We start from the raw sequence: 52132 nt of genomic DNA on the forward strand, positions 1-52132 counted from the left end.
GAAAGGGCGGTCACAACGCTGCCTAAGCTGCGGCCGCCTAAAATATAGTCATCAAAATTTGTTGTTGCCTTGTAGGCGTAAAGTCCGATGCCAATCATTGCCACGATATAAAAAATAAACGTGATTAGCGTTGGATTGAGTTGGCTCATAACTATGCCATCCATTGTCTGTTCAAATGACCATCTTTCCAAAGATGAATTATTGTTCGATATGACCGAGGTGGAGATTCAACCATAATTTAAAAATTACGTTCCGTAACAATTGAGTGCGTTTTATTATAGTTTTGTGAAACTAATTGTAAATTTGGTTACAAAGAAAAGAAATTCATTGATTTTTAGCATTTAAGTAATTTGTGTAACTTTTAAGCATATCTAAGCTGAATGAAATAAAAGATACTGAATGCAATATGCAACGCTCAATCATTTTAATATTTGTGAAAGCTTCCGTCGCATGGGGTCATTGTTTTACTCAAATTTACAGAATTTACTTGAATGCATTATTTGTAATCATTTATTTCATAAAGCGATAGAAAAAGCTGTGGCTTATGCATGTGGCAAATATACGATGAGAGTGGCATCACTAAAGTGCATTTATAGAGAGTATTTGACGTGTCTACGGTTCAATTTGAAAAAACAAGAACAGAACGCGATTTGCTGGGCGCAAAAGAAGTGCCTGCAGAGAGCTATTATGGCATTCACACTTTGCGCGCTTTGGAAAACTTTCAAATTTCATCTCAGAAGGTGGGTGAAAATTTGGCGTTTATCCGCGCTTTGGCTCAGGTAAAAAAGGCTTCTGCGCAAACCAATTTAAAATTTGAAAAAATCAATGCTGAAATTAGTGACGCTATTCAGCAGGCGTGCGGCCAGCTCATTGATGCGCCGGAAGCATGGAGCCATGCCTTTCCGCTCGATGTGTATCAGGGCGGCGCCGGGACATCCATTAACATGAACTGCAATGAAGTGATCGCCAACATTGCTTTAGAACAGCTGGGTTTGCATAAAGGCAGCTATTCGCATATTCATCCGAATGATCATGTCAATAAATCGCAATCGACCAATGATGTGTATCCAACCGCTTTGCGCTTAGCAGTGTATTACAGTTTGGATCAGCTGCTGGCGGAGCTGCGTAAAATTATCGACAGCATTTATGCCAAAGCGGCTGAATTTCAATACGTGATTAAAATGGGCCGTACACAGCTGCAGGATGCAGTGCCGATGACCTTGGGGCAGGAATTCCGCGCATTTGCGACGTTATTGAAAGAAGATCTGAAACTGATTGATTCCACACGCCAGCTGCTGCTGGAAATCAATCTGGGCGCAACCGCCATCGGTACAGGGGTGAATACACCGGACGGCTATGCAGAACAAGCGGTGAAAGCGCTGAGAGACATTACCGGTTTGGCGCTGACAGGCGCAGAAGATTATGTGGAAGCGACCAGCGACTGCGGCGTATTCATTATTTTGTCCAGCACCTTAAAGCGCCTTGCGGTGAAGCTGTCTAAAATCAGCAACGATTTGCGCCTTTTAAGCTCCGGCCCGCGTACAGGCTTAGCGGAAATCCGCTTGCCGGAATTGCAGGCGGGTTCTTCAATCATGCCGGCAAAAGTCAATCCGGTGATTCCGGAAGTGGTCAATCAAATTGCCTTTAAAGTCATCGGCAATGATTTAACTGTGACCATGGCGGCCGAAGCAGGCCAGCTGCAGCTGAATGTGATGGAGCCGGTGATTGCGGTATCCATCAATGAATCGATTGCTTTGCTCTGCCAAGCGCTGAAAACATTGGATGTGAAATGCATTCAAGGCATTCAGGCCAATGAGCAGGCTTGCTATGACGCGGTGATGCGCAGTGTCGGCATCATTACCTTATTAGATCCGATCTTAGGCCATGCCAAATGCGATGAAATCGGCAAGCAATGTATTGAGGAAAATAAAACCATCCAGCAGGTGGTGCTGGAGCAGGGCTTATTGACGCAGGAACAGCTGGATCAGATTTTTGCCTTTGAAAATCTGGTTTCCGAAGTTCAGTTTAAGCAGGAAAACCTTGCGCAAGTCTCCTGATCGGCAAGGTGTACTTGGCGGCGTTTCAGAATATCTGCCAAGCGGCCATGTGTGATGAATGCTCAGCACAGCATATGTTCTGTTCTATCTAAGCTCTCGTAAAAAAAGCAGTCTTTAAGGCTGCTTTTTTATTGAGTATGTATTGTGCGTCTGGATTTGAGATCAGGCTTCAGCCAAAAAATACGCTGGCATCTAATCCGCTGCAGATAAACTGGTGAGATAGCGCAATGAATCATGGCAATAGTTCACGCAGTTTGGGCAAAATCGTTTTACACTAGGGGGGGGATATTCATCCGCTTAACGCATAGGCTGCGTTTGAGCGGATCGAGTCAGATAAATCATCAGTTGAAAACTGAAAGATGGATGAAAAGTTAGTTGAGTTGTTATGTTCAATAAAATCACATCAATGTTCAAAAGCAGCAAGCCCACAGAAGAACAGCTGTACCGGGAAGCGCATCAGCTGGAGTTTACAGAAGATCAGGGTATTGTGATTGAAGGGGTGCTGCTGAATAAAGAGCATGCGTCGCGTTTGGAATATCTGTCCAACCGCCGTGTCGATTCATTTGATGATTTAAAAGCCTTATATAATGCATCGATGATCATGAATGAAAAAATCGACTTGGAAATTGCCAATCAGCGATTTGCCGCGCATGTGGGCAATACGGAAGAAAATTTACTGCAGCTGAAACGCTTCCTGAAAATTTTGACAGAGTATTACCGTCAGTTTATGCGTGAACGCCGCTAAAGCGTTGCTGCAATACGGTGCCTGCCTTTCCTCCAAGAAGCCTTTAATTTAAAGAGCCTTTAAGCAAGAAGCTTTTAAGTAAGAAGCTTTCAAGAGGCCGCTTGCCAAAAAATGAGCTGAAATGCCGTGCTGAACATGGCGGTTGAATCCGTCTAAATAGATATTTTTGGGCCGTCCAGGGCTATAAAATGCTATTTAAACGCAGCATGCGCTTCCATATTTTTATAATTCAGCATGCAAAGCCGAAAAGCGGCTTTCGCACAGATTTCAGTCTCCATGAAAAAGCGCATAAGGAATAAAAACATCGTGCTAAGATAATGCGCATGTTGTTTAGACTTTAAAGCTATATACATGTTCCAAGAAGAAATATCACAACTGAAATTAAATCAGCTGAAAGCTGGTGAAAAGCGCTGGATCGGCAATCTGCAAGGTTCGGCCACGGGGCTGCTGTTCAAAGAAATTGCGGCGCAGAGCCCGCAATTGTTCATTATTGTCGCGCGCAACAGCCAGCATTTGGGTCAGTTGGAAAGTGAACTGGAATTTTACGGCATTAAGCCGGTTATTTTTCCGGATTGGGAAATTTTGCCTTATGACCGGCTTTCACCGCATCAAGATATTGTCTCAGAACGTTTAGCGATTCTATCCAATATGCCTAAAGCAGGCGTCTTGCTGATTTCCGCAACAACCTTGGCGCAGCGCGTTGCGCCGGCATCCTGGGTCTTGGGTGAACATTTTGATATTAAAACCGGTCAAAAATTTGACTTGGAACAGCAAAAATTAAAATTGATTCAAGCCGGCTATCATCTGGTTGATACCGTGTATGACCATGGTGAATTTGCTGTGCGCGGCAGTATCATGGATATTTATGCTTCAGGCCAAGCGGCGCCTATCCGCATTGATTTGTTTGATGATGAAATTGAGACCCTGAAATTTTTTGATCCGGAAACGCAGCGCACAACAGAGATACTGCAAAATTTTACCGTGCTGCCGGCCAAAGAATTTCCACTCAAAGAAGGCCGTACAATATTCCGTGACCGCTATGCCGATCTGTTTCCGTCCGCAAATCCGAAGAAAAATCCGATCTATCAGGATGTTTTGGAAGGCATTGCATCGCCAGGCATTGAGTTTTATTTTCCGCTGTTTTTCAGTGCAGAGGCCATGCAAAGCCAAAGCACATTGATGTCGTACTTACCAAAGAATGGCATTGTCATTACAGATAGGCATATGGATGACGGCCTCACCCAATTTTGGAAAGAAGCAGTACGCCGTTATGAAGACCGTCGCCATAATGCCGATCATCCAATTTTGCCGCCGGAACAGCTGTTTATGCAGCCCAGTCAGGTGCTGGAACAGCTGAATCTTTTTGGCCGGATTATCGCCTCTGATGAAGTCTTTGCTGAAAAAGCTGGTGTATTGAATATTGCCTCGGAACAGCCGCCAAGGCTGCCCGTCGATCCGAAGCGTGAAAAACCGTTCGCAGAAGTCAAAAACTATATTGATCAGGCCGATCATCCGGTCCTGCTGGTTGCAGAAAGCGCAGGCCGCCGTGAAACCTTGAAAGATGCGCTTCGTCCAGCTTTAGGCGATATTCCTTATGTGGCGGGCTTTAAAGAGTTTACTGATTCTCTGCATGCAGTCGCCATTACCAATGCGCCCTTGGAGCGCGGCCTGCTGCTGACCCATAAAATTTCGGTCATTTCAGAAAATCAGCTGTATGAGCACCGTGTTGTGCAGCGCCGCCGCAAGCGCCAGCAGGAAGTTTCAGAAGAGTTCCTGATCCGCAGCTTAACCGAATTGAACATGGGCGCGCCTGTAGTGCATATTGATCATGGCGTTGGCCGTTATGCCGGATTGGTGACGCTGAGCATTGACGATCAGGATCATGAGTTTTTGCAGCTGGATTATGCGGATGCCGCCAAAGTCTATGTGCCGGTCACCAATTTGCATCTGATCAGCCGCTATAGCGGCGGCGATCCAGATTTGGCGCCTTTGCATAAGCTGGGTACAGATGCTTGGAATAAAGCCAAACGCAAAGCGCTGGAGCAAATCCATGATGTGGCAGCCGAGCTTTTGCATATTCAGGCGCGCCGTCAAGCGAAGCCGGGTTTTGGCTTTGAGCTGGATCAAAGCTTATATATGCAGTTCTCCAGCGGCTTTGCCTATGAAGAAACGTTAGATCAGGCCAATGCAATTGATGCCGCTCTGCATGATATGCAGCTGGCGAAGCCAATGGACCGTTTGGTCTGCGGCGATGTGGGCTTTGGCAAAACAGAAGTGGCTATGCGGGCGGCCTTTGTTGCGGTACAGAATAATAAACAAGTCGCCGTGCTGGTGCCGACAACGCTTTTGGCGCAGCAGCATTATGAGTCCTTCAAAGACCGTTTTGCGGATTGGCCGGTGCGCATTGAAGTTTTATCGCGCTTCGGCACATCAAAAGCGCATACCAAAACCATTGAAGACTTGGTTGAAGGCAAAGTCGATATTGTCATTGGCACGCATAAAATTCTGCAGGAAAATGTCCAGTTTAAAAATCTGGGCTTGATGATTGTCGATGAAGAGCACCGTTTTGGCGTGCGCGACAAAGAGCGCATTAAAGCATTGCGTGCCGATGTCGATATGCTGACTTTAACTGCGACGCCTATTCCAAGAACGCTGAATATGGCCTTTAGCGGCATGCGCGATTTATCGATTATCGCCACGCCGCCCGCGCGCCGTTTGGCTGTTAAAACCTTTGTGCAGGAGCATACCGGCGAATCAATCAAAGAAGCGATTCTGCGTGAGCTGCTGCGCGGCGGTCAGGTGTATTTCCTGCATAACGAAGTTGATACCATTGAGCGTACAGCAGAAAATATCCGCAATCTGGTGCCGGAAGCGCGTGTCGCGGTGGCGCATGGTCAAATGCGCGAACGTGAGCTGGAACAGGTCATGCAGCAGTTCTATCATAAAGAATATAATGTCTTGGTGTGTTCAACCATTATTGAAACCGGCATTGATGTGCCGAACGCCAATACCATTTTGATTGAGCGCGCAGACAAGCTGGGGCTTGCGCAGCTGCATCAGCTGCGCGGCCGGGTTGGGCGCTCGCATCATCAGGCCTATGCCTACTTGCTGGTGCCGTCGCTGAAAGGCTTAAAAGGTGATGCGGAAAAACGTCTGGATGCCATCAGCCGCGCGTCCAATTTAGGCGCAGGCTTTATGCTGGCTACGGAAGATTTGGAAATCCGCGGCGCAGGCGAGCTGCTGGGTGAACAGCAAAGCGGATCAATGCAGGCCATTGGCTACAGCCTTTATATGGAGATGCTGGAGAAAGCCACCAAAGCCATTCAAAAGGGCAAAACGCCGAACTTTGATGCGCCGCTGTCGCTGACTGCTGAAATCACCCTGCATATGCCGGCCTTAATCCCAGATGACTATTTGGGTGATGTGCATCAGCGCCTGCTGTTCTATAAGCGCATCAGCAATACCGACAGCATAGAAAAGCTGAACAATATCCGCATGGAATTGATTGACCGTTTCGGCATCCCGCCGCAGCCGGTCAAGCAGCTGTTTGCCGTGCATCAAATCCGCCTGAAAGCTGAGCAGCTTGGCATTACCAAAATTGATATCAGCAGCCATGGCGGGCATATCGAATTTTCACCGGATACGCCAGTTCAGGCCATCAGCATTATTCAAATGATGCAAAAACATCCAACCTTTTTCCGAATGGAAGGCGGGCAGCGTTTGAAAGTGATGGTGATGCTGGAAGAATACGATAAGCGCATTCAATTTTTGAATGATTTATTGGACAGTTTGCTTAAAGAAGTGCACTGATTGTAAAGATTTACCCACAAAAAAATAGAATGAAGCGCTGAGTTTCTGCGCTAATTCTATTTTTTGATCAAATAAATGATTTTTTGGGTAAATATATTCAAGTTTTCGGTGTGACCTGCTTCATTCAAATGTTTTTATATTTATACTGAAACACAAAGCTGAGAATATTCACGCCCATAAGGATGTGATAGTATTAGCCATCATTCTAATTTTGCATCATTTATAAAGATATGTTTAGTTTACATCCACAACTTGCTCAAGATACGTTTTATGTAGGCGACTTTCCACTGTCAACATGTCGTTTAATGAATGATATGCAATTTCCGTGGCTTATTTTGATTCCTCGCGTACCGGGCATTACAGAACTATATGAGCTGAGCCAAGCCGATCAAGAACAGTTCCTTCGTGAATCGAGCTGGCTGTCTAGCCAATTGTCCCGCGTATTCCGTGCAGATAAAATGAATGTTGCTGCTTTAGGCAACATGGTGCCGCAGCTGCATTTTCATCATGTTGTACGCTACCAAAACGACGTAGCTTGGCCTAAACCTGTTTGGGGCACACCGGCTGTTCCATACAGCAATGATGTGCTGGCGCATATGCGTCAAACTCTAATGCTCGCGCTTCGCGGTCAGGGCGATATGCCATTTGATTGGCGTATGGACTGATCTGAAAGCGGTCTAAGGGATATGGCTGTTAATTGTCTGTTGGGAGTGAGCGTGTGCCGCTAGACGATTGGATCAGTAAAGAACCGAAACAGTTTGAGTATTTTCATCGGCTGATGGGATATATCATGCTGTCTTTGGTGATAGTCGTTTATTACTACACGCAGCCCGATACTGAATATCAGATCTATATCCCGCTTTTTTTACTGTTTATTTTGCTGATCACGCCAAAGCTCTCGCATTGGCTGATCTACCGCTACAATAATAAAGTCAAGCGCACTGTCTTATTTATTATAGATATCGTGATTATTTCAGTCATGCTGTCTGCCATCCATCTGAATTTAGTGCTGACCTTATTGGGTATTTTTGCGCTGCTCTATACTGCAATCAGCAGCAAAATCTCCTTTATTATGGTGTCGCTGGCCAGCCTGATCGGCGTGGTTGTCTTTTATTTCTGCACTATTTTTATTTTTGGCTTTCATGAATACTTTGAGCCGACCAGTAGTGAGCTGATTATTCTCGGCTTTATGTGCCTGATCACCTATTTTGGCGTGGGCAGCTTCTATCAGCGCGCTCAAAGCTATTATCTTGCGAAGAAAAAAGATCATTATTTTGATCAAATGAACCGCTATATGGAATTTGCCAATCAGCTCAGCCGCTATGCGCCTGTGCAGCTGTGGCAATCCATTATGAAAGGTGAGTCGGAAGCTAAAATTGAATATAAGCGTAAAAAGCTGACAATTTTCTTCTCAGATATTCAAGGTTTTACAGAACTGTCTGAAACATTGATTCCAGATGATTTGGCCTTCCTGCTGAATGATTATCTCAGCCACATGACTGAAATTGCAAAGCAGTATGAGGCGACAGTCGATAAATTCATGGGTGATGCGATTCTGATCTTCTTTGGAGATCCGCACAGCCAAGGCGTAGAGCAGGATGCCAAAATTTGCCTGGAAATGGCCATGGTGATGCGCCAGCAAATGAAGCTTTTGCGCGAACGCTGGATTAAAATGGGTTATCCGCCGCTGCATATCCGCATGGGTATTTCTACAGGTTACTGCCACGTCGGGAACTATGGCGCAGCGCACCGCATGGCTTATACCATTGTTGGCCGTGACGCCAATTTGGCGGCCCGTTTGCAAAGCGCAGCCGAAGTCGATGAAATCCTGATCTCAGATGATACGCATCAATTGGTGAAAAACAATTATCTGTGCGCACCGAAATCGCCTATTTATTTGAAGGGCATTAAAGGTCCAGTGCGGACTTGGCAAGTGATGGAAAAATACTCGTCGAAGAAAACAGAGTATCAGCGCTGGTTCGATTATGAATATAAGGGCTTCCATCTGCTGCTGAATTTAGATGAAGTGCAGAATTTTGAATATCCAGAATTGATTGTAGTGCTGGAGAAAATGATCAAGCGTCTGCAAACGCAGCAGCGTATGACCAACTCTGAAGGTATCGTTAAGCTGAATCTGGAAGATGAAGTGATTGTTGAAGAGAAGCATCATACCTAAGTCATCACAGCTAAGCTAAATGCCATCACAGCTCAATGATCATGCGCCGATGATATTGAGCAGCGGCAGTTTGCTGCGCTGAATCCTGTTAAAGCCTTCGAGTGAAAAGATGCGGCCAGCAATATTTTAGATTAATGCCTCAATAAAAAAACCGCTGATATCAGCGGTTTTTTAGCAACTGGATTTAAGGCTTAATGACCTGCATGCAGATCAAAAAAGATTAAATCTTAGTGATTCTTAGTGATTTTCCGAAGCGTGGTTAATGGTATATTTCGGAATTTCAACTTCTAAATCTTCGTCTTCAATTTTAACTTGGCACGATAGGCGGGAGTCCGGCTCCAAGCCCCAAGCGCGGTCGAGAAGATCGGCTTCTACATCATCCATTTCATCTAAGCCGTCAAAACCTTTGCGTACGATGACGTGGCAGGTAGTGCAGGCTTTTGACATGTCGCAAGCGTGTTCAATCTTAATGCCATTGTCTAATAAGCTTTGGCATAAATTCGCATTTTGCTCAACTTCAAACTCAGCGCCATTTGGGCAAATAGTTGCGTGAGGCAATACTTTAATACGTGGCATAGTCTTTACCTATAAATTAATTTGAGTTTGACCAATCATCGAGCTTGGTGCCTTTGAGCGCAGCATCAATATGCTGATTCATGCGTGCAGCTGCAAATGCATCACTGTGTATTTTAAGCTGTTCTACGGCGTCTTCAATGGCTTTAATCTGATCACTTTCAAGCGTTGCTTCCAGAGCTGCTTTGGCTGCATTTAATTCCGCCAGCTGCTGAGGCGATAAGAGCGATGCATCCGCTTTTAGCGCTTGCACTAAAGCTTCAAGTTCACGTTTTGCTTCCACTTTAGTTTCATGCAAATGGCGAAGCGCTTTATCTTCTTCCGCAAATTTAAAGCCTTCAAGCAGCAGGCGTTCTGTATCAGAATCGGATAAGCCATAAGATGGCTTGATGTCAATTTGCGCATGAACGCCAGACGTGGTTTCTTTGGCAGATACCGTTAACAGGCCGTCAGCATCAACTTGATAGGTCACTTCAATGCGCGCTTGGCCGGCAGTCATTGGCGGAATGCCGCGCAGCACAAAGCGGCCAAGGCTGCGGCAATGTTCAACCAAATCACGCTCACCTTGCACCACATGAATCAGCATAGCGGTTTGGCCATCTTGATACGTGGTGAATTCTTGGCGGCGCGCAACGGGAATAGCCGTGTTGCGTGAGATTAAGCGTTCAACTAAGCCGCCCATGGTTTCTAAGCCAAGCGACAACGGCGTCACGTCTAACAGCAATGAGCCATCTTTGGAATTGCCGATCAGCTGGTTGGCGGTAATTGATGCGCCAATCGCCACAACTTCATCTGGGTTGATGGTGCAAAGCGGTTCTTGATTGAATACTTCGTGGACCGCTTTTTGCACCGCATAAGAACGGGTAGAGCCGCCAACCAGAACCACATTTTGAATGTCATTCAGTTCCAGTTTGGCATCACGCATCACGCGTTTGCAGACGCTGATGGTTTTATCCAGTGCAACTTTAATAATCGCTTCAAATGCAGGGCGGTCTAAAGTGATGTGCTGATTCAACACTTTCAGCTCAACAGACTCTGCATCTGATAAAGCTTCTTTGGCTTTGCGTGCAGCAACAATGAAGTGCGCGTATTCAGCATCATCCAGTGTTTCAATATTCAGCTGTTTTTTCGCCCACTTGACGATTAAGCGGTCGAGATCGTCGCCGCCCAAAGCGGTATGGCCGCCAGTGGCTAGGACTTCAAACACGCCTTGTGAAAAACGCAGGACTGAAACGTCAAATGTGCCGCCGCCCAAGTCATAAATCACGTAGTTGCGGTCATGCGCCAAATTGCTTTCCTGATCCAAGCCATAAGCGACTGCGGCAGCGGTCGGTTCGTTCAGCAAGCGTAGGACATTTAAGCCGGCAAGCTGAGCTGCATCACGGGTGGCTTGACGCTGCGCTTCATCAAAATAAGCGGGAACAGTAATGACTGCGCCATTAATCGGGTTGCTTAAGCTTTCTTCCGCACGGTCTTTCAGCTGTTTTAAAATTTCAGCTGAAATTTCAACCGGTGTTTTGCGGCCTTGCGCCGTTTCAAAGGCCGGCATTTGATGGTCTTCGCCCGTCAGCGCATAAGGGTGCTGGAACTTGATGTCCGCTTTAGAACGGCCCATGAAGCGTTTGACGGAAACAACGGTATTTTTAGGATCAGTGGTAATAAATGGTTTCGCATCATCGCCATATTCAGTGCTTTGCGCTGAATAATGCACGATGGATGGGAGTAACACACGGCCTTGCTGGTCATGAAGCACTTTGGCTTTACCGGAAAGAACCGTGGCAACCAAAGAATGGGTGGTGCCTAAATCGATACCAATCGCAATGCGATGTTCATGCGGTGCACTTGATTGACCTGGTTCTGCAATCTGCAAGAGAGCCATTGTGTTACATCCTTAGAACTTAAATATTTATAAACAAGTGAAATCAAATGGGGGATGATTAAAAATCATCATCCAGATCAAAGCTGTCGTCATCCAAGAAACGGTCTTCAGCTTTGTCTATGTCAGCCATGACTTTGACAAAAAAACGCAATTTACGCACGGTATCCCGCGCTTCAGCCCAGTCTTCATCATCATAATCAATTTTGAATTCGCGAACTAAGCCTTCAATCCATTGCTGCACTTCGGTTTTCAGCGAAATTAAATCATCTGCAGAACCTGCTTCATCCAGCTGTTCGCGGATTTCCAGTGCCGACTGCAAAAACTCAAAGTCATTGATGGACTGATCCAAAAGATAGTCCTGTTTTTTCAAACTGAGTAAATAGGCTGCGCGGCTGTCGACATTGGATAAGGCTTTGAAGGCTTGATTGATTTCGCTGGATTTAATTAAAGCTTGATCTTTGTCTTCGGCTTTATCGGGGTGATATTGCTGCTGCAGCTGAAGAAAAGCGTCTTTAAGCGCTGCTAAATCAATATCGAGTGCTTCAGGGAGGTTGAACAGCTCAAAATGATTCATGGGAGAAGTGGTCCGGGGTTGATGTGCAAATGCATGCTTTAAATACAATTAAAACAGTGATTGTACACTGTTTTAATGCATAAGGAGGGCGCCGATTAAACAGTGAATGACTCACCGCAACCGCATTCACCCTTTTTATTTGGGTTGTTGAATTCGAAACCTTCGTTCAAGCCGTTTTTCACGTAGTCCATCTCCATACCATCAAGATAAACCAAGCTTTTCGGGTCTACGAAAACTTTAACGCCAAACTGTTCAAAGCTTTGATCATGCGCATCAACTTCATCAACGAATTCGAGCACATAGGCTAGGCCTGAACAGCCTGAAGTTTTCACGCCAACGCGAATACCTTCACCCTTACCGCGATTTTTTAAATAATTGCTGATATGAGCTGCAGCAGTTTCGGTTAAATGGATCATGGAAACTCCGTAATACGTACTTCAAAAACTGGAAACAATTAAGCTTTAGTTTTTTTGCTGCGGTAATCTTCCACAGCGGCTTTAATGGCATCTTCTGCAAGTACAGAGCAGTGTACTTTTACAGGAGGCAGGGCTAGTTCAGTCGCAATATCAATGTTTTTGATGGCTTGCGCTTCATCTAAAGTTTTGCCTTTCAGCCATTCAGTCACCAATGAGCTTGATGCAATTGCTGAACCGCAGCCATAAGTTTTAAAGCGCGCTTCTTCAATTACGCCATTGTCATCCACTTGGATTTGAAGGCGCATAACATCGCCACAAGCTGGTGCACCGACCATACCTGTACCAACGTTTTCTGCATTTTTGTCTAAAACACCAACATTACGAGGGTTTTCGTAATGGTCAATTACTTTGTCGCTATAAGCCATGATGCTTCTCCAAACCTCGGGGTCAGCCTAATATTAAATATGGGGGTGAAATTACAGTTTTCAATGAGATAGCTTTATATTTAAAGCTATCTCAGCGGGATGAATCAGTGTTCAGCCCATTCAACAGTAGAAAGGTCGACACCATCTTTGTACATGTCCCAAAGCGGAGAAAGGTCACGCAATTTCTCAACAGCAGCTTTAGTAATTTCAAGAACGTGGTCGATATCTTCTTCAGTGGTGTATTTGCCAAAGCTGAAGCGGATAGAACTGTGCGCAAGTTCATCAGTCAAGCCCAATGCGCGAAGCACATAAGATGGCTCAAGTGTTGCAGATGTGCATGCCGAACCGGAAGATACCGCAGCATCTTTCAACGCCATCATCAGTGATTCACCTTCAACAAAGTTGAAGCTGACGTTCAGGTAGTTGGCAACGTTTTGAGTCGGGTGGCCGTTAAGGAACACTTGCTCAAGGCCTTGCAGGCCATTCCACAGCTTGTCGCGCAATACGCGGATGCGTGTTTGCTCTGACTCCAGGTTTTTGCCTGCAAGTTCAAACGCTTCGCCCATACCGACAATCTGGTGAGTCGCAAGCGTACCGGAACGCATGCCGCGCTCATGACCGCCGCCATGCATTTGCGCTTTAACGCGTACGCGAGGAGAACGGCGGACGAATAATGCGCCAATGCCTTTAGGGCCATAAATTTTGTGAGCAGAGAAGCTCATCAGGTCAACTTTCATTGCAGAAAGGTCGATGGCAACTTTACCGGCAGCTTGAGCAGCGTCAACATGGAAGAAGACTTTGTTTGCGCGGGTAATTTCGCCGATCGCAGCAACATCTGTGACTGTACCGATTTCATTATTCACCATCATCAAAGACACTAAGATAGTATCTGGACGCAGTGCAGCTTGAACCATCTCAGGGGTGATTAAACCTGTTTTTGGCTGCGGTTCAAGATAAGTAATTTCAAAGCCTTCTTCTTCTAATTCACGGCAAGTATCTAAAATCGCTTTATGCTCAATCTTAGAGGTGATGATGTGCTTGCCTTTTGATGCATAGAATTGAGCAACGCCTTTCAGGGCCAAGTTGTCAGATTCTGTAGCGCCTGAAGTCCATACGATTTCACGCGGATCAGCTTTTATCAGATTTGCGACTTGTTCACGCGCATATTCAACTTTTTCTTCTGCCTGCCAGCCGTATGCGTGCGAGCGTGAAGCTGCGTTGCCGAAAGTACCGTCAAATGTAAGGCACTCCATCATACGCTCTGCAACTTGAGGATCTACCGGAGTAGTTGCTGCATAATCAAGATAAATAGGACGTTTCATGTCAAATACCTGTAACCGATAAAAGGGCTGGATCATCAAAAGCTGTGTTTTGGCGGATGGCAACAGTTTGCACGTTGTCACGGGCTACAAGATCAGCAAGTGTGATTTTTGCAAGATAATCGGCAATATGATTGGAGAGTTCTTGCCATAAATCGTGAGTCAAGCACATTGCGCCATTTTGGCAGTTGCCTTTGTGGTCACAGCGGGTGGCGTCAACAGTTTCATTTACAGCTTCGATGATTTCTAAAACAGTGATTTCTTCAGCGCTGCGAGCTAAGTGATAGCCGCCGTTTGCACCGCGAATACTTGAGACTAAGCCGTGGCGTTTTAATTTTGCAAAGAGCTGCTCTAAATAAGCTACTGAAATGGTTTGACGTGTCGCAATTTCTGCAAGAGTGATCGTTTGTTCAGTAGGCTGCAAAGCTAAATCAAGTAGAGCAGTCACTGCGTAACGACCGCGAGTTGTTAAGCGCATGATTCGATACACATGATTAGACTAGATGTGCTGATTTTATGAATCCTGACTAAAATAGTCAAGTTTTTTTGATGCTGTTTTAAGGGAATGTAAAAATTATAAAAATTATGTATTTAACGAAGCCAAAAATTATACACTAATAACGCAATTAAAAGCACGGTAATAATTGTAAATATAACATTGATGTGTTTTTGACGGCGCTCGATGCGCTTAATGCGGTTTTTGTATTGTTTCACTTCGACTTGGAGGGTGTTGATTTTTGAACGCTGCTGGTCGATCTTTTCCAATAAAGGCGCTATGCGGTTTTTGGATGCAATAACGTCTTGCTCATCAGCAGGTTCAGTCAGCCATTGCTTCCAGTCTCCCAGGACTTTCGGCATGCTGAATAATGAAAGCAGATCACGGAACTCATCTTTTAACACCATGTCGCCATCAATACGCATGGCTTTGATGCTGCGGCGGTTGCCGAAAACAAAGATTTTGATCAGATCCATAAGGGTAGTGCGGACGTCTAAATCAACGGCTTTTTCAGGCGCTTTATCATCAAATAAAACCCCATTTTCGGTGAATTGAATATAGACATCAAAATAAGGGATATAGCTGTTTATTTTTATTGCAATTTTTTCGTCAATAAACTTCTTTGCCTGAAGCGCGACAACACGGTCATGTTTGAGGATGAACGTAAAAATTGTTTCTAAAACAATTAAGGTCATTGTAAGCAACAAATGCGGCTGATTTTGTCTTTGCTGCGTGTCACTCATAAAAATCTAATCCTTACCTGAATGAAATAAGCGTCCTGCTTTAAAGGAATTCAGGTTGAAAACAAAAACACTTGAATTAAATTGCTTTGTAGAACAGTTTTGCAAATCTATCAAGCCTTAAGTTTGTTATTATAGTTCTAATTTGCAGGTTGACATAATAGATTTGCGCACGAATTCACTAGGAGCGGTGCTTTGTATGGATAAAATAAGTACAAAAGAGTCAGAAGCTGCTGATCAGGATCCAGCAGAGAGGCAGAATAAAGCCAAACTTCGGCATCATCACGACCGGAAATCCGTGTTGGATTTTCGTAAATATACCAAGCAAATTTGGCTGGCAGGATTAGGCGCTTTTTCACGTGCTGAAGAAGAAGGCAATAAGCTTTTTGATTCTTTGGTCAAGGTCGGGGAAGAGCTGGAATCGAAAACCACAGACATCGCCGATCAAACGGTAGAAAAAGTCTCTGAAAAAGCAAAAGAATCTGTAACCGATACCAAAGATAAAGTCGAAAAAATCTTGGATAATGGTGTAAACCATTCTTTAAACCGCCTGGGTTTGGTGGCGGCAAAAGATCTGCAGCATATTGAGAAAATGATTTTGCAGCTGCATGCCAAAATTGACCGTTTGGCGGAAGAACAACGCAAAATTCAAGAGCAATTGACCAAAAAATAGGAATTTGTGAGCAATTATTCATTTTTCAAGGTTTTTTTCGTCAATTTTTTGCAAAAAAAGAGCTTGGGGAGTATTGCGTTTCCCCCTAAAGCATTGCTATAAAAGCGCTAGGGCAATTTAAACAACTTCTGAACCTTAAATAAACGATATTAAGAGGATGTAATTTTCATGAATAAATCAGAATTAATTGATGCTATTGCTGAGAAAGGGGGATTATCTAAGGCTGACGCAGGTAAAGCTTTAGATGCAACTATCGCATCTGTAACTGAAGCGCTTAAAGCGGGTGATACAGTAACTTTAGTTGGTTTCGGTACTTTCAGCGTAAAAGAACGCGCTGCGCGTACTGGCCGTAACCCTCAAACTGGTGCAACTTTAGAAATCAAAGCAAGCAAAGTTCCAGGCTTTAAAGCTGGTAAAGGCTTGAAAGATTCTGTAGCTTAATCTAATTAAGCTCATGAACGCGCCAATATGGCGCGTTTTTTATTGATAAATATGATTTAGCGCTTTAGCGCATTCATTCATTGCTGGTTTTCAGTTAAAATCCTTCGCAAATAAAATATTGGATTACTTATGGAATCTTTTCGTAAAGTCATTAAGGGCTGGCTGGGCAAAGTTTTGCTCATTTTGTTTTTAACCCCTTTAGCGCTTGTAGGTATTGAAGGATATTTTAGCAGCGGGTCAAAAGATGCCGTGAAGTCAGTAAATGGCGCAGATATTTCAAAAAAAGATTTAGAGCAGCTGACGAATTCGCTAAAAGAACAATATTTGCAGTATGCAAAGGGTGATGAAACTTTACTGAATCAGAATTTCATTAGTAATAAAGCTTTAGAAACTTTGATTGCGCGTCAATTGCTGCTGCAGCAAGCGGATAAGCTGGGAATCAGCCTAAGCGACCAGCAGCTGGCGCAAATGATCCAGCAGCAGCCAAGCTTCCAAAAAGATGGCAAATTCTCGGAAGAATTGTTTGCGAACTATTTGAAATCTATCGGCATGACCAATATGGCTTTCATTGAAAGCCTGCGCAAAGACCATGCTTTGAAGATGCTAACTTCTACGTTTATGGATTATGCGCTTGTCAGCAAGGTGGATATTGCGCAAATTGCAAACTTGCAGGCAGAGCAGCGTACCCTTGAGCTGGCTAGCGTGAAGCTGGATGCATATAAAGCGGCTGTAAAAGTCACGGATGCTGAATTAAATGCTTATTACCAAAAGCATGCGGCTTTATTTAAACAGCCGACCAGCGTTGATGCTGATTTTGTGGTGATTTCACCTGCCAATATGAAAGGCGCGTCAACTGAAGTGACTGATGCTGAGTTAAAGCAGGCTTATAACGATTTTGTGCAAAAACAGCAGCAAGCTGTGCAGCCTGCAGTGAAGCATATTTTGATTACTGCCGATGGCCGTACAGATGCGGAAGCGAAAAAGCTGGCGGAAGACGTTGCTGCGAAAATTAAAGCAGGCGAATCTTTTGCAGCTGCGGCAGCGCAGTATTCTGAAGATCCGTCTTCTAAAGCCAATGGCGGCACGATTGCGGTATATCAAAAAGGTGTATTCGGTAATGCCTTTGACCAGACTGTGGAATCATTAAAAGCCGGTCAAGTTTCAGCGCCGGTGAAAACAGATTATGGCTATCATTTAATTGAGACATCTGCACCTGCAGTGCAAGCGCCATCTTTCGAATCTGAAAAAGCGCGTTTGACTGAGGAACTGTTGAAAACCAAAAATGCGAATTTGTTCTCGGATAGCGTGAACAGCTTGAATGACATGGTTGTAAGCAGCGATTCATTGGATGTAGTGACTCAAGAGCTGAAAGGTGTTCAGATTCAAACAGTGAAAGGCTTCACACTGTCTTCTTCACATCCTGTGCTCAGCGATGCCAATGTTAAAGTGAAACTCTTTAATGATGATGTGAAAAATGGCGACCGCAACGTTTCCAGCAGCATTCAATTGGCCAATGGCGATGTGGTGTGGGTGAAAGTCCGCAATTACCACGCCGCTGGCGTACAGACTTTTGCTGAGGCAAAAGAACAAGTGAAAGCGAAACTGGTTGAACAGAAAGCTTATGAGGCTGCGAAAGCGAAAATTCAGAGCACTTTGAATGAGTTCAAGACTAAGCCTGCTGCAGCTGTGAATAAGTCTGGCATTAACTTTGTCAGCGCAGGCACATTCACCCGCGCTGACGGTATGCTGAAGCGTGATATTCAGCGTGCGGCATTTAGCCTTCCTGCGCCTAAGGCGGGTTACTGGTCAGTATCTACTGCTAAATTGCCAAATGAATTGGTGGTGGTTGCAGTGACGGATGTAAATAAAACAGCAGCGAGCGGAATTGCGCCGGAACAGCTGGGTGAGCTCACCAATCTGTATCAGCAATTGCGCGGTCAGCAAGAGTTTGATGATTACACTCGTTATTTAAAAGAACATGCGAAAATTAAATAAACCGCATTTCGCTTAAACATAAAATGACATCAAAGAACCAGCCTCCGGGCTGGTTTTTTATGGCCGGAATTGACAGTATTTCCTGAGTTTAGCGCGCTTAGGCAAATGCAGTGCGGGGCAGTATTGGGCTAGAGTAGCAGGCTGAACGGGATTATGAGTTTCATATCATAAAAGCGTTGATCTCAATTTTATAAAAATACAGATAGGGATAATAAGAAATGGAATATTCAGCGGACAAGAAAGCAAGGCTTGGCTTAAATATCAATATTTTAGGGATGCTGTTAAGCATGCTTATGCCTTTGATGCATTGTGCTGCACTGCGGTTTTCTTTGGGTTTTCATTTATTTGTGGCTGCCTCTAAGAAGCAGCTGGTCTGCGCGATGATCCTTTTGCTTCTGCTTATGCCGTCTTATGCGGCTGAGATTAATTTTCAGAGCATTTTGCAGCAGGAGCGCGCATGGGCGGGCTTGAATACTAAAAAAGTGAAATCTGAGGAAATTGAGTGGGTCTACAGTGAAGGTGGAAACCCGGCCAATCCAACTATTTTGCTGCTGCATGGGCTGTCTGGCACGCGGGACAATTGGAACCGCGTAGCGCGCTATTTAACGCCAAATTATCATGTGATTATTCCTGATTTGCCTGCACATGGTGAAACCAAAGCGCCCGAGGGTTTTGATCTGTCGATTGCCAATCTTTCTGAAAAATTGCGGCGCTTTGCAGATGCTGCAAAAATTGATCCGAATCTGCATATTGCCGGGCATTCGATGGGCGGCGCAATTGCGATGCTGTATAGCGCGCAATATCCTTTGGAAGTGAAATCAATGTTTTTGGTGGATTCTGCCGGGGTGTTCAATAATGCAAAAACTGTGTATTTAAAAGATCCTGAGCAGCTGAGGCGCTTGATTATGGCCAACCCCGGCGATTTTGATCAATTGATGAAAATTGCGATGCAGTCACCGCCATTTATTCCGCAGGAGCTCAAAGCCGCGCAAGAGAAACTGATGATTGCGCAATCCAAGAATACTGAAAAGATGGTGTTTAAATTGGTGGAGATGTCCAGGCTGTATACATCGGATGCTTTTGCCTTGATGGCTAAATCAATTGATGTGCCTACGCTGATAGTGTGGGGCAAGCAGGATCAGGTGATTAATGTCGAAGCTGCCGCTGAGTTGAAAAATTTACTGAAGAAAGCGGAAGCGCCGGTGATTTTAGAAGGCGTAGGGCATATGCCTATTTTGGAGGCGGAGCAATTAACAGTGCAGCCTTATTTGAACTTTTTAAAGAACGTGCGCTAAGACTTGCGCCGGACGTGCCTTGATCATTAAACGGCATGTAAGAAGCAAGGTCAGCTGAATGGTGCTGATCTTCAGGATTTGAGTTTATGCCATAAATAAAAAAACGGAAGCGAATCGCTTCCGTTTTTAGTGAAACAGCAAGGGTGCTATTCCGTGCGGATTTTAATTTCGTAGCCTGTATATTTGCGGATATTGATCACGCCAGTATCCAAAATTAAATATTGGCCTTTAATGCCTTGCAGCTTGCCGCGGATTACCGGCGTTTTGTCCAAATTGTGCGATTTGATTTTTTCAGGGTATTGATCAACGGGATAGACAAATTCACGCGGCAATTCATCTTCCAGCAATTCTACGGTTTCATTGAATTCCAGATTTTGACTGAATTCGTCGCGGATGGTCTGAATTTTAGGGGCAAACTCTTCAACCAGCTGTTCACGTATTTCCAGCAGGTTGATCGGCTCAGCTTCACCTTTCAGTAGTTTGCGCCAATCCGTTTTGTCAGCCACTTGAGTGCCGAACATGATTTCCAGCTGGCCAGACAGGCGGCGAGAACCGACTTTCATAATCGGCAGGGCTTGTGTCGCGCCTTGATCCAGCCAGCGGGTCGGCATTTGGCCGATGCGGGTAATGCCGACTTTCAATGCGCTGGAATTGGCCAAATACACAATATGCGGCTGGAAGCAGACCTCATGCGCAAAATCATCTTCCCGGCAGGTGCCTAAATGATAATGGCAGGTTTCAGGCTTCATAATGCACATATCGCATGCTGCTTTGGTTTTAAAGCATTTGAAGCAGTGGCCTTGTGAATAAGATTTTGGCGTTTTGCTGCCGCAGGAAACACAGTAGATATTGCCTGTCCATTCGATTTCGATCTCTTGGCCTAAGCGAAAAGGCAGATCAATTTCTGAGCGGTCTAAAATAAATTTGTATTCAACATTTGCCTTGTGAGTCTGTTGATCAGTTACACTAAGGCCGGTAAGACCTGCACGCATTTTATGGCAAATGCCCTGTAGTTCCATGAAATACTCTCTTCAATAATAAGGATGCAGTTATGGCTGAGCAAAATGTCATCACTTCAATGCTAGACGATTTATCGACTGAACAGCCTATCTCAACTGCATTATGTATTGGTCAAAATCTTGAACAATACGGCAATAATCAATCAATTCAATGGCAGTATTTTAACGTATCTGAATTTTTAAATCTGCCTTTTCAGCAGCGCTATGATTTGGGTTTTGTGCTGTTTGATACCGCAGAAATGGCCAATATTTCCAATCAGGATAAATCACGGCTGCTGGTGAAACTGCGTGATTTGATGGCCAAGCGCATTGTTGTGGTCAGCACATTGCAGGATGAGCAGCTGCTGCGCGCTTTAGGATTTACCCAAATGATTGATAAAACCACGCATGACAGCAATTTTGCACTGTGGCAATTCAATATTTTAACGTATAAGCATGTGCCGGACTGGTTTAACGCCAAGTTTTGGGCAAATCCTGAAAACTGGAATAAATTCCGCTGGTAAGCGCGTGTGCAGCGGCCGGCAGCAGATGCAAAAATTAACAAACTGCACGCGGTCCGTTGGAATTTTCAACGTATGCTGTAAATGGGTCTTATTGGGAAGATAACAATGACAAATTTAAGCAATATTGTGGAAATTTTAGCAAAGCAGGCCTTGGGAAATTCCAGTCAGAGCAATCAGCAAGGCGGTTTGGGCGGCATTTTAGGGTCGGTGCTGGGGCAAATGGGTAATAGTGCTTCATCGGCCAATGCGCAAGGCGGATTGGGCGGCATTTTAGGTTCAGTGCTGGGGCAGCTGGGCGGTGCTGTTCAGCAGCCATCTCAGCAAAATAATACGGCAGGCGGTTCAAATGCATCGGCTTTGCTGATTGCGGTGCTGCCGCTGGTATTGGCATGGATTCAGAAGCAGGGCGGTTTACAAGGCGCATTAGATCAGCTGCGCGGTCAAGGCATCAGCAGCCAAGTTGATGATTGGGTTTCTACAGGCCCGGGTGAAAATGCGGCCGTAAATCCGCAGCAGGTGCAAAGCCTGTTTGATGAGGCGGATATTGAACAGATTGCGCAAGAAACTCAGGCGCCCAAGCAGGATATTTACAGCGCAATTTCTTCAGTATTGCCGCAGATTATCGATTCATTGACGCCGCAAGGCAGTCAAACCAGCAATACAGAAGCCAATGCGGATATTCAGCAAGTGATGAGTTTGGTTGCTGGTTTCCTCAAGCGTTAACAGCTGCTTCAGCATGAATGATGCTGAACATCTGTATTGATTCATTATTCGGCTTGTCTGTATCAATAGATGAGCCTTTTCTATTATTGGGTCTTGGTGGATGAGTTTTTGGGGGATGAGCCTTAGGGATTGTGTCTTAAGCTTGCCGCCGCAGATCCAATTAAGCGCCTGTCTAGAAATGACCTATGCAGCAAAAAATATTGAAATACACGGCTGTTTGATGTGGATTGAGTTGAATATACCATCGCATTAAAAATCAGTGGTCTAAATCTAGGTTGAAAAGGCGGTTCGATGGGCTGATGCGCTTGGCGATATAGTGTGATTTTTTAGGCCGGATAAGAATAACTTGCGATTGAAATTCTAATTCTCCGAACTCTGGCTCGACTTGCACATAATGCAGCTGGCCAAATTCATCGCGTACACGGGCCTGTGCGGAAAATCCCGGACGGGCGCTGCCGCTGGAAATGGTTGCTAGGCGGCCAAGCAGGTTCACTTGCTGTTTGATGCGCTTGGTCGGAATCACTTGGTCCAGGCAATGAATCATAAAGACCGTAAAAAATATGGCAATGATGAGCACTGGGAGAATTAGATAATAAACGGGGAAAAAGGACAGTTCCCGCGCATAAATGCAGAATTGCAGAAAATAGCCTGCAAAGCTGAAATTCATCAATAAGAAAAAAATAATCAGGGTTTTTGAAAACTTGACGTTTAAGAGCGGCAGATCATCCAAATGCTTAGCTGAAAATCTTTTGAATAAGGTCGTTGGGCGCAGCTTGATGTAGTACCCCACAGTTTCCGCCATGCCCAGCAAGACAACAGCAATAAGGCTTATATGAAAAGGCATTAAGTTGTAGTCTGTAAAAAACTCGGGCATGGCAGGATCCTGCTGGCATTAGCTGTCTGAACGCTTATTCGTCTAAAAGATAGATTCCGCCATCAGAATGCACGTTAATCTCAACTTTTTCAAGAGATTGGCCTTGGCATGGACCAGAGATGCATTCACCTGTTTCCACCAGAAACAATGCGCCATGCGTAGAGCATTCGATATATTCCTGATCGCGGTCTAAAAATTGGTTTTCTAAAAATTCCAATTCAACCTGCAGGTGCGGGCATAAATTTTGATAGGCGTAGTATGCGCCATCACGCTGGGTCACAAAAATAGTATCGCCATTGGGTGTTTCATAAGCGCGTGCTTCGCGCTCAGGCACATCCTCAGTCATGCAAATTTTATGCATTATGCACATTCCTTTAAAAAGTTTTGCAGCAATTGCGCGTATTCTTGAGTCGCTAAGCGCGGCCCGAATTGAGCAACCACTTCACTTGAAATCAAAATAGCGAGCTGAGCAGCAGCTTTGTAATCCAAACCTGCATTTAAGGCATATAAGAACGCGCCCGCAAATGCATCGCCTGCGCCATTGGCATCCACAGCGGTCACTTTGCGGCCAGGTACAGCAAATGTTTGCTCTTGATTATGGATTAATGCGCCTTTTGCGCTCAATGTAATGACAATGTGCTTGCTGAGTGATTGCAGTTTCGCCAGTGCAGCTTCTACCGTTTCGGTTTCGGTATACATCATGGCTTCATGCTCGTTGCAGAACAATAAATCTACGCCATCATCCAGCAGCTCATCCAGGCCTTGACGGGCATATTGCACCATTGCTGGATCTGAAAGTGTTAAAGCAATTTGCACACCATTGGCTTTGGCGATTTCACGGGCTTGCTTGACGGCTGCGCGCGCTGAGTCGCTGGTAGATAAATAGCCTTCGATATACAGCCATTTCGCAGATGCCAGCGGCGCAAAGTCAATTTCGCTGTCCGACAGTTCTGCGGTAATGCCTAAATACGTATGCATTGTGCGTTCAGAGTCTTCGCTGACCAAGACCATGCAAGTGCCTGTTACGCCTTCACTGATCGAATGTGCTGCAGTTTGAATGCCGGCCTCATTCAGACCATCCAAATAGATTTTGCCCAAATGGTCATTGCCGACACGGCAGGCATAAAATGCAGAACCGCCCAGCGCGCTGAATGCAACAGTTGTATTGGCTGCTGAACCGCCGGATGCTTGACCTTTATAGATTTGGCTGGCTTGCAGATTGCTGTACAGAGTAGCTTGCGTTTCGCCATCAGTCAGCTGCATTGTGCCTTTTTGCAAATTTTGCTGAGTAAGAAAATCATCAGAAACTTTAAATTCCTGGTCAATTAATGCATTGCCAATTGCAAAAAGATCAACAGTCGCCATGTCTTTCGGTCACATCAAAAATGAAAGTGCTAAGTTTACACGAATGCTCAGGATTGCTGTAGTTTGTTGAATAAAATTCATGGTCTTGTTGCATGCTGGGTCTTTCATTTCCTGTCTGTATGCGGCTGTTATGCGCCGCTCAGTATGGGCTGATCTTGCATAATGTGCTGGGGAATGGCCTGAAAAGCGCTAAAAATTTAGGCTTTTTTGCATTATTTGAACATTTGTTTCTCTTTGCTATTGATCATCGTTCATTTTTTTATTTACATAGACCACTATGGTTCTTCTGCAGTTTTGCTGATGCAGCTGCCGAAAATAGATCAATTGAGTATTAAATTAAAAAGCGTGGGTATATGGAAATAAGTATTCGTCAAGCCGAACAATTGCCTAAACAAATTGAAGTTCTTGCGGCATTGGCAAATCAAGAAGGCTATGCATTTATTCAGCGCTTAATTGAAGAATTTCAAAGCGGGAAAAACCGTTTTGACCAAAAAGGTGAGAGCCTGCTGCTGGCCTTTGACGGCGAAACTTTAGTGGGCTGCGGCGGTTTGAATCAGCAATGGGGTGATGCTGGCGTTGAAGAGCGCATTGGCCGCTTGCGCCGTTTCTACGTGCATCCGAAATACCGTCAATATGGCGTAGGCAAAAAACTGCTTTTAGAGCTGGAAAAAATGGCCAAGCCTTTTTATTCGGCGCTGTGTTTGAATACAGAGCAGAAAGATGCCGCCAAATTTTATCAAAAGCATAATTATGTTTTTGTTGAAAACCACCCAAATTACAATTATTTCAAATATTTAATTGCATAATCAGCGTTCTTTACGCGGTTTTGAAAGCACAGCAATCTCTATGATTGCCGTGTTTTTTGCTTGCTAAGCTGTGCATTTTTGCAGGATATTCAGTTTCTGTAACTTATTTTGCAACTCCTCATCATCATTAGAATTTTTTTAATCTTTGTTTAAGCCTGCCTGCAAACAATAGCCTTGAAATTATTTTTTTAGGGCTGCTGTTATGTCAGTTGCATCTGCACCAACAAATGATTTTCATGAATTGCTGGCCAAAGTGCCGCAAATTACGGCATTGTTCTGGATCACTAAAATTTTCGCGACCACTTTTGGCGAAACGGCTGGTGATGCCTTATCCATGTCGCTGAATTTAGGATATTTGCTCAGTACATTCATTTTTGCCGCGGTTTTTATCGGCGCGGTATTTTTCCAAATCAAATCTAAACAGTACCAGCCGTTTTTATACTGGTTTACGATTATTGCCAGCACGACTGTGGGGACAACGCTGGCAGATTTTGTAGACCGTTCTTTAGGCATTGGCTACGTTGGCGGCAGTACGATTTTATTGTCCTTGGTTGGCTTGTCTTTGTGGATTTGGCATCAGGCGGAAGGCAGTATTTCCCCGCAAGCGGTCAATCATCCGCGCGCGGAGCTGTTTTACTGGCTGACCATTACTTTTTCACAAACCTTAGGTACCGCGCTGGGCGATTGGTCTGCGGATACAGCCGGCTTGGGGTATAGCGGCGGCATTGCATTGTTCAGCGCCTTGATTGCATTAATTTTTGTGCTGTATAAGTTCACGAAGGTTTCGCATACCTTGCTGTTCTGGTCTGCATTTATTTTGACCCGTCCGCTCGGGGCGGTGGTCGGAGATTTCTTGGATAAGCCGATCAGCTCCGGCGGTTTGGATTTGAGCCGGTTTGCGGCTTCCGCAGTGCTTTTGGCCGCCATCAGCCTGTGCGTATATTGGTCACAGCGGACGGAGGGGCCGCTGAATCGGCAGATCAGCAATGGCTGAGGGGGATGCTTAAGTGATGATTATTAAGCTAAGCTTTGGTTATTCAAGGCACTTTTTGAGCTGTCATCTTGAAATTGCGGTTTTATACGCTCAATCCGAGATGGTTTAACTCTGTGCTGAAGCAGTTGAAGGCAGCTGCTTCTTTTTTTGGCGCCCGTGAGTCCCGCCGCTTGCATCAGTATGGCTATTTAAAATTGAATCCTTGACCGGCTGCAGCCTGAAAGCGTATCCATTTCATCTGGTGCAGTGTGTCTGGTTTTGATTTGCAAGAGCCGGTATTGAACGGGCTGGAATGAATGCGCTGTGGGCGAAAGCTGAAGCCAGATATTAAAAATTAAACATCAAAAAGCAGAAATTTCCCAATGGCGACTGAATCGCTCGGAAATTTCTTTTTGAATGAATCCTATTTCTCTTTTTCAGGTATACTCAAGGGTCTTAAAAATGCATTAGATTAGGAGATCACATGACTGTAGATGTCACTGAAACCATTTCACAAACTGTTCATCCCGCGTTTCAGTTGGTACGTCAACACCATGTTGAAGCCTTAGACATTTTAGTGTCTGAATATACCCATAAAGTTACAGGCGCCGTGCATTATCACCTGGCTTCTGAACACGATGAAAACGTGTTTTTAGTGGCGTTTCGCACCCAGCCGATGGATTCGAAAGGCGAAGCGCATATTTTAGAACATACTGCATTATGCGGTTCTGAAAAGTTTCCTGTGCGTGATCCGTTCTTCTTGATGATCCGCCGTTCATTGAACACGTTCATGAACGCATTCACAGCGGCGGACTGGACAGCTTATCCATTTGCAACGCAGAACAAAAAAGATTTCCAAAACCTGCTGGAAGTGTATTTGGATGCGGCTTTTTCTGCCAATTTAAATCCGCTGGATTTTGCGCAGGAAGGCATCCGCATTGAATTGGAAAATGGCGAGCCGGTTTACAAAGGCGTGGTCTTCAATGAAATGAAAGGCGCGATGAGTTCACCTTCAGATCAGCTGTATCATCAGCTGGCGCATCATTTATTCCCAGAAACTACCTATCATTACAATTCAGGCGGCGACCCGAAAGACATTCCAGATTTAACTTACCCAGAGCTGGTTAATTTTTATAAATCGCACTATCACCCAAGCAATGCGGTATTCATGACTTTCGGCAATGAGCCGGCTTACAAATTGCAAGAACAGTTTGAAACCTTGGCTCTGGCGAAATTCAAGCAGGGTGAAACGCTGCATTCAAAACCTGAACGCCGTTTAACTGCGCCTGTTGAAGTAACAGAAACCTATGCGGTCGATGCAGAAGACCTGAAAGACAAGACTTATCACATTATTTCTTGGCTGTTGCCGCAGGCCAGCGATATTAAATTGCGCTTAGGCATGCGTCTGGTTGAAGGGGTGCTGCTGGAAGATTCAGCTTCACCGCTGCGCCATTATTTGGAAACTTGCGGCTATGCGCAATCTACCGGCCCGATTATGGGGGTGGATGATTCCAACTTTGAAATGACGTTCTTCTGCGGCGTGCAGGGTTCAAACCCTGAACATGCAGAAGAATTTAAAAATGGCGTGTTTAAAATTTTAGAAGATGCAGCGTCTAAACCGGTGGACAGCGCCATGGTTGATGCAATTTTGCATCAGATTGAATTGCATCAGCGTGAAATTAACGGCGACGGCATGCCATACGGCTTGAGCCTGATTTTAAATGGCTTGGGCAGCGTCATTCATCATTCAGACCCTGTTCATGTGTGGGATGTCGACACTGCAATTGAGCAAGTGAAAGAAGAGCTGAAAGATCCGATGTGGCTGTCGAACTTAATCAAAACTTATTTGATTGACAATACACACCGCGTGCAAATGACTTTGGTGCCGGATGCGCAAAAATCTGCCAAAGAAGCGGAAGCGGAAAAAGCCCGCCTTGCAGAAATTGGCGCAAAACTGACTGAAGCACAAAAAGCGGGGATCATTGCGCAGACTGAGGCCTTAAATATCCGTCAAGATACGCCGGATGATTTGAATCTGCTGCCAAAAGTCGGTTTGGAAGATGTGCCGGCGGAACTGCAAATTGTACAAGGCCAGCTGCGTGAAATCATTTCCAATGGCATGGATATGCCGCTGAATCTGTACCATGCAGGCACCAATGGCATTTACTATCAGCAAGTGCTGATTCAAGTGCCAAATGACATTGTGCAATCACCTTACTTTAATTTGCTGTCGATTTTGATGGGTGAAGTGGGTGCAGGCCAATACGGCTATCTGGAATTGCAGCAGCTGCAGACAGCTGTCAGCGGCGGTCTGGGCATGGGCGCATCTTTGCGTTCTAAAGCTGATGATAAAAATCAGATCAGCGCGTGGATGACACTCACCACCAAATCTTTGGTGAATAATTTCGAAGCCATCAAATTGCTGAAATTGGCGTTTGAGCAGCTGCGTTTTGATGAAAAAGACCGCATTATCGAGCTGCTGCAGCAGCGCAAAACCCGCTGGCAATCCCGTTTGTCCGGTTCGGGCCACAGCTATGCCATGCAGATCGCCAGCCGCAATCACAGCGCTTTGGCTTTGCGTGATTACAACAATACCGGTTTAGGCGCTCTCAACTGGCTGGGCAATCTGACTGCGAATATTGAACAGGATGATGCCGCTTACAATGCGCTGATTGAAGAACTGAAGCTGATTCATAACCGTTTGCTGAAAGCGCCAAAACAATTCTTGGTGGTGTGTGAAGAGCATCATTCAGAGCGCTTGGTTGAAGAAGTGCAGACTGTTTGGGATAAAGTGTCAATTGCCGATATTGAACGTGATTTAACCAAAGTTCAGCCGGCGCATAGCGTAAATGACGAAGCTTGGCTGATTCAAGCCAATGTTCAATTCTGCGCATCAGCCTATCCTGCCGTGGAAGTGTCTCATCCTGACGCTGCGCCGCTGATGGTGCTGGCATCGTATTTGCGCAATGGCTTCCTGCATAGCGCAATCCGTGAAAAGGGCGGCGCATATGGCGGCGGGGCAAGCTATGACGGCAATGCCTGCTCATTCCGTTTTTACAGCTACCGTGATCCGCGCTTAGCAGAGACTTTCAAAGATTTTGAAGCCAGCGTGCAGTGGCTGTTCAATGCAGAGCAGCTGGATCATCAGCTGGAAGAAGCGATTTTAGGCTTAATCGCCAGCATGGATAAACCGGGTTCACCAGCGGGTGAAGCCATTACCGCCTGCTATTCATTGCTGCATCAGCGCACGCCGGCCTTCCGCAAAGTATTGCGTGAGCGCTTGCTGAAAGTGACGCTGGACGACTTGAAACGTGTCGCTCAACTGTATTTGCTTGATCAGAAGCCTGTGAAAGCTGTCGTTGCGCCAGTGGCAAAACGTGAAACTTTGGCCGAACTTGGATTTGACATTAAGCAAGTCAATTGAATCGGCTTTTTAATTTACAACAATGAATTCTTCAAAAAGAAGAGGTGAGTATGGCGTTCAATTCTTTTGAGCGTACTGCATTGAAGCTGAGCATTGTGCTCAGCTCAATGACGGCAGCGGCTGCGTATGCGCAAAATGCAGAAGTGGTTGCTAAGCCTGCAACGGCGGAAGCCTGTGTTGCGCTGGCATCAAGTGCTGAGCGCTTGGCTTGTTATGATGCTTTTTTTAAAATTCCTGATGAGGCCAAGCCGCTCCTGGTTTCTGAACGCCAGGCCGCGCAGGAAATTCAGCCAGAGCCAACAGAAAAGCTGACATTGAAGCAAAAGGTCAGCCATGCGTTTACAGACCGCTTATTTGCAGTAGAAGCGCCAAACTTAAATCCAAATCTGTCTATGCTGGACAGCCGTTGGGAGTTGTCGCCTGAAAGCAAATTAGGGACATGGAATATCCGCGGTTACCAGCCTGTTTATTTGATGCCGGGCTATTGGACATCGGATAAAAACGAGCGGCCATCGAGCCCCAATGCGCTGAATACTGTACAGCCAGACGAAACGCAAAATTTAAAGTCGATGGAAGCTAAGTTCCAGCTGTCTTTAAAAACCAAAGCGGTTGAAAACTTGTTTGGCGATAATGGTGATGTTTGGCTGGGCTATACGCAGTCTTCACGTTGGCAAGTGTATAACGAAGATGAATCGCGGCCTTTTCGTGAAACTAACTACGAACCTGAAGCAAGTTTAGTATTCCGTACCAATTATGAACTGCTGGGCTTGAATTGGCGCATGCTGGGCCTGACCTTGAATCATCAGTCTAATGGCCGTTCTGATCCGCTGTCTCGCAGCTGGAATCGTGTGATTTTGAATTTAGGGTTTGAAAAAGACAATTTTGCGCTGATGGTGCGTCCATGGTACCGCCTTGAAGAAGATTTGCCGGACGACAATAACCCGGATATTGCAGATTATGTTGGCCGCGGCGATATGACTGCCTTTTACCGCTATAAAGAGCATGACTTTAGCCTGATGCTGCGCCATTCCTTAAAAGGCGGCAATAATTCTCACGGCGCTGTGCAGTTTGACTGGACGTTCCCGATCAGCGGCAAGCTGCGCGGGCAGTTCCAATTGTTTGATGGTTATGGAGAAAGCTTGATTGATTATAATCACCGTGCGACTTATGTCGGCTTGGGTGTATCACTGTTAAATTGGTTCTAAAACCAGTGAATAAAAAAACCGCGCATTTGCGCGGTTTTTTTATTTGCTCTTAAATCTTAAATTAGAGTCAATCGAGTCAAATTCGATTGCAGCTGCATGTATTAGCCAATTTGTATTTCGGTTGCGGGATGCTTCAAGCGGCTTTTTTTCGGCGTTGCAATTAAATACGCCAAGGTCAGCGGGCCAAGCCGGCCTGCAAACATCAGCACGATCAATATGAGCAAACTTGCTGGCTGCAATTCACCGGTAATGCCCCGCGATAGTCCAACCGTGCAAGCGGCAGAAACCGCCTCAAACAGCAAATCTTGAAAGCGCATATTGGGTTCAATCAGCAGCAGGCTGAAAAACCCGATAAAAATCAGCGTGACGGTAATAAAAATAACAGCCAGCGCTTTAAATGTCGTTTTCTGAGGCACTGAATGATTAAATACCCGCACTTCATCCTCACGGCGCAAAAAGCTGATCACGCTGAGCACAACGATAATAAACGTGCCGACTTTAATGCCGCCAGCGGTACTGAGTGAACCGCCGCCAATAAACATCAGCATCATGGTAATTAAGGATGAAGCATCGGAGAGCTGATCCATCGGCAGGCTGTTAAAGCCCGAAGAGCGCGGCACAGTGGCATGGAACCATGCGTTGACTGCTTGATCGCCAAGGCTCATGGGCGCCAGCGTCAATGGATTGCTGGCTTCTAAGCTCCAAATGGCAATAAAGGCAAAAATATTCAGTCCGGCAATGGCTGATAAAATCAGCTTGCTGTTGGGGCTGAGCTTCTTCCAGCTTTTATGCTGCTTAATATCCATCAGCACCAAAAAACCGATGCCGCCAATGATATACAGCATACTGATGGTGAAGGTAATGAAATACTGGTCTGCGAAGCTCATCAAGCTGTTTGGAAATAAAGAGAACCCACCGTTATTGAAGGCCGAAACGCTGTAAAAGGCGGCATAGAAAAAGGCTTGCGCAAAGTTGTAATCTCCCAGCCATGCAATGGTTAGAATGACCGTGCCGACAGCTTCAAAAAAAAGTGAATAGAGAAAAACGCCTTTAATGGTGAAAGCCACTTTTTTCAAGCTGGTTTGGCCAATGGTTTCCTGCGCCATAACTTGCTGCTTCAAGCCCAGTTGCGGCGACAGGCTCAAGACTGCCAAAATGGCAAAGCTCATAAAGCCCAAGCCGCCGCACTGCAGCAGAAACATGATGACCAGTTTGCCAAAGACAGTATAGGCTTCACCGACGTTGACGACAGACAGCCCGGTAATGGTGACGGCAGAGGCCGAGGTGAACAGGGCGTTCAGCCAGCTGAGTTCACCATGATGGGAAAAAGGCAGCATCAGCAGCAATGTGCCAAGAATAATCAAGATCATAAAACCTAATGCCAGCAGGCTCGGCGGGCTCAGGTTAATGGTGCCATGCTTTTTGTTATGCAGTTTTTTCATACACTTTTAAAATGTTTCGATAGGCGGCGTAAGGGTTCAAGCAATCCTTCTACAACGAGGATATCACCTTTTTGTAAAATCATATTGGGGTCAATGCTGAACAGAATGTCTTTGCCACGTTTATGCAGCAGTGTTTTAATTTCCGGAGCATGCTCCATCAGCTGGTTAAAGCGCCAGCCTTGCTGGGCTTCTTTGAGCTGCACTTTGACAATATAGTGATCATCTTCCAGCGCCATATAGCGGCTGACCATCGGATAGCTGAGAGATTGCGCGATTCGCACGCCCATATCTTCTTCAGGATGGATGATTTTATCTACGCCCAAATGGGTCAGTATCATATGATGCGCTTTTGATTTGGCTTTTACCCAGATCTTGTTGATGCCTAAATTTTTCAGATGCAGCACGCATAGAATGCTGGCTTCAATGTCTTCGCCGATGGCAACGACAACAGCTTCGCATTTTTGAATATTCAACTCGCTGAGCACATGTTCATCGGTCGCATCGGCAATGACAGCATGCGTCAGCTGATCAGAGATGCTTTCGACAAATTTTTTATTGCTGTCTATGCCAATCACATCGTGCTTCAAGCTCGTCAATTCTGTCGCAATGGTTGCGCCAAAACTCCCAAGTCCGATGACTGCAAACTGCGCCATATCATTAAATTCCTGTATTGATGTCGTATTTATTAACGATTATTGGCTATAAAGCGCTCAATTATTCGTCTATGCTGTTAGCAGGGTATTTTATCGGTTTATGGATATTCCAGCTATTGAGCTTACAAAATTATATATAACAAAAGCTTATTGGAATAGAACCCAATAGGAGTAGATGCATGCATAAGACACTGTATCAGGCTTTGCAGGTTGCTTTTCCAGAGTTGAAAGACGCCGCCTTGCCTGAGGAACAGGATAATTTTGAAAGCTTAACGCTGTGGCTCAATCAGTTTTATTCTAATCTGCAGCAGCTGCAGATGATGGATTACCATCAAAATGGCATTGCGGAGTGCCACCGGCTGCAGCAGCTGAACATTGACTTGGATGAGCTGAATAATCAAATCGATGCTGAAATGGGTGCATTTCTGGAGATGTATGAAGAAAGTGATCAGGAAATTGATCCGGAACCTGCGCATGCCTACGATTTTGAATTTACCTACAATGTCATTTTCAGCAACATCAAACTGTTTATCGAGCCTTATGAACTGGCGCTTTTAGTGATAGAGCAGGAAAATCCTTATTGGCTGCTGGTGCCGAATAATGAAGAACTGGTGGACTGTATTATCAGCAATTTTAATGAGATGTTTGGTAATGAAGAACCGATGGTTTTGATTGAATTTTGAATTTTGAATTTTGCAGAAAAACCGTATGGAAATTTTAAGGTTTTTGCTGAGCTGTCATATTTTGTTCAAATCACCTTGTTAAGATCGGGCTACGCTCAGTCATAGGCCTGAGCTGAGACTGGTCAAAGGGCAGGCAATGTTGTGTTTTGAACAATAACGATAGAAGAATTCAAACATGAACGATAAAAAAATCTATCAATGGCTGCAGGCATGGTATCCAGAACTGCAAACTCGGAAAATTCCAAAATCTAAAAACCGCCGCAGCTTTGAGCAGTTTGGCTTGTGGCTGCTGTCAGAAAAAAAAGAGCGCCATGAACGTACATTCATCATGAGGTTCGATCCGTTGAATTTTATGGAAGCGGATCTGGCGCGAAGCGCCGTATTGCAAGATTTACAGATAAATATTGTGCAAATTCATCAGGATATAACCCAGAAAATTCATCCGGTTTATGCGCACTATGAAAAATCCAAGCAGCTTTTAGGCAAATATTACAATGTGCAGGAACAGCTCGCAGAAATGATTCTGAACGCGCTGTGTCAGGAATTAAGCCGGTATCAATATCAATTGCTGTTGATTTGCTCGGAACAATATTACTGGCTGGCAGTGCATCAGGATGCAGAAAAAATGCATAAATTTTGCAAAAAATTCGAAAAACAGTTCAAAGATGAAGAGCTTAAAATTGAAGTTTATACCTTGCAGGATTGTTTGCAGTCGATTTAAGGCGGTTTTTAATGTGCTACATGGATGAAGTAAAATAAAAAAATTGCGGTGAAAGCCTGTTTAATGATTGATCGCGTAGATTATTTTAATGCACAAGATTAAGCATAGCCTTAACTGAAGAAAATAGCCTAAGCAAGTTGTATGCTGCTGACGGATACAGTCTGATGATCTTATGTTTCAGCATTTTCTGGTTGTAAATCGTCCGGATCATGCAATATACGGTAAATCATCATGGCGATCATGGTCATAATAAAACATCCAATTATTCCTTTAGGCTGATAGGGTTGCTGATCTGCATATTGGGCCATAAAAATGAGCAGCTGCGTCAAGCAAAAAATCAAAAACATATAAGCTGCGGTTGCTTTATAGGCATGTTTGGGTGCGAGTTTCAGCATGCTATACGGAACACGCACCATGAGTATGCTGAGCAATATTAATACAGGAATGGCAGTTGAAAAACTATGAATAAAGAGTTTGAGAATGTTAATCAGCGCACTGATGCATAATAACTGCAGAAAAGGAATCAGAAAAAATCTTTCCCAAGATCGGGTGTGCAATTTAAAAATCATTTTTATTATCACTGCGTTTTTGATCTTTATTGAATATAACAAAAAAATAGCCTGTAAATATACAGGCTATTTTCAAGGCTTTATAGATTCAGCGTTTATTTTAAGAAGCGCTGATAACCCAAGTTGTTGGTAATTTCCTCATATGGGTAAGTAATACTTTCCAATGTTTCAACTAAACCATCTGGGTTTTGTTTGGCATCCGTTGCTTCCATACCCACAAGTACACGACCTTCAGCAGCACCGTGGTTACGGTAATGGAATAGGGTAATGTTGTGTGTTGGGCCAAGACGTTCCAAGAATGTCAGTAGTGCGCCCGGACGTTCAGGGAATTCCACACGGAATAAGCGTTCATTTTCAATATCCGCATGGCCGCCAATTAGGTAACGGATATGCAGTTTTGCCACTTCATCATCAGATAAATCGTCTACATCGTATTGGAATTTCAGTGTTTCGAAAATTTCCTGACGCTCTTTTTCACCGCCTTTTAGGCTGATACCGACAAAGACTTGTGCAGCTGATGCATTGCTGGCACGGTAGTTAAACTCGGTAATGTTACGGCCTTGAAGCGCGCGACAGAATTTTAAGAAAGAACCTTTTTCTTCAGGAATCGTCACGGCAAAAATCGCTTCTTTGCGTTCACCCAATTCAGTGCGTTCAGCAATGTAGCGCAGGCGGTCAAAGTTCATATTGGCGCCGCACACAATCGACACGATGTTTTTGCCTTCTAAGCTATGCTCAGCCGTATATTTTTTAATACCTGCTAAAGCCATTGCGCCTGAAGGTTCAACAATGCTGCGGCATTCATCAAAAGTATCTTTAATTGCGGCGCAGATTTCGTCGGTATTGACCAGAACCACTTCACGTTCAACGATCGGGCCTGAGTTGTCAGATTTTTGCAGCTGAATGACTTCAAATGGTTTTTCGCCAATTTGCGCAACAGCTGTACCATCGGCAAATAGGCCGACAGAAGGCAAAATTACACGTTCGTTGGCTTCAAAAGCGGCTTTTAAACAAGCAGATTCGTCATATTCAACAGGAATAACTTTCACGTGCGGTGCAACATCACCGAGGTAGGCAGCCACGCCGGCGATTAAACCACCACCACCGACAGCAACGAAGACATAATCGACATCGCGCCATTGACGTAAAATTTCATTGGCAATCGTACCTTGACCTGCCATAACCAGTTCATCGTCATAAGGCGGAATAAAAGCCATGCCATCTTCTTGCGCACGCTGAATTGCATATTTATTCGCAACATCAAAAGAATCACCATGCAAGACCACTTCACCGCCCAAACGTTTTACCGCTTGAACTTTAATGTCGGGGGTGGTTTTAGGCATGACAATAATGGCGCGAATTCCCAGTTTTTGACCAGATAAGGCCACACCTTGTGCATGGTTACCTGCTGAAGCTGTAATAACGCCACGTTCTAACTGAGATTTCGGTAATTGACTAATACGGTTATAAGCACCGCGTAGTTTGAAGGAAAAGACAGGTTGTAAGTCTTCGCGCTTAAAGCGAATATTATTATTTAGTTTTTCACTAATTCGTGGCGCTGCTTCGAGTGGAGTTTCGATTGCAACGTCATACACCGTTGCCTGTAATATTTGTCGAACCAAACGAGACAGCATGTTAATTTTCCATCTAACAGTTTAAAATAGGCGTTTATTGTAACAAACACCTGTACATTTGGGCTGAAAAATCAGCGACAAATGTCAAAAAATAGTTGAGTCAAGTTATGAGTCTGTATGCTACCCAAGATGAAAAGAAACAAGCTGCCGCAAAAGCTGCGTTAAAGCACTTGCCTAAAGGCGGTATTTTGGGTGTTGGTACAGGAAGTACTGTGAACTTCCTCATTGAATTATTGCCTGAGCTTCAACTTGAAGCAGCGGTTGCCAGTTCTGAAGCGACTGCGCAGCGCTTGAAAAAATTAGGTATCGAAGTGGTTGATATGAACCACGTTGGCGGTTTAGATGCCTATGTAGATGGTGCAGATGAAATTGATCGTCATATGCATATGATTAAAGGCGGCGGTGCGGCGCTAACTCGTGAAAAAATCGTGGCATCGATTGCGAAAAAATTCGTCTGTATCGTTGATGATTCTAAATGGGTCGATCAGCTGGCGCGTGAATTTCCACTGCCTGTTGAAGTGATTCCGATGGCACGTTCTGCGGTGGCGCGTAAGATCGTCGCACTTGGCGGTGATCCTGTGTACCGTGAAGGTGTGGTGACTGATAATGGCAATGTGATTTTAGATGTATATAACTTAAATATCTTAAATGCATTAGAGCTTGAAAAAACGCTGAATGATATTCCGGGCGTGGTATGTAATGGTATCTTTGCGTTAAATAAAGCAGATATTGCTATCGTTGCAACGGATAACGGTATTGAAGAGCGTACAGCGGTTTAATTTCTTGATTCAATATAGTTCTATCAAAAGTTTAAGTGAAACTTAATTGAATTTATATTGAAAGTTCCTTCTCTTGCTCCATATATGGCTCAGGGATGAGGAGCATGCTCCGCAAGAGGATGAGGGGGATTAATCAACCTCTCCCTAACCCTCTCCTGAAAGGAGAGGGAACTACAAATTTCATAATAAAATTATAGAATAAATGACTCCAAACCTCCCAGAAATCCAAATTACTCATCATGCACGTGCAACACGATTACGTTTGCGCGTCGAGCCAACACAGATTCGCCTAACCGTTCCGAAGTTTTGTACGAAGCGTCAAATACAGGATTTTTTGCAGCAATCAGAACAGTGGATGATTGAAACTTGGCATAAGCAGCAAGAAAAGGTGGGGCAAGTTGATCGAACTTTACCTGTAGAATTAAAACTATTTAATTTAGAACAACCTTTAGAAATTAAGTATCAAACTCAAAAAAACTCTTATCTGTTTGATGAAAAAAATCATCAATTATTGATCAGTGACCGTCAGCCGGAAAGTTATTTAAAAGCCTTTGTCATTGCTTATGCCAAGCATTATTTGCCTATCTATTTACAGTATGTAAGTTTTGAAACTGGATTGGAATTTGGTGAATGTGCAATTCGTCAGCTGAAAACGCGTTGGGGCAGCTGTTCTGCCAAGCACGACATTATGCTAAATAGTGGGTTGGTTCTTTTTCCTTTGGAAATTGCACGTTATGTAGTTGTACATGAGCTGGTGCATACCAAGCATTTTGATCATAGTCCGAGATTTTGGACTGAGGTGGAAAAGCATGATGCGAATTATAAAAGCCATCGTAAAACCTTGAAAATGACGCCAATGCCTTGGTGGTGGAATTAGTGGTTTAGTAACATCGTGTGAAGATTGGTAATAAGTTTAATGACCATAAGATATTCATGAGCATTTTGGGTGGATATCCAATCACCTCGATTACGCATTTTTCCATCAATAAATGGGATCAAAAAGCCTTTACTATTAAGTGATTGGTTTTTTCTCATGACTAACCAATAATTGCCACATAATTTTTCATTGTAATAATCCGGTTCAAACCCGAGAGCATCATTCGCTAAAAATGAATAATCATATTTGATTAAAACAATTTCTTTTGCATCTGTTAATTTAAAAGTAGCGATATATTGTCGCCACAAACAAGTAGCTCTCATAACCAATTTTCTTGGAGTTGGTTGATTGATGTAAGGATAAGGGACTAATTTTTGAGAGTTCTCATCGAATACTAAAATGTCATATAACCTTAAGTCAGTTAAGTCAGTTAAGTCAGTTAAGTCAGTTAAGTCAGTTAAGTCAGGTAGTTCATTTTGTAATTCATCTGGAATTTGAGCGGTCATTTTATTGAGGATTTTAATATTTCAAGTAAAATATTACTCTAATTTTAATTAGTTACTGCTAAATATAAAAATATTTTTTGAAGATGATTGCTTATGGAAGGGTACGATCTGCTTTTTATTAGATGGAAATTCCCTCATGTTTGAATGGTTGGAGATAAGAATTTAAAGTTTTGCTCTTATACAATGATTAAGTCGTGTTGTTCAATTCCTGTAATTTCACGCAGTAGCGCTAAATAATCCCAAGCAAAACAGTTCAGAAATCCTTAACTTCCTGTCATAATACGCAGTCATTAAATGGATACTTTGAATTGAGGTAATGAGCGTGATTTCAGTTGGTATTGTCGGCGGTACAGGTTATACAGGCGTTGAATTGCTGCGTATTTTGCTGCGTCATCCAAATGCGGAAGTAAAAGTTTTAACTTCACGCACTGAAAATGGGCGCCGTGTCGATGACATGTTCCCAAGCTTGCGCGGCCATACCGATCTTTGCTATTCAGACCTCAATATTGATGAGCTGAAAAAATGCGACGTCGTATTTTTTGCAACACCGCATGGCGTAGCGATGAAACATGCTGAAGCACTTGTTGCTGCAAATACCAAAGTGATCGACTTAGCGGCAGACTTCCGTTTGCAAGACTTAGCACAGTTTGAAAAATGGTATGGTCTGGATCATGCTTGCCCAGAACTATTAAAAGATTCAGTTTACGGTCTGTCAGAACTTAACCGTGAACAAATTAAACAAGCCAGTGTGATTGGTAACCCTGGTTGTTATCCAACGACTGTTCAATTAGGTTTAGCACCAGTTTTAAAAGCTGACGCATTGGTGAAACCTGAAAGCATTATCATTGATGCGAAGTCAGGCGTTTCAGGCGCAGGCCGTAAAGCCAGCCTAGGCATGATCTATTCTGAAAATGCAGACAACTTCAAAGCGTATGGTGTTGCCGGTCATCGTCATCATCCTGAAATTGTTGAAGCATTGGAAAATATTTCAGGTCAAAAAGGCGTGTTTAACGAAATTTTGTTTGTACCGCATTTAGTGCCGATGATTCGCGGCATGCTCAGCACCATCTATATTGATTTGACGGATGCAGGCGCAGCCGCAGATTTGCAAAGCTTATATGAGCAGTTCTATGCCAATGAACAGTTTGTTGATGTAATGCCAGCAGGCAGCTCGCCGGAAACCCGTACAGTGCGCGGCGCAAACCAATTGCGTATCGCGCTGTATAAGCCTCAGCCGAAAAAATTAGTGATTTTGGCCGTTCAGGACAATTTGGTGAAAGGCGCTGCAGGACAGGCTGTGCAAAATATGAACTTAATGTTCGGCTTTGCTGAAGAAGCTGGTCTGCAAGGCATTGGCTTATTACCATAAGAAACGTTTAATTGCTTCACACACATTTAGATTTGGATTTAAATGTGTGTTTTGAATAAATCAAAATAAGAGATGACGATGCAAAATTCAGACTCACAAATTGCTGCACAGCAAGATAGCGGCGATAAAAAACCGTTTATGCAGACCAATATGCCCTTGGCGATTGGCGCGGCTATTTTAATCGTAAGCAGCGGTTTGCTGGGCTATACGGTGGGGCATCGTCAAGGGTTAACCGTTGTCGGTTATGATGCTGATGCAGAACAGCTGGTTGAAGTTGTGCAAAAGCAAAAAGCAGAACTGACTGCATTGAATAAAAATTTGAATGCCGCGATTCAAGAGCGTGATGTTGCAGTCAGCAATTCAAATGATCTGTATACTGAAGTGAATAATGCGCATGATGCGCAGTCTCAGGCAGAAAATGTCGGTATTTTATACCGTGAAGTGCTGCGTCAGCGCGGCGGTATTGCGTTGACTGTGCAGCATATCGCCATTAAGCCTTTGCCGGATAATGCCTTTGAATATCAGCTGGATTTGATGCAAGTCAGCCCAAGCAAAAGCTCAGCGTCCGGCACTGTTGAAATTCGCTTAATTCAAGGCACAGAAGTTTTAACGATTCCAATGGAAGATAAAAACTTCAACTTTGAAAATACCGAGCGTCTGACAGGCCGTTGGACAATGCCTAAAGGCTTTAGTCCGAACTTTATCGAAGTGCGTTTAAACAGCGCAGGAAAGCAGATTGTCCGCCGTTTCAGCTGGTCTAAGGGCCCGGCAGTGGAAAATCAATCCTCATTCCTGTCTGAAATTCCTCAGGCTGAAGCCAATTCAAATTGAAGCGTGAAATAAATACCCTATGCGAAGCAATAAACGTCAAGTGAGCCTTTCAGACATCAAAGACTCATTTCATCAAACTGGAATTGTGGACTGGCACATCAGCCCGCGCTTAGGCAATGAAACGCCTGAAGATGGAAATTCAGATACTGCGGTGATGACGGCGCGTCCTGAATTAAAGCGGCCTCCGATGTACGCTGTCGTTTTAATGAACGATGACTACACCCCAATGGACTTTGTAATAGAAATTTTACAACAATACTTTGCAATGAATCTTGACCAAGCCACTCAAGTAATGCTAACTGTACACTATGAAGGAAAAGGTGTTGCAGGGGTTTATCCGCGGGACATTGCGGAGACGAAAGCAAACCAAGTCAATAATTACGCTCGGTCTCAAGGTCATCCATTGCTTTGCCAGATTGAGCCCAAAGATTAAGGGGGTTGCATGCTCAGTCGTCAATTAGAAGTATCATTACGTTTGGCTGTCAGCATGGCTCGTCAAAAGAGACATGAGTTTTTGACGGTAGAACATTTATTATTGGCTTTACTCGATAACGACTCTGCTGTGAATGCTTTAAAAGCATGCGGGGCAGACATTATCGTGCTTCGCAAAGAACTTGAAGAATACGTAGAACAGCATACTCCTAAGCTCGGTGAAAACAGCGACCAAGCACCACATCCTACAGAAAGTTTTGACCGTATTTTGCAGCGCGCAATTTTCCATGTACAGTCCAGCGGCAGCGACCGCACTGTAGAAGGCGCAGATATTCTCGTTGCAATGTATTCAGAACGTGATTCGTTTGCAGTCTATCTGCTGAAACGCCATCAAATAAACCGTTTAACCCTGACTCAATACCTTTCTCACGGCACCCGCAAAGACGAAACGCCGCAGGAAGAAGAAATTGAAGAACTGGACGGCGAAACAGCTTCCTCAGCCAACGCCGGTCCATTGGAGCTGTACACCACTAATTTAAATGCTGAAGCGCAGAAGGGCAAAACCGACCCGCTGATTGGCCGTGAAAAAGAAATTGAACGCGCAGCGCAAATTCTTTGCCGCCGCCGTAAAAACAATCCGTTGCTGGTCGGTGACCCAGGCGTGGGCAAAACCTCCATTGCCGAAGGCTTGGCGTGGCTGATTGTGAATGGCAAAGCGCCGAAGCCTTTAGAAAATGCGGAAGTGTACAGCCTAGATATTGGCGCGCTGGTTGCCGGTACAAAATACCGCGGTGATTTTGAAAAGCGTTTGAAACAGCTTTTAAATGCTTTGAAGAAAAAACCCGAAGCAATTTTGTTTATTGATGAAATTCACATGATCATTGGTGCCGGTTCAAGCATGGGCAGCACCATGGATGCCTCGAATTTGATCAAACCAGCTTTGGCCAATGGTTCACTGCGCTGCATTGGATCGACCACTTTCCAAGAATATCGCCAAGTCTTTGAAAAAGACCATGCTTTATCTCGCCGTTTCCAAAAGGTTGATGTAAACGAGCCGTCAATTTCAGAAACGATTGATATTCTTCGCGGCTTGAAATCGAAGTTTGAAGATTTCCATCATGTGAAATATGAAGATCAGGCTTTGGTGTCAGCAGTTGAGCTTTCTGCAAAATTCATTAATGACCGTTTCTTGCCGGATAAGGCCATTGATGTGATTGATGAGGCTGGCGCGCAGCGCCGCTTGAAAGCGGAGCAGGATGATACTGCCATTACTGTTGAAAATATTGAAGATATTGTTTCCAAGATTGCGCGCATTCCGCCAAAAACAGTATCTAAAGACGATAAGACTGTACTGGAAAATCTGGAACGTGATTTAAAACGTGTGGTCTTTGGTCAGGATGAAGCCATTGAAGCATTAGGTTCTGCGATCAAACTGTCGCGTGCAGGCCTGAAATCTCCAGATAAACCCGTCGGCAGCTTTGTCTTTGCCGGGCCTACAGGCGTCGGTAAAACGGAAGTGACCAAGCAATTGGCAAAATTGCTGGGTGTAGAACTGGTCCGTTTCGATATGTCCGAATATATGGAACGCCATGCGGTTTCGCGTTTAATTGGCGCGCCTCCGGGTTATGTCGGCTTTGATCAAGGCGGCTTGCTGACGGATGCGATTCATAAGAATCCGCACTGTGTGCTGCTGCTAGATGAGATTGAAAAAGCGCACCCAGACGTCTTTAACTTATTGCTGCAAATTATGGATCATGGTTCATTGACCGACAATAATGGCCGTAAATCTGATTTCCGCAATGTGGTTCTGGTCTTGACCACCAACATTGGCGCAGAGAGCATTTCCCGTGTCAGTATTGGCTTTAAGGAGCAGGACAATAGCAATGACAATCAGGAAGCAATGAAAAAAGCATTCTCGCCGGAATTCCGCAACCGTTTAGACAGCGTGATTCAGTTCAAAGCATTGCCGACGACCGTGATTGAAAACGTTGTTGATAAGTTCTTAACCGAACTGCAGGCGCAATTGGATGATAAAAAAGTCATTCTTGAAGTGGATCAATCTGCACGTGAGTGGATGGCCGAAAATGGTTATGACCGTTTAATGGGTGCACGTCCAATGCAGCGTTTAATTCAAGAACATTTGAAAAAACCGCTTGCTGAAATGATTTTGTTTGGCGAGCTGGCTGAACATGGCGGCAACGTTGCAGTTTCTGTGAAAAAAGAAAATGGCAAAGCGGTTGGTCTTAAACTTGAAGTATTTGAAGATCAAACTGCTGAACCGGCTTAATTGACATCATTTTTAAAATAACCCGTGTTTTCACGGGTTATTTTTTGCTTAAAACGTTTATTCCGGATTTTGTGATTTAGGCCTTATGGATATTCATCTCACCAAAGTGTTCACGACTTTTTTATTATTTTTCATTACTGCTGTGATGGAAATTCTAGGCTGTTATTTTCCATATTTGATTCTAAATCAAAATAAATCACATTGGTTATGGATTCCAACGGCATTGGCGCTTGCGGCATTTGTTTGGCTGTTAACATTGCATCCGGCTGCTTCTGGGCGTATTTATGCGGCCTATGGCGGGATTTATATATTTACAGCACTGCTATGGCTGCGTTTTGTCGATCAAGTCAGCTTAAGCAGATGGGATATGCTGGGCGGTGCTGTAGTGATTTGCGGAGCGTTAATTATTATTCTGCAGCCGCAAGGATTAGTGCGTTAATATTTAATAAGTCTAAGTTTTCTCTAAATCCTGTAGAAAAAGTATATAAAATCAAAAAAATAGAGTTTTTTTGCCAATAGCTTTACATCATCTTTAAGAAAAGTTGAATATATATTATAAAATCCTATATTTATAAGGTATTTCTCAATACTAAGTTTTTGAAATTTAATAAATAAAAATTAGAGAGCTTTAAAAATGAAAAATATCTATATCATTAGGCTGGTTTATAGCCTTGTCATTCTTGCTGTGATAACGGTCATGGTTGGTATAAATAATCATTTTTTTTATAAAAATGAAGAAAAAACTACAGTCAGGGAAATGCGTCTAGAAGCCGGGCAGCTTGCATCATTAGTAAAAAGCTGTGATTTTTCTGATGTCGCGTGTAAAAATGTCTTAAATCATTTTTTATTAAATTCCAGCATTCGTGGTCAAGTGCTGTTGAAAGTGGATGATCAAAATTTTGCAAATTTTAGTTTGGAAAGTTATAAAGATAACCGCAAGCCAGTCACGTACAGCCAAGAAATTTCGCATAATGGACATGACTTTGATATTTTTTATGAAAAAAAAGTGACGCCCTCTTTAGTAAAAAGCGTTTTACGAAGTATGACGCTATCAATTTTTGAGTGGCATTCTAATGCACTTCGAGGTAAATCTGATTATGTTTCTAATTTAATATCATTTATTCAGCATGTTGCAATTCCGCGCTCTAGTCCTGCTATTTGTTATTTAGTCTTGTTTGTTTTTTTAATTTTAATGGCAAAGCGGTATTTCCAAGCGCTGATAAGAAATTGGGAAAAATCAGAGCAAATTATTGATTTAAAAAATACTGAAATTATTGACCTAGATCAAGAAAAAATAAAACTGCGTGCACAAAATGAATATTTGTTAAATAAGCTGGATCAAGCTGAACAAATTGTGATTGATTTGGAAGAAAAACAGCAGCAATTTGGTGTAGAAAATCAGCAATTGGATAATGACTTAAGGCAAGTTAAAAACCAAATTTCATTGGAAAATCAGGCGGCATTAGAACAGGTAGAATCACTCAAAATAGATCAAGCCAAAGAGTTGGGATTATTAAAAAGTAAATATGAAAATGACTTGAGCCTTAGCCATGAGCTTTTAAAGCAGTCTGATGAAATTAATCAAAAATATGGTGAAGAGATTCAAGATATTCAATTTGAGAGTCAGAAAAAGCTGAATAGTTTAGAAAATAGTTTAAGTCAGATTGAATTGGCACAATCTGATTTATTGGCTAAAAATAGCCGTTTGAATGCTGATTTAGAGGCAGCTAATGAGCTAATGAATGGAGTTTCTAGCGATTTAGACAGTACCAAGCAAGAACGTGATCAGCTTCAAGGTAAATTAGAAGAATTGCAAAAGCTGATTGAACACGAGAAAAAAGCTCAAAATAACTTAATGACTAAAGATGTGAAAAAGTGGATTGCGTATTATCTGCTGTCGAATCCAAATTTTAGTCCGAAAACACGTAGCCAAAAAACTAAGCATAATCCTAATAATCATCACGGCGGTGATTATGTGAGGCACTTATATCAATTGATCACTAAGAATACAGAGGTTGCGCAGTTTGTAACGGATGTGAAATCAGTCAATAACCGTTTTCAGAAAAATGCAATTGTAATTAGTAGATTAAAGCAGAAGGGTGTAAATGATCTTTCTTATGGTTATATTGCTGAAGTAACAGGTGATGATGATCGAGGTTCTTGTGCGGGAATTTTCCTGACGGCTCAAACAGACTGGGAGGCAATTGTACAAGCAAAACTGCTTATCATTCATGTGAAGCAGCTGCAGCATCATAGTATTGTTGATAAAATTGCATCTTAAGAAATAAATAAAGGGGCATATGCCCCTTTATTTATTCACGGCAGTCTTTTTGTGTAATTTTCAATTCATAAGTGTTTTTTTCAGAACTCAGGCTAAGCTCAACGATATATGGATTATTTTTTTGATATTCATGCTCAAAGAAAACTTTGCAGTTATGCAGCAGGTTTTTCTTAATTAATTTTTGAACCTCTTTTGTGCCAAGTTCTTCTTCAAATTGGGCAAAGTCAGGCGTAATAATCATGCCTTTAAGCTCTGTTTTTTTAGATGATAGATTGAGCTGTTCAATAATCGTGTTATGGTCAATTTCTAGCGGTAAAGTCTTTGAATCCTCAGCGCTTAAAACACCAAGCAGTTCATCAAGCTGTTTTGGCTGTTGAATTTTAAAATTTGTGTCAATAATCTGTTTGGACTGTAAGTATTGGTCAAATTCAGATGCTTGAGTTTGAAAGAGGGCGGAACTTAAAAGTGCAGTCAGGCATAAGCCAATTTTTTTTAGATGCATGAAAACTGTCGCTATCAAAATTTTAAATTATGTTTTGATTATAGCGATGAAGCATCAAAAAAAGCACCCGAAGGTGCTTTTTATTCAACGAAAGGCTTAGTCTTTTTTAAGATTTTCGTTAATTAAGAACTCAACCAAAGCTTTTTGCGCATGCAAGCGGTTTTCAGCTTCATCCCAAACCACGGCATTTTTATGGTCCAGCATGTTTTCTGAAATCTCTTCACCGCGGTGCGCCGGCAAGCAGTGCATGAATAGGCAATCTGGGTGCGCAAGATCCATTAGGCGTTCATTGACTTGATAATCAGCAAAGGCTTTTTCACGGATTTTTTGCTCTTCTTCTTGGCCCATGCTTGCCCAAACGTCTGTCACAATCAAATCTGCATTGACAGCAGCATCTTCAGCAGAATTTACAAGTTCTACACAATGCGCAAATTCTGAAAGGAACTGTTCTTTTGGTTCATAGCCTTTAGGCGATGCAATTTTCAACTTAAAGCCCCACATGTGCGCAGCTTCAATATAAGAGTTGCACATGTTGTTGCCATCGCCAATCCACGCTACGGTTTTGCCTTCAATTGAGCCGCGGTGTTCAACAAAAGTTTGAACATCTGCCAGCAATTGGCAAGGGTGGTGGTCGTCGGTCAGCGCGTTGATCACTGGAACTTTAGAATAAGAGGCAAAGCGCTCTACAATGCCGTGGCCAAAAGTACGGATCATCACAATATCCAGCATGCTTGAAATAACGCGTGCTGAATCTTCAATTGGCTCACCGCGGCCCAACTGTGTGTCGCGCGGAGAAAGGAAAATAGCGCTGCCGCCGAATTGGCTCATGCCTGCTTCAAACGATACACGGGTACGGGTGCTCGATTTTTCAAAAATCATGCCCATTACTTTACCAACGAAAGGCTGGAATACTTCATTGTTGTGCTGTTTGCGCTTGAGCTCGATACCGCGCTGCACAATTTGGTTAAGTTCTAAAGTCGATAAATCGCGTAAAGTAAGGAAGTGACGCAGAGCCATGATTACTCCACAATAATTGCTGAATCAAAAAATAAACAACAATTAGTTGTTGGTTGGTTAAAAGAAAAGGAGAATCGAATACTCTATACCAAATAAATGCACAATTGCAAAAAAACTATGGCTTTTGATGTCCGTCCAGGAAACGATCTACGCAATAACTGATGTATTTGATGCTTTCTTGATCAGATTCTTCAGCAGGCAGGCCCATTAAAATTTTCCATTCAATATTGCGAAGAATGCCGAAGTAGAATTGCGCTGAAAAAATAGGATTGCTGCAAATTAAAAATCCTTTGCTATGCGCTATTTCGAGGGCATTCGCAATCGCCATTTGAATTTGTTTCGGCCCATGCTCATGAATATGGCGGGCAAGTTCAGGATTGCGCTGGCTTTGCTCGAGCACCAAACGCATAAAGGCCGCTTTCTCCGGCTGATTTAAGTGCTCTTGGAAATTGATCAGAGTTTGAATCAGATAGCTGCGGAAATTCGACAGCTCAGGGTCAAAGGGCGTGCAGATGTCTTTAAAGAACTGGTCGCGGCGGTAATCGCAAATGGCCTTAAATAGACCTTCTTTATTGCCGAAATACTTGTAAATAGAGGCTTTTGAACCGCCAGCGTGATTGACAATATCATCCAATGAAACAGCGTCGTAGCCGTGTTCCAAAAACAGTTCAGCCGCGCTTTCTAAAAGCGCTACACAGCGTTCATGACCGCGTTTGGTTTGCGGAAAATCACGTGAGACGGGTTCTAACTGAGCTAAATCTGTCATATTGGCAATAATCATATCCGCTATAAAAAACTATCGTCAATTATAGCAAAGCTTTGTGCAAGTTTCTGCAATGACCTCTGCACGAAGAGTATAATGCTGTAACGAAATAATAATATAGATTTGAGAAATGTTTGACTAAAGTTTTAGAGTAAAAATTCTACTGGGTCATAGCGGCCGAAATAATTATGGGTATACTCAAGCCTCAACAAATAAAGAGACAACTGTGGAAGGGAATATGACACAACAAACATCTGCAGGCTTAAGATTCAGACAAGCACTGGAAGTAGAGAAACCATTACAAATTATCGGTACGGTCAATGCCTATGCTGCGATGATGGCCAAAGAAGTCGGTTATAAAGCGATTTATTTATCGGGCGCCGGTGTTGCAAACTATTCATACGGTTTGCCTGACTTGGGTATGACCAGTCTGGATAATGTACTTGAAGATGTGCGTCGTATTACTGAGCGTGTTGATACACCATTACTTGTTGATATTGATACTGGCTGGGGCGGCGCATTCAACATCGCGCGTACCGTGAAGCAAATGATAGCTGCAGGCGCAGCAGCGGTTCATATTGAAGACCAAGTGGCACAAAAACGTTGCGGTCACCGTCCAAATAAAGAAATCGTGTCGCAACAAGAAATGGTTGACCGTATTAAAGCAGCCGTAGATGCAAAAACCGATTCAAACTTTGTGGTGATGGCGCGTACCGATGCGCTGCAAAAAGAAGGTTTGCAAGCGGTGATTGACCGTGCATGCGCTTGTGTTGAAGCCGGTGCAGATGCAATTTTCGCTGAGGCGATGACTGACATTACCATGTACAAAACCGTATGTGATGCAGTCGGTGTCCCTGTTCTTGCCAACATTACCGAATTTGGTGATACCCCTTACTACACCAAAGAAGAATTGGCGGAGCAGGGCATTTCAATGGTGCTGTATCCACTGTCAGCAACCCGTGCAATGCAAAAAGCAGCACTGGAAGTGATGCATTCGATCCGTAAAGAAGGCACACAAGTCAACGTGCTGGACAAAATGCAGCAGCGCAAAGAACTCTATCAATTCCTTGATTACCACACTTTTGAAAACACATTAGACAAACTCTTCACGGAAGGAAAATAAAATGGCTGAAGGAAAAGTACTTACAGGCGCGGGACTGCGTGGACAAGTGGCAGGAAAAACTGCACTTTCAACAGTAGGCAAAAGCGGTGCAGGCTTAACTTACCGTGGTTATGACGTACAAGACTTAGCAGAAAACTGCCAATTCGAAGAAGTCGCTTACCTGATTTTCTTTGGTGAATTACCAACTGCAGAACAACTGGCGACTTATAAAGCCAAACTGAAATCACTGCGTCAATTGCCGCAAGCGTTGAAAGAAGTGCTTGAGCGTATTCCTGCCGACTCACACCCGATGGATGTGATGCGTACTGGTGTATCGATGCTCGGTAACCTTGAAACTGAAAAATCATTTGATGAACAGCAAGACGTGGCTGACCGTATTTTAGCGACTTTACCTGCGATCATTTGCTACTGGTACCGTTACAGCCATGATGGCGTACGTATCGAAGAAAATACTGATGATGATTCAATCGGTGCACAATTCCTTCACCTATTACGTGGTGAAAAACCAAACGAATTGCACGAGCAAGTGATGAATGTCTCGTTGATTCTGTATGCAGAGCATGAATTTAACGCTTCTACATTCACTGCACGTGTTTGCGCATCAACATTGTCAGATATGCATTCATGCATCACCGGCGCAATTGGTTCACTGCGTGGTCCACTGCATGGCGGCGCGAATGAAGCAGCGATGGAAATGATCGAAAACTGGACTTCTCCAGAAGAAGCTGAACGCGAAATGCTGGGTAAGTTAGAACGTAAAGAAAAGATCATGGGCTTTGGTCATGCGATCTACAAAGACAACGATCCACGTAATGGCATCATCAAGGTTTGGTCTGAACGTTTAGCGAAAGATGTTGGCGATACGGTACTTTACCCAGTATCAGTACGCTGTGAAGAAGTGATGTGGCGCGAGAAGAAACTGTTCTGTAATGCGGACTTCTTCCATGCGTCTGCGTACCACTTCATGGACATCGCAACCAAACTGTTCACGCCAATCTTTGTGATGAGCCGTGTTACAGGTTGGGCAGCGCATGTGATGGAGCAGCGTGCAGACAACCGTATTATCCGTCCAAGTGCGGACTATACAGGCCCAGAACTTCGTAAAGTGGTGCCAATTGCAGACCGCACAGCGGCTTAAGCCCGCAGTGTTGTGAAAGTCATATGCAATAAAAAAAGCTTCTTCTGAGGCTTTTTTTATTGCTGGAACGTATTTCCAATTCTTATTTGCCTAAAAGCACAGGGTCTTCAACGCTATAGCCAGATTCAAAAGGAATGCCTAAATAGCGGACGGTAACCAAGATATAAGGCTGCTTAGGCACTTTGTAGGTTTTGCTGATTTTCAACCCTTCCTTATAGGTTACAGCGGTCTGTATGCTGCTTTTATATAAGGGGCTTTTGACGATGTATTGATAGGTCCATTTATCAATGCTTTCCTGAGGATCATACCAAGCCGCAGCTGTACCATTCATTGTTGTCAGCATTTGAATGGATACATTGCTGTTGTGAATGGGTGTCAATTTTATGAGGCGCTTTTTTATTTTGGCAATGGTTTGGTCGAACTGAGTACTGTCTTGATCATAGTCAATTCTCTTGGTTACGGGATTAATATAGAGGGATTTAACCGTAATCAATTGTGACGGTTTTTTACTGTTTAATTGATAATAATAAAGCTGCGGTAAACGGCCACGTCCATCCTCGAAATGTCGCATCACATAGATTTTTTGGTCTTTTGAATCATAGCCAAGGACTTCAATCGTTTGAGGGCCGCCAACTGTTGCGTAAGTATTGACGGAAACGCAGAAAAATAACAGGATGCTGAAAATTTTGATTAATCTTTTCATGCAAACTCCAAAACAGCAGATTGAATACCAATATAGCGAATTTGAAGGCTGGATATTTTTGCCTCTCTGGAAAAATGCACAAATATTGTAAAAGTCTGCAGCAATTTCCTCCCAATGATAGAGTTCAAATAAGCTTAAACACTTCTGCTGCAGTGAGATTCACCAGCTGATCTAAGCGCTCGATGGGGCTGCCTTCCAAAAAGTATTGAAAATTGTAAAATTGATTTTTATATAAAACAGAGATGTAGAAAGTGCCTTCCGGTTTTTCAGCGGTAGCGCTGCCGCCGGGTTTTAGCAAGCCGGTGCAGGCCACGACAAAATCAGCTTTGCTGAATAAGGTTTTGCCATGTTCAGCCATGGCTTGAGTCACTTCTGCAGATTCAGCAGTGTGTGCATCAATGAATGATGGATCGATATGCAGTACCGAAATTTTAATGCTTGGGTCATAGCTCACCAATCCACCCAGCAGAATATCTGCGCCGCTATTCTTGTAGATGGAAAATTGGCTAGATAAGTAGCCCGAGCTGGCGCTTTCTATAAACGCAATCGTCAATCCGCGGTCTTCAAGCGCATCACAGCATTTTTTTAAAATCATTGATCTTCCAGAGCAGGCATTGTTATGGATTTTGCAAATATCAGTATATCGGTAAATCCTGAAAGTGCATGCAGTAAAAAAGAGGGAATGGGCATTTTTAGAAGAAAGAAATACTGAAAATAAGCAAAAAATGGATGCTTTTTCTAATTGTTTATTTGCTGTTCGAAAAAGCAAAATAAAGGTTTTATCACATGCTGATCAGTGGTAAAACTAAAAATAAAGTGCTTTATAGATAGTAGGAGATCAAAATGAAAACAACGGTAAAATACGTCGTATTAAAAAGCTTAGACTATCAGCTGGGAACACCATTATTTCAAGAGGAATTGGATGCAGACAGCCAATATTTTGATCAAATACCTGCCGAAATTTCATATCAAAATCACAAATTCAAAGTCAAAAGCAAAGAGCTTAAAAGACTGTATTTGGCTGAAGAGCAAGAAGACAGCCAGACCATCATTGTGAAAGTTGTCGCTGCCCAATAACGGGATCAATTCTGAAAAGCTCCAATGATTTGGGGCTTTTTTATTTGCCATAAGAAGCTGATTAAATTAATTATGTGATGAATAAGCCCCTTCATGTAAATCATATTTTAACTAACCCGAATCCTGCTTAAGCCAATGATTCCATAATTTGAATTGTTGGTTTATTTTGATGATTAAGTTGATATGCACATAACGATGCGTAAATTCCACTCAGAAACCCATGAATGCTACGAGCTTTA

The 52132-nt window shown here is 43.7% G+C and carries 51 protein-coding genes and 1 pseudogene (1 of these 52 only partly in view); 28 read left to right on the plus strand and 24 right to left on the minus strand.

What is annotated here, in order from left to right; genetic code table 11:
- Positions 1-149 carry the 5' end (the start) of a sodium/proline symporter PutP gene (gene putP / locus ACE3T3_RS07840; protein WP_374665689.1) on the minus strand. 1366 nt of this gene lie to the left of the window's left edge, so only the first 149 of its 1515 coding nucleotides appear in the window; its start codon is at positions 147-149; the stop codon falls past the left edge of the window.
- 459 nt (positions 150-608) lie between these two features.
- On the opposite strand from putP, the gene aspA reads away from it, so the two are divergent.
- From aspA to ACE3T3_RS07865, 5 genes are all read left to right on the plus strand, one after another.
- Positions 609-2057 (plus strand): aspartate ammonia-lyase, encoded by a 1449-nt coding sequence (gene aspA, locus ACE3T3_RS07845; RefSeq protein ID WP_374665691.1) that lies wholly within the window; start codon positions 609-611, stop codon positions 2055-2057.
- A gap of 385 nt (positions 2058-2442) precedes the next feature.
- Positions 2443-2802, plus strand: coding sequence for a hypothetical protein (locus ACE3T3_RS07850; protein ID WP_374665693.1), 360 nt, complete (start codon positions 2443-2445; stop codon positions 2800-2802).
- A gap of 351 nt (positions 2803-3153) precedes the next feature.
- Positions 3154-6612, plus strand: coding sequence for a transcription-repair coupling factor (gene mfd / locus ACE3T3_RS07855; protein ID WP_374665695.1), 3459 nt, complete (start codon positions 3154-3156; stop codon positions 6610-6612).
- 230 nt (positions 6613-6842) lie between these two features.
- Positions 6843-7277, plus strand: a complete 435-nt coding sequence (locus ACE3T3_RS07860) for an HIT domain-containing protein (protein ID WP_120401265.1) — start codon at positions 6843-6845, stop codon at positions 7275-7277.
- Between the two features lie 53 nt (positions 7278-7330).
- The gene (locus ACE3T3_RS07865) at positions 7331-8788 is read left to right on the plus strand and encodes an adenylate/guanylate cyclase domain-containing protein (RefSeq protein WP_374665697.1); all 1458 of its coding nucleotides are present in this window, start codon (positions 7331-7333) and stop codon (positions 8786-8788) included.
- A gap of 237 nt (positions 8789-9025) precedes the next feature.
- Here ACE3T3_RS07865 and fdx read toward each other — a convergent pair whose 3' ends face one another.
- The 8 genes from fdx to ACE3T3_RS07905 all read right to left on the minus strand — a co-directional run bounded on the left by fdx (position 9026) and on the right by ACE3T3_RS07905 (position 15213).
- The gene (gene fdx / locus ACE3T3_RS07870) at positions 9026-9364 is read right to left on the minus strand and encodes an ISC system 2Fe-2S type ferredoxin (RefSeq protein WP_374665699.1); all 339 of its coding nucleotides are present in this window, start codon (positions 9362-9364) and stop codon (positions 9026-9028) included.
- Positions 9365-9380: 16 nt separating this feature from the next.
- On the minus strand, positions 9381-11240 hold the full coding sequence (hscA, locus tag ACE3T3_RS07875; RefSeq protein ID WP_374665701.1) for a Fe-S protein assembly chaperone HscA: 1860 nt from the start codon (positions 11238-11240) through the stop codon (positions 9381-9383).
- A 58-nt stretch (positions 11241-11298) separates the two neighbouring features.
- Positions 11299-11814, minus strand: coding sequence for a Fe-S protein assembly co-chaperone HscB (gene hscB / locus ACE3T3_RS07880; protein WP_374665703.1), 516 nt, complete (start codon positions 11812-11814; stop codon positions 11299-11301).
- A gap of 95 nt (positions 11815-11909) precedes the next feature.
- Entirely contained in the window at positions 11910-12230 is a 321-nt protein-coding gene (iscA, locus tag ACE3T3_RS07885; RefSeq protein WP_374665705.1) for an iron-sulfur cluster assembly protein IscA, read from the minus strand.
- A 38-nt stretch (positions 12231-12268) separates the two neighbouring features.
- Positions 12269-12655, minus strand: coding sequence for a Fe-S cluster assembly scaffold IscU (gene iscU / locus ACE3T3_RS07890; protein WP_374665706.1), 387 nt, complete (start codon positions 12653-12655; stop codon positions 12269-12271).
- Between the two features lie 104 nt (positions 12656-12759).
- Positions 12760-13977, minus strand: a complete 1218-nt coding sequence (locus ACE3T3_RS07895) for an IscS subfamily cysteine desulfurase (protein WP_374665708.1) — start codon at positions 13975-13977, stop codon at positions 12760-12762.
- Position 13978: 1 nt separating this feature from the next.
- Positions 13979-14452 carry an Rrf2 family transcriptional regulator gene (locus tag ACE3T3_RS07900; RefSeq protein WP_374665710.1) on the minus strand — a complete coding sequence of 158 codons (474 nt, stop codon included), beginning with the start codon at positions 14450-14452 and terminating at the stop codon, positions 13979-13981.
- Positions 14453-14565: 113 nt separating this feature from the next.
- Positions 14566-15213 carry a hypothetical protein gene (locus ACE3T3_RS07905; protein WP_374665712.1) on the minus strand — a complete coding sequence of 216 codons (648 nt, stop codon included), beginning with the start codon at positions 15211-15213 and terminating at the stop codon, positions 14566-14568.
- Between the two features lie 196 nt (positions 15214-15409).
- On the opposite strand from ACE3T3_RS07905, the gene ACE3T3_RS07910 reads away from it, so the two are divergent.
- The 4 genes from ACE3T3_RS07910 (at position 15410) to ACE3T3_RS07925 (ending at position 19614) form a co-directional block, all read left to right on the plus strand.
- The gene (locus ACE3T3_RS07910) at positions 15410-15883 is read left to right on the plus strand and encodes a phasin family protein (protein WP_374665714.1); all 474 of its coding nucleotides are present in this window, start codon (positions 15410-15412) and stop codon (positions 15881-15883) included.
- Between the two features lie 168 nt (positions 15884-16051).
- Entirely contained in the window at positions 16052-16324 is a 273-nt protein-coding gene (locus ACE3T3_RS07915; protein WP_374665716.1) for an HU family DNA-binding protein, read from the plus strand.
- 129 nt (positions 16325-16453) lie between these two features.
- Complete coding sequence (locus tag ACE3T3_RS07920; protein ID WP_374665718.1) at positions 16454-18319, plus strand: SurA N-terminal domain-containing protein; 1866 nt, start codon at positions 16454-16456, stop codon at positions 18317-18319.
- 380 nt (positions 18320-18699) lie between these two features.
- A complete protein-coding gene (locus ACE3T3_RS07925; protein ID WP_374665781.1) occupies positions 18700-19614 on the plus strand; it encodes an alpha/beta fold hydrolase in 915 nt (304 codons plus the stop codon).
- Positions 19615-19760: 146 nt separating this feature from the next.
- On the opposite strand, the gene ACE3T3_RS07930 is transcribed toward ACE3T3_RS07925, so the two are convergent.
- On the minus strand, positions 19761-20633 hold the full coding sequence (locus ACE3T3_RS07930; protein WP_374665720.1) for a DUF2797 domain-containing protein: 873 nt from the start codon (positions 20631-20633) through the stop codon (positions 19761-19763).
- 32 nt (positions 20634-20665) lie between these two features.
- On the opposite strand from ACE3T3_RS07930, the gene ACE3T3_RS07935 reads away from it, so the two are divergent.
- The gene (locus ACE3T3_RS07935) at positions 20666-21136 is read left to right on the plus strand and encodes a DUF6231 family protein (protein WP_374665722.1); all 471 of its coding nucleotides are present in this window, start codon (positions 20666-20668) and stop codon (positions 21134-21136) included.
- 105 nt (positions 21137-21241) lie between these two features.
- On the plus strand, positions 21242-21859 hold the full coding sequence (locus tag ACE3T3_RS07940) for a YidB family protein (RefSeq protein WP_374665724.1): 618 nt from the start codon (positions 21242-21244) through the stop codon (positions 21857-21859).
- 256 nt (positions 21860-22115) lie between these two features.
- Here ACE3T3_RS07940 and ACE3T3_RS07945 read toward each other — a convergent pair whose 3' ends face one another.
- The 3 genes from ACE3T3_RS07945 to ACE3T3_RS07955 are packed head-to-tail and all read right to left on the minus strand — an operon-like array spanning position 22116 to position 24098.
- Positions 22116-22733 (minus strand): OB-fold-containig protein, encoded by a 618-nt coding sequence (locus tag ACE3T3_RS07945; RefSeq protein ID WP_374665726.1) that lies wholly within the window; start codon positions 22731-22733, stop codon positions 22116-22118.
- 34 nt (positions 22734-22767) lie between these two features.
- Entirely contained in the window at positions 22768-23079 is a 312-nt protein-coding gene (locus ACE3T3_RS07950; RefSeq protein WP_374665783.1) for a Rieske (2Fe-2S) protein, read from the minus strand.
- A 14-nt stretch (positions 23080-23093) separates the two neighbouring features.
- A complete protein-coding gene (locus tag ACE3T3_RS07955) occupies positions 23094-24098 on the minus strand; it encodes an adenosine kinase (RefSeq protein WP_374665728.1) in 1005 nt (334 codons plus the stop codon).
- Between the two features lie 353 nt (positions 24099-24451).
- Here ACE3T3_RS07955 and ACE3T3_RS07960 point away from each other — a divergent pair, with 353 nt between their 5' ends.
- The 4 genes from ACE3T3_RS07960 (at position 24452) to ACE3T3_RS07975 (ending at position 30506) form a co-directional block, all read left to right on the plus strand.
- Positions 24452-24904, plus strand: a complete 453-nt coding sequence (locus tag ACE3T3_RS07960) for a GNAT family N-acetyltransferase (RefSeq protein ID WP_374665730.1) — start codon at positions 24452-24454, stop codon at positions 24902-24904.
- A gap of 202 nt (positions 24905-25106) precedes the next feature.
- The gene (locus tag ACE3T3_RS07965) at positions 25107-25898 is read left to right on the plus strand and encodes a hypothetical protein (protein WP_374665732.1); all 792 of its coding nucleotides are present in this window, start codon (positions 25107-25109) and stop codon (positions 25896-25898) included.
- Between the two features lie 463 nt (positions 25899-26361).
- Positions 26362-29301 (plus strand): insulinase family protein, encoded by a 2940-nt coding sequence (locus tag ACE3T3_RS07970; protein ID WP_374665734.1) that lies wholly within the window; start codon positions 26362-26364, stop codon positions 29299-29301.
- Positions 29302-29351: 50 nt separating this feature from the next.
- Entirely contained in the window at positions 29352-30506 is a 1155-nt protein-coding gene (locus ACE3T3_RS07975; RefSeq protein ID WP_374665735.1) for a phospholipase A, read from the plus strand.
- A gap of 101 nt (positions 30507-30607) precedes the next feature.
- Here ACE3T3_RS07975 and ACE3T3_RS07980 read toward each other — a convergent pair whose 3' ends face one another.
- On the minus strand, positions 30608-31948 hold the full coding sequence (locus ACE3T3_RS07980; protein ID WP_374665737.1) for a TrkH family potassium uptake protein: 1341 nt from the start codon (positions 31946-31948) through the stop codon (positions 30608-30610).
- On the minus strand, positions 31945-32601 hold the full coding sequence (locus ACE3T3_RS07985) for a TrkA family potassium uptake protein (protein WP_374665739.1): 657 nt from the start codon (positions 32599-32601) through the stop codon (positions 31945-31947). The genes ACE3T3_RS07980 and ACE3T3_RS07985 overlap by 4 nt, the downstream gene beginning before the upstream one ends.
- A gap of 179 nt (positions 32602-32780) precedes the next feature.
- Between ACE3T3_RS07985 and ACE3T3_RS07990 the strand changes: the two genes are divergently transcribed.
- Both ACE3T3_RS07990 and ACE3T3_RS07995 read left to right on the plus strand, forming a co-directional pair.
- A complete protein-coding gene (locus tag ACE3T3_RS07990) occupies positions 32781-33284 on the plus strand; it encodes a hypothetical protein (RefSeq protein WP_374665741.1) in 504 nt (167 codons plus the stop codon).
- Positions 33285-33459: 175 nt separating this feature from the next.
- Positions 33460-34005, plus strand: coding sequence for a hypothetical protein (locus ACE3T3_RS07995; protein WP_374665743.1), 546 nt, complete (start codon positions 33460-33462; stop codon positions 34003-34005).
- A gap of 170 nt (positions 34006-34175) precedes the next feature.
- Here ACE3T3_RS07995 and ACE3T3_RS08000 read toward each other — a convergent pair whose 3' ends face one another.
- Both ACE3T3_RS08000 and ilvA read right to left on the minus strand, forming a co-directional pair.
- A complete protein-coding gene (locus tag ACE3T3_RS08000) occupies positions 34176-34574 on the minus strand; it encodes a hypothetical protein (RefSeq protein ID WP_374665745.1) in 399 nt (132 codons plus the stop codon).
- A 95-nt stretch (positions 34575-34669) separates the two neighbouring features.
- Positions 34670-36208, minus strand: coding sequence for a threonine ammonia-lyase, biosynthetic (gene ilvA, locus ACE3T3_RS08005; protein WP_374665747.1), 1539 nt, complete (start codon positions 36206-36208; stop codon positions 34670-34672).
- Between the two features lie 107 nt (positions 36209-36315).
- Here ilvA and rpiA point away from each other — a divergent pair, with 107 nt between their 5' ends.
- Both rpiA and ACE3T3_RS08015 read left to right on the plus strand, forming a co-directional pair.
- Positions 36316-36987 carry a ribose-5-phosphate isomerase RpiA gene (gene rpiA, locus ACE3T3_RS08010; protein ID WP_374665749.1) on the plus strand — a complete coding sequence of 224 codons (672 nt, stop codon included), beginning with the start codon at positions 36316-36318 and terminating at the stop codon, positions 36985-36987.
- Positions 36988-37189: 202 nt separating this feature from the next.
- Positions 37190-37864 carry a M48 family metallopeptidase gene (locus ACE3T3_RS08015; RefSeq protein WP_374665750.1) on the plus strand — a complete coding sequence of 225 codons (675 nt, stop codon included), beginning with the start codon at positions 37190-37192 and terminating at the stop codon, positions 37862-37864.
- Here the strand turns inward: ACE3T3_RS08015 and ACE3T3_RS08020 are convergent.
- The gene (locus tag ACE3T3_RS08020) at positions 37861-38370 is read right to left on the minus strand and encodes a hypothetical protein (RefSeq protein WP_374665752.1); all 510 of its coding nucleotides are present in this window, start codon (positions 38368-38370) and stop codon (positions 37861-37863) included. The two genes, ACE3T3_RS08015 and ACE3T3_RS08020, sit on opposite strands and share 4 nt — an antisense overlap.
- Before the next feature lie 316 nt (positions 38371-38686).
- Here ACE3T3_RS08020 and argC point away from each other — a divergent pair, with 316 nt between their 5' ends.
- From argC to ACE3T3_RS08050, 6 genes are all read left to right on the plus strand, one after another.
- A complete protein-coding gene (argC, locus tag ACE3T3_RS08025; RefSeq protein WP_374665754.1) occupies positions 38687-39739 on the plus strand; it encodes an N-acetyl-gamma-glutamyl-phosphate reductase in 1053 nt (350 codons plus the stop codon).
- Between the two features lie 72 nt (positions 39740-39811).
- Entirely contained in the window at positions 39812-40570 is a 759-nt protein-coding gene (locus tag ACE3T3_RS08030; RefSeq protein WP_374665756.1) for a DUF6776 family protein, read from the plus strand.
- 19 nt (positions 40571-40589) lie between these two features.
- Positions 40590-41003, plus strand: a complete 414-nt coding sequence (gene clpS, locus ACE3T3_RS08035; RefSeq protein WP_374665757.1) for an ATP-dependent Clp protease adapter ClpS — start codon at positions 40590-40592, stop codon at positions 41001-41003.
- 9 nt (positions 41004-41012) lie between these two features.
- On the plus strand, positions 41013-43289 hold the full coding sequence (clpA, locus tag ACE3T3_RS08040; RefSeq protein WP_374665759.1) for an ATP-dependent Clp protease ATP-binding subunit ClpA: 2277 nt from the start codon (positions 41013-41015) through the stop codon (positions 43287-43289).
- 85 nt (positions 43290-43374) lie between these two features.
- Complete coding sequence (locus ACE3T3_RS08045; protein ID WP_374665761.1) at positions 43375-43728, plus strand: YnfA family protein; 354 nt, start codon at positions 43375-43377, stop codon at positions 43726-43728.
- A gap of 195 nt (positions 43729-43923) precedes the next feature.
- Positions 43924-45570, plus strand: a complete 1647-nt coding sequence (locus tag ACE3T3_RS08050) for a hypothetical protein (protein ID WP_374665763.1) — start codon at positions 43924-43926, stop codon at positions 45568-45570.
- Between the two features lie 31 nt (positions 45571-45601).
- Here ACE3T3_RS08050 and ACE3T3_RS08055 read toward each other — a convergent pair whose 3' ends face one another.
- The 3 genes from ACE3T3_RS08055 to ACE3T3_RS08065 form a co-directional block, all read right to left on the minus strand.
- A complete protein-coding gene (locus tag ACE3T3_RS08055; protein WP_374665765.1) occupies positions 45602-46072 on the minus strand; it encodes a hypothetical protein in 471 nt (156 codons plus the stop codon).
- A gap of 96 nt (positions 46073-46168) precedes the next feature.
- The gene (gene argF, locus ACE3T3_RS08060; RefSeq protein WP_374665767.1) at positions 46169-47089 is read right to left on the minus strand and encodes an ornithine carbamoyltransferase; all 921 of its coding nucleotides are present in this window, start codon (positions 47087-47089) and stop codon (positions 46169-46171) included.
- Positions 47090-47204: 115 nt separating this feature from the next.
- Entirely contained in the window at positions 47205-47855 is a 651-nt protein-coding gene (locus tag ACE3T3_RS08065) for a TetR/AcrR family transcriptional regulator (RefSeq protein WP_374665769.1), read from the minus strand.
- 235 nt (positions 47856-48090) lie between these two features.
- Here ACE3T3_RS08065 and prpB point away from each other — a divergent pair, with 235 nt between their 5' ends.
- Together prpB and prpC are read left to right on the plus strand one after the other, a co-directional pair.
- Entirely contained in the window at positions 48091-48975 is an 885-nt protein-coding gene (prpB, locus tag ACE3T3_RS08070; protein WP_374665770.1) for a methylisocitrate lyase, read from the plus strand.
- Position 48976: 1 nt separating this feature from the next.
- Complete coding sequence (prpC, locus tag ACE3T3_RS08075) at positions 48977-50113, plus strand: 2-methylcitrate synthase (RefSeq protein WP_374665772.1); 1137 nt, start codon at positions 48977-48979, stop codon at positions 50111-50113.
- Positions 50114-50195: 82 nt separating this feature from the next.
- Here the strand turns inward: prpC and ACE3T3_RS08080 are convergent, their stop codons facing one another.
- Both ACE3T3_RS08080 and ACE3T3_RS08085 read right to left on the minus strand, forming a co-directional pair.
- Entirely contained in the window at positions 50196-50816 is a 621-nt protein-coding gene (locus ACE3T3_RS08080) for an aminotransferase (RefSeq protein WP_374665773.1), read from the minus strand.
- A 124-nt stretch (positions 50817-50940) separates the two neighbouring features.
- Positions 50941-51411 (minus strand): CinA family protein, encoded by a 471-nt coding sequence (locus ACE3T3_RS08085; protein WP_374665774.1) that lies wholly within the window; start codon positions 51409-51411, stop codon positions 50941-50943.
- Positions 51412-51659: 248 nt separating this feature from the next.
- On the opposite strand from ACE3T3_RS08085, the gene ACE3T3_RS08090 reads away from it, so the two are divergent.
- A complete protein-coding gene (locus tag ACE3T3_RS08090) occupies positions 51660-51893 on the plus strand; it encodes a hypothetical protein (RefSeq protein WP_374665776.1) in 234 nt (77 codons plus the stop codon).
- A gap of 127 nt (positions 51894-52020) precedes the next feature.
- On the opposite strand, the pseudogene ACE3T3_RS08095 reads toward ACE3T3_RS08090, so the two are convergent.
- A pseudogene (locus ACE3T3_RS08095) lies at positions 52021-52132 on the minus strand (IS982 family transposase); the annotation flags it as partial.

Source organism: Acinetobacter sp. (assembly GCF_041919735.1).
GTDB lineage: Bacteria > Pseudomonadota > Gammaproteobacteria > Pseudomonadales > Moraxellaceae > Acinetobacter.

Bases quoted from the DNA above. Each gene is read 5' to 3' on its own strand.
- ACE3T3_RS07850 (WP_374665693.1), top strand. From the start codon at position 2,443: ATGTTCAATAAAATCACATCAATGTTCAAAAGCAGCAAGCCCACAGAA.
- mfd (WP_374665695.1), top strand. From the start codon at position 3,154: ATGTTCCAAGAAGAAATATCACAACTGAAATTAAATCAGCTGAAAGCT.
- ACE3T3_RS07860 (WP_120401265.1), top strand. From the start codon at position 6,843: ATGTTTAGTTTACATCCACAACTTGCTCAAGATACGTTTTATGTAGGC.
- fdx (WP_374665699.1), bottom strand. From the start codon at position 9,364: ATGCCACGTATTAAAGTATTGCCTCACGCAACTATTTGCCCAAATGGC.
- hscA (WP_374665701.1), bottom strand. From the start codon at position 11,240: ATGGCTCTCTTGCAGATTGCAGAACCAGGTCAATCAAGTGCACCGCAT.
- hscB (WP_374665703.1), bottom strand. From the start codon at position 11,814: ATGAATCATTTTGAGCTGTTCAACCTCCCTGAAGCACTCGATATTGAT.
- iscA (WP_374665705.1), bottom strand. From the start codon at position 12,230: ATGATCCATTTAACCGAAACTGCTGCAGCTCATATCAGCAATTATTTA.
- iscU (WP_374665706.1), bottom strand. From the start codon at position 12,655: ATGGCTTATAGCGACAAAGTAATTGACCATTACGAAAACCCTCGTAAT.
- ACE3T3_RS07895 (WP_374665708.1), bottom strand. From the start codon at position 13,977: ATGAAACGTCCTATTTATCTTGATTATGCAGCAACTACTCCGGTAGAT.
- ACE3T3_RS07900 (WP_374665710.1), bottom strand. From the start codon at position 14,452: ATGCGCTTAACAACTCGCGGTCGTTACGCAGTGACTGCTCTACTTGAT.
- ACE3T3_RS07905 (WP_374665712.1), bottom strand. From the start codon at position 15,213: ATGAGTGACACGCAGCAAAGACAAAATCAGCCGCATTTGTTGCTTACA.
- ACE3T3_RS07910 (WP_374665714.1), top strand. From the start codon at position 15,410: ATGGATAAAATAAGTACAAAAGAGTCAGAAGCTGCTGATCAGGATCCA.
- ACE3T3_RS07915 (WP_374665716.1), top strand. From the start codon at position 16,052: ATGAATAAATCAGAATTAATTGATGCTATTGCTGAGAAAGGGGGATTA.
- ACE3T3_RS07920 (WP_374665718.1), top strand. From the start codon at position 16,454: ATGGAATCTTTTCGTAAAGTCATTAAGGGCTGGCTGGGCAAAGTTTTG.
- ACE3T3_RS07925 (WP_374665781.1), top strand. From the start codon at position 18,700: ATGATCCTTTTGCTTCTGCTTATGCCGTCTTATGCGGCTGAGATTAAT.
- ACE3T3_RS07930 (WP_374665720.1), bottom strand. From the start codon at position 20,633: ATGGAACTACAGGGCATTTGCCATAAAATGCGTGCAGGTCTTACCGGC.
- ACE3T3_RS07935 (WP_374665722.1), top strand. From the start codon at position 20,666: ATGGCTGAGCAAAATGTCATCACTTCAATGCTAGACGATTTATCGACT.
- ACE3T3_RS07940 (WP_374665724.1), top strand. From the start codon at position 21,242: ATGACAAATTTAAGCAATATTGTGGAAATTTTAGCAAAGCAGGCCTTG.
- ACE3T3_RS07945 (WP_374665726.1), bottom strand. From the start codon at position 22,733: ATGCCCGAGTTTTTTACAGACTACAACTTAATGCCTTTTCATATAAGC.
- ACE3T3_RS07950 (WP_374665783.1), bottom strand. From the start codon at position 23,079: ATGACTGAGGATGTGCCTGAGCGCGAAGCACGCGCTTATGAAACACCC.
- ACE3T3_RS07955 (WP_374665728.1), bottom strand. From the start codon at position 24,098: ATGGCGACTGTTGATCTTTTTGCAATTGGCAATGCATTAATTGACCAG.
- ACE3T3_RS07960 (WP_374665730.1), top strand. From the start codon at position 24,452: ATGGAAATAAGTATTCGTCAAGCCGAACAATTGCCTAAACAAATTGAA.
- ACE3T3_RS07965 (WP_374665732.1), top strand. From the start codon at position 25,107: ATGTCAGTTGCATCTGCACCAACAAATGATTTTCATGAATTGCTGGCC.
- ACE3T3_RS07970 (WP_374665734.1), top strand. From the start codon at position 26,362: ATGACTGTAGATGTCACTGAAACCATTTCACAAACTGTTCATCCCGCG.
- ACE3T3_RS07975 (WP_374665735.1), top strand. From the start codon at position 29,352: ATGGCGTTCAATTCTTTTGAGCGTACTGCATTGAAGCTGAGCATTGTG.
- ACE3T3_RS07980 (WP_374665737.1), bottom strand. From the start codon at position 31,948: ATGAAAAAACTGCATAACAAAAAGCATGGCACCATTAACCTGAGCCCG.
- ACE3T3_RS07985 (WP_374665739.1), bottom strand. From the start codon at position 32,601: ATGGCGCAGTTTGCAGTCATCGGACTTGGGAGTTTTGGCGCAACCATT.
- ACE3T3_RS07990 (WP_374665741.1), top strand. From the start codon at position 32,781: ATGCATAAGACACTGTATCAGGCTTTGCAGGTTGCTTTTCCAGAGTTG.
- ACE3T3_RS07995 (WP_374665743.1), top strand. From the start codon at position 33,460: ATGAACGATAAAAAAATCTATCAATGGCTGCAGGCATGGTATCCAGAA.
- ACE3T3_RS08000 (WP_374665745.1), bottom strand. From the start codon at position 34,574: ATGATTTTTAAATTGCACACCCGATCTTGGGAAAGATTTTTTCTGATT.
- ilvA (WP_374665747.1), bottom strand. From the start codon at position 36,208: ATGCTGTCTCGTTTGGTTCGACAAATATTACAGGCAACGGTGTATGAC.
- rpiA (WP_374665749.1), top strand. From the start codon at position 36,316: ATGAGTCTGTATGCTACCCAAGATGAAAAGAAACAAGCTGCCGCAAAA.
- ACE3T3_RS08015 (WP_374665750.1), top strand. From the start codon at position 37,190: ATGACTCCAAACCTCCCAGAAATCCAAATTACTCATCATGCACGTGCA.
- ACE3T3_RS08020 (WP_374665752.1), bottom strand. From the start codon at position 38,370: ATGACCGCTCAAATTCCAGATGAATTACAAAATGAACTACCTGACTTA.
- argC (WP_374665754.1), top strand. From the start codon at position 38,687: ATGAGCGTGATTTCAGTTGGTATTGTCGGCGGTACAGGTTATACAGGC.
- ACE3T3_RS08030 (WP_374665756.1), top strand. From the start codon at position 39,812: ATGACGATGCAAAATTCAGACTCACAAATTGCTGCACAGCAAGATAGC.
- clpS (WP_374665757.1), top strand. From the start codon at position 40,590: ATGCGAAGCAATAAACGTCAAGTGAGCCTTTCAGACATCAAAGACTCA.
- clpA (WP_374665759.1), top strand. From the start codon at position 41,013: ATGCTCAGTCGTCAATTAGAAGTATCATTACGTTTGGCTGTCAGCATG.
- ACE3T3_RS08045 (WP_374665761.1), top strand. From the start codon at position 43,375: ATGGATATTCATCTCACCAAAGTGTTCACGACTTTTTTATTATTTTTC.
- ACE3T3_RS08050 (WP_374665763.1), top strand. From the start codon at position 43,924: ATGAAAAATATCTATATCATTAGGCTGGTTTATAGCCTTGTCATTCTT.
- ACE3T3_RS08055 (WP_374665765.1), bottom strand. From the start codon at position 46,072: ATGCATCTAAAAAAAATTGGCTTATGCCTGACTGCACTTTTAAGTTCC.
- argF (WP_374665767.1), bottom strand. From the start codon at position 47,089: ATGGCTCTGCGTCACTTCCTTACTTTACGCGATTTATCGACTTTAGAA.
- ACE3T3_RS08065 (WP_374665769.1), bottom strand. From the start codon at position 47,855: ATGACAGATTTAGCTCAGTTAGAACCCGTCTCACGTGATTTTCCGCAA.
- prpB (WP_374665770.1), top strand. From the start codon at position 48,091: ATGACACAACAAACATCTGCAGGCTTAAGATTCAGACAAGCACTGGAA.
- prpC (WP_374665772.1), top strand. From the start codon at position 48,977: ATGGCTGAAGGAAAAGTACTTACAGGCGCGGGACTGCGTGGACAAGTG.
- ACE3T3_RS08080 (WP_374665773.1), bottom strand. From the start codon at position 50,816: ATGAAAAGATTAATCAAAATTTTCAGCATCCTGTTATTTTTCTGCGTT.
- ACE3T3_RS08085 (WP_374665774.1), bottom strand. From the start codon at position 51,411: ATGATTTTAAAAAAATGCTGTGATGCGCTTGAAGACCGCGGATTGACG.
- ACE3T3_RS08090 (WP_374665776.1), top strand. From the start codon at position 51,660: ATGAAAACAACGGTAAAATACGTCGTATTAAAAAGCTTAGACTATCAG.